We start from the raw sequence: 48,625 nt of genomic DNA, 5'->3' as shown, positions 1-48,625 counted from the left end.
GGGGTAAGGCTCCCAGTAGACGACTGGGTTGATAGGCCAGATGTGGAAGCCCGGTAACGGGTGGAGCTGACTGGTACTAATAGGCCGAGGGCTTGTCCTCAGTTGCTCGCGTCCACTGTGTTAGTTCTGAAGTAACGAACAGACCCATGCCCATGGCCGGCGGGTGTTCGATATCTTCATAGTGTTTCGGTGGTCATAGCGTTAGGGAAACGCCCGGTTACATTTCGAACCCGGAAGCTAAGCCTTTCAGCGCCGATGGTACTGCAGGGGGGACCCTGTGGGAGAGTAGGACGCCGCCGAACAATTATTGCGGGGAGCCCCGGACCTTTTGGTCCGGGGCTTTTCTGCGTTCAGCATCAAATGGCGTTGCCGATCACGGAGTGAGCGATCAGGCTGTGCGCATGGAGCACCTCATACGGCCGCTACGTGCCGACGAATGGGAGAAGGCGCGGGACCTCCGGCTCGCCGCACTTCAGGACCCCGCAGCGCCGGTCGCCTTCCTGGAGACGTACGAGCAGGGTCTCGAACGGACGCCTGACTTCTGGCGCGAACGTACGAGGGATGCCGCGGCCGGGGTGTTCGTCGGTCAGTTCATCGCCGAGGCGCCTGACGGACGGTGGGACGGCACGGTGACCGTGCTGGTCGAACGGACGCAGGACGAGCCGCGGTTCGGCGCCCCGGCAACGGTCGACCAGACGCATCTCGTCGGGGTGTTCGTACGGCCGGAGGTCCGTGGCATGGGCCTGGCCGACGAGTTGTTCCGGGCCGCGGTCGAGTGGTCCTGGTCGCTGGAGGAGCCGCGGGTCGAGCGGGTCCGGTTGTACGTGCACGAGGGCAACCCGCGGGCCCGGGCCTTCTATCGGCGCTTCGGGTTCGTTCCCGGTGGGGAGACGGTCCCGGTGCCCGGGGATCCGACGGCGCGGGAGCTGGAGCTGGAACTCCGGCGCCCCCGCGCTTCACACGACGGCCAGACGTCTCCCGGCTTTCCCGGCCTACTCGTCGATCGCCGCCCCGTACATGGCGTCGACCGACGGGGCGGCGAGTGAGCCGGCGCCGTACGTCCACGAGCCGGAGGCCGTGACCCCGCCCGAGCCGGCCGAGAGCACCCACACGACACCGTCGTTGGTGTTCTCGCCGGGGGCCGAGGCCAGCAGGCCGAAGCGGCCGTCCCGGTTCGGGTCCGTCAACCTGACCTGGCCGCCCCAGCGGTCGCCCCGCTCGGCTGTGCCTGGCACGTTGGCGGAGTTCTGGTCCCACGACTTGGCGCCGGTGGCGGTCAGGCCGCCGGCCGAGCCGCGAAGTATCCACACCGCCCCCGCGTCCGCGACCGTGCCGATGTCCTCGCCGGCCGCACCGATCGCCACGTCCGCGTACCCGTCGCCGTTGGTGTCGGCGACGGAGAGGTCCGTGCCCCAGCCGTCGGCGCGCTCGGCCGTGCCGGGAACTCCGGGCGAGTTCTGGGTCCACCACTGCGGCGGACTGCCCGCACCGTCGATGCCGAGCGGTCCGTCGGGGCTGCCGTAGTAGACGCCGACCTGGCCGCCGGTCAGCCAGTCGCCACCGTCGTTGGGGCTGTGCGGCTCACCGGTGACGAGGTCGTCGTAGCCGTCGTTGTTGATGTCGCCGGATGCCGTCACCGGACCGCCGCGCAGATCACGCTCGTACACCAGCCCCTGCACCTGACCGGAGAAGAAGGACGACCAGCCGTGCCCCGGCTCCTCAGGGCCCGCGGTGACTCCGGAGACGATGAGGTCGGCGAGACCGTTGTTGTCGTAGTCCCCGGTGGTCAGGGACTTGGGCAGGATGTCGCGCGCCTGGGCCCCGGCGGAGAGGCGGTTGTGAGCAGTGCGCCGCAGCGGCGCGGACTGCGGCTGCGGGACGGCCTCGTACGCGTACAGTTCGAGGTCGTCCCGCTGCAGAACCGCCAGTTGGTCCCCCGGGGTGTCAGGGCTGAAGCGGGCCGCGGCGAGCGCGCTGCCGAACCTCTCGCCGGCCGCAGGCTCCGCGGTCTCCAGCCAGTCGCTGTTCGCACCGGACAGCCCGCGTGACGACCCCCACAGAATGGTGATGCCGCCCGCGTCCTGCACCGTGCCGATGTCCTCGCCCGGGATGCCCACGATCGCGTCGTCGTAGCCGTCCGCGTCGAGGTCGCCCGTGGCCACTGCCCTCCCGAAGCCGTCGCCCGTCTCGGCGGCGCCAGGCACCCCGGACGTGGACTGGCTGACGACGGCGGCCCGGCGGGTGCCGATACCCGTGGACCCGCCGTACTGCACGGTCACGTACCCCGCGCCCTTCTTCCCGCTCACGGTTCCGCCCGGCGCGCCGACGAGCACGTCCTCGTAGCCGTCACCGTTGAAATCGCTGTTGCGGTCACTTGCGTGCGTCCCGCCGGGGACACCGGCGTAAGCCGAGGGAGCGGCGATGACCGCTCCCGCCATCAGGAGAAACGAGGCCGCGGCGACAGCGGCCGTACGGTACTTGCGCACGAGCGGCTCCTTGGTTCAAGGATGACCGGGCGGGTGCGGGGGTGTGCCGGAAAGGGCCCGTTCCTTTCCGGTGCCCCGTTTGACCACGCGTGAGGGAAAAGGGTTGTACGGCGCGATGCGGCGGGAACGGCGGCTATCGGCAACGGCGGCTGTCGGCAACGGAAACCGTGGGGGACGGCATCTGCGGGGCAGCTAGCGGGTGAGGGGCTCGCTCCAGCGGGCCCTGCCCTGTTCGCGGGAGCGGAGCAGCGCCAGGGTCGGCATGCCCTGGTCCGAGCCGGAGGCCAGCAGCCCGGGAAGCATGGGCAGCGGGGCCACGGCGGCCACGTCCTCGAGGACCAGCGTGAGTGGTGGGTCGAGCCGACCGTCGGATGACCGTGCGGCCATGCGGCGGCCGTGCTCGACCACGCTTGAGGTGAGGGCGGTCAGCAGGGGCATCGCGCCCGGGCGGGTGCGGGGATCCTCGATCGGTTCACCCACCACATAAAGCGTGCCCCCCTCGTCCACGAAAGATTCCAGGGCGAGCGAATCCGCTCGATTGGGTGTGCAGGCTTCGCGGATATGTACGGATGCCAGTGAAGCCAGCGTGCGGACCGTCAGTTCCTGGGCGATCTCACGGCGTTCGGGGTGTGCGGTGAGCGCCGACTCGAGGAGGCCGGCGAGGCCGGAGGCGGCCTTGGGGTGCGTACGGAGGACACGTACGGGTTCGGCGCTGTTGCCCTGCGCCCAGCGGTGGGCCTGCTTGAACGGGCGTCCGTCCACGGCGGCGGCGTGCAGCCAGCAGCGCAGGAGCGTTTCAGCAGTGTCGGCGACCGCGGCGTCGAGGCGGGCACGTGGACGGACGGGGGCGAGCAGTGCGGCTGCCCGGGCGGCGGCGGTGTCGGCGTTCTCGCAGCCGGAGACGGGCGACCAGTGGAGGCGTGCCGGGGTGTCGCACAGGTGGCCGGGGTCGTACACGAGGACGGGGCCGAGTTTGGCACGGGCGTCCTTGGTCTCCGCCCACACGGTGGGGTCGGAGGTGACGACGAGCGCGGGGCCGTCGGCGTCCCGGATGGCCTGGACGGTTGAGGACCGGCGGGTGGGCGGGTCACCGTAGACGACGAGGGGGCCGCGCGGGGCACGGGGGGCGGGCACGGTGGCCTCCGCGAGGGGGGCCGTCTGCGGTTCCGTCGCGACGTGGGAAGCGACCGTGGGGACGGTGGAGGCAACGGTGGCGACGGTGTGGGGGTGGCCGGGCTCGGGGGCCTGACCGATCGCTTCTGTGAGGTCGGCCGCGGCGGGTGGAGCCGCGCCGGAGCCGGCCGCGCCGCCCGACTCGGTCGCGAACGCCGTCGCCCCCGCCTCCGCGGACTTCTGCCCGCGGGTGGCCCGCACCACCCGCCACCGCGCCAGCGTGCCCAGGGCGAAGACCGCGAGCACGACCAGGACCATCAGCTCGCCGATGAGCAGGCCCCAGAACAGCCCGTACCCCGAGAGCTGCCCCTCAGGCGTCGTGGGCCATGCGGCCGGGAGGTCGTGCGGTCCCGAGGCCAGGCTGCGCATCGCGAGCGGGGTGTGCGTGAACGTCACCCCGTCCGGCCAGGCCCCGTGCGCGAACAGTCCCGCCAGGCCCGTCGCCGTCCACACCAGCAGCGTCAGCCCGAGGAGGAATCCCAGCAGGCCCACCAACAGGCCGTCCGGGATACCCCGTTCCTCGGGGACGCGGGACTCGCGCTCGCGCGGAGACGGTGACATGTCACGCCACCGTCGACTCGGAGGACTCGTTCAGATGCGCCTGCTGCTGCTCGATGAGGGCCGCCCGTTGCTCCGCCTCCCGGTCCGCGGCCCGTACGTCTTCGGGCACGTCGTCCCGTGCGGACGACTCCGTCATGGCCCGGTCCGTGTAGACCAGCGGGCGCTCCGCCTCCGTCACCAGGTGTTTCACCACCTGGACGTTGCCGTTGACGTCCCACACCGCGATACCGGGCGTCAGGGTCGGGATGATCTCGACGGCCCACCGTGGCAGGCCGAGGACCCGGCCGGTCGCCCGTGCCTCGTCCGCCTTCTGGGCGTAGATCGTCCGGGTGGAGGCCATCTTCAGGATCGCCGCCGCCTCCCGCGCCGCCGCGCCGTCGACCACATCGCTGAGGTGGTGGACGACCGCGACGAAGGAGAGCCCCAGCCGTCGGCCGAACTTGAGCAGCCGCTGGAAGAGCTGGGCCACGAACGGGCTGTTGATGATGTGCCAGGCCTCCTCGACGAGGAAGATGCGCTTCTTGCGGTCGGGGCGGATCCAGGTGTGCTCCAGCCACACGCCCACGATGGCCATCAGGATCGGCATCGCGATCGAGTTCCGGTCGATGTGCGACAGATCGAAGATGATCAGCGGCGCGTCGAGGTCGATCCCGACCGTCGTCGGACCGTCGAACATGCCTCGCAGGTCCCCGTCGACGAGCCGGTCCAGGACCAGCGCGACGTCCAGACCCCAGGCGCGCACGTCGTCTATGTCGACGTTCATCGCCTCGGCCGATTCGGGCTCCGGGTGGCGGAGTTGTTCGACGATGTCGGTCAGCACCGGCTGCCGGTCGGTGATCGCCTCGTTGACGTACGCGTGGGCGACCTTCAGCGCGAAGCCCGACCGCTCGTCGAGCCCGTGCCCCATCGCGACCTCGATGATGGTCCGCAGCAGCGCCAGCTGGCCCGTCGTCGTGATCGCCGGGTCGAGCGGGTTGAGGCGGATGCCGCCGTCGAGGGCGGCCATCGGGTCGAGGCGGATGGGCGTTATTCCCAGCTCCTGGGCGATGAGGTTCCACTCACCGACCCCGTCCTCGCCCTGGGCGTCCAGGACGACGACCTGCCGGTCGCGGAAGCGGAGCTGTCGGAGCACGTAGGTCTTCTCCAGAGCCGACTTGCCGTTGCCGGACTCGCCGAGGACCAGCCAGTGCGGGGCCGGCAGCTGCTGCCCGTACAGCCGGAAGGGGTCGTAGATGTAGCCCTTTCCGCTGTACACCTCGCGGCCGATGATCACGCCCGAGTCGCCGAGGCCGGGCGCGGCGGTCGGCAGATAGACGGCCTGCGCCTGGCCCGTCGACGTACGCACGGGCAGCCGCGTCGTCTCGACCTTCCCGAAGAGGAAGGAGGTGAAGGATTCGGTGAGGACGGACAGCGGATCTCGCATCAGGTCGGGGCCCCTATCGGCACGTATCGGCGCGTGTCGGCGTTCGGTGCGCTAGCGGCGGATGCCGGTCGCGAACGGCAGCGTGTTCACAAAGGCCCGGTGGTGCTCGCGGTCGCACCACTCCAGCTTCAGATACGACTTGCCCGCCGAGGCTCTGATCGTGCGCTTGTCCCTGGCCAGGGCTTCGGGCGTACGCGACGACACAGTGATGTACCCGACAAGATTGACGCCTGCCGCGCCACTGGCGAGATCTTCACCCCGCTGGTCGAGCCTGCCGTGCGCGGCGATGTCGCGCGGGTCGACCGTACGGTTCATCTTGGCGGCGCGGCTCGCCTCCGCCTCGTCGTTCGTCTTCTCGGTCAGCATCCGCTCGATGGCGACCTCGGTGGGTTCGAGGTCCATGCAGACGGCGACCGTACGGATCACGTCCGGGGTGTGGACGAGCAGCGGGGCGAGGAAGTTGACGCCGACGGGGGTCATCGGCCACTCCTTGACCCAGGCGGTGGCGTGGCACCAGGGGGCGCGCGTGGACGACTCGCGGGTCTTGGCCTGGAGGTACGTCGGCTCCATCGCGTCCAGTTCGGCGGGCCACGCGTTTCGTTTCGTCATCGCCTGGATGTGGTCGATGGGGTGGTCCGGGTCGTACATCGAGTGCACGAGAGAGGCGAGCCGGGCCTGGCCGAGGGGCTGGCGCACGCGGATGTCGGCCTCGGCGAGCCGGGCGCAGATGTCGGTGAGCTCGCGGGCCATGACGACGGCGAGGCCGGCGTCCTTGTCGAGCCTCTTGGCCCCACTCGCCTGGCGGGCGGCGCGGGCCATGGTGTGGGCCTCGGCGGCGAGTTCACGGGTGTAGTGCATGCACGCGACGAGGTAGGCGCGGTGCTGCTCGCTCGACGTCGAGACCATCGACTGCAGCTGCTCGTAGGACTCCCGGAGCCAGCCGGGCGAAGCCGGGTCGCCGCGCTGGGCGACGTCCTTGGCGTGCGCGTCGGGATCGGCGGGGAGGGTACGGGCCAGCATCTGAATGCGGGTCACAAAGCCGTCGCCGTTGGCGACATGCTTGAGGAGGGTGCCGAAACGGTCCACCAGAGCTTCCTGGTCCTCGCTGTCGCGCAGCCCGACGCCCGGACCTTCGATCTCGATCGCCGCGGTGACGGTACGGCGGTCGGCGTGGAGCAGTACGGCGATCTCGTCCGGGCCGAAGGGAGCGGCGAGCCAGCTGATCCTGCCGATGCCGGGCGGCGGCCCGACCTCGACCTCGCGGCCGTCGATGCGGGTGCCGGCCTCCATGGCGCCGGATCGGTAGACGGTGCCCTGGCGGAGGGTGCGCTTGTAGCTGCGGTTGATCTCGTACCAGCGGTAGAAGGTGCGCTGCTTGTACGGGACGTACACGGCGGCCAGCGCGAGCAGCGGGAAGCCCATCAGCAGCACGATCCGCAGGGACAGGACGGGGACCAGCAGGCCGCTCATCATGCCGAGGAACGCGCCGGCGATGATCAGGGCGATCTCGCCGGTCTCGCGGTTCTTGCCGATGATCGCGTTCGGCCTGGCCCGGCCGATGAGATATGTACGGCGGGGCGCGATGGGCTGGACTTGCGTCGTCAACGCCCTCCACCTCCTGTGCTTCCTGTGCCTGTGCCTGTGCCTGAGCTCTTGCGGTGGCTGTGGGGGGTGCTGGTGCTGGGGGCGCTGCCGCCGCTACGGGGCGGAGGTGCGGCGGAGGGGACAGTTCCGCCGCCGACCCCGCCCCCGGTTCCGCGTGAGCTGTGGGCAGCCACTCCGCCGGCGACGGGGCTCGCGGGCCGCGGCGTGCTCCCGGACGGGTCGCCCTGCTGGTGGCTGCGGCTGCTGTGGGTCTTGATGCCCTGCGAGACCAGGGCGGCCGGGGAGCTGATCACGGCGGCCGCCTTGTTCTCCGCGCTGTTCTGGATGCGGTTGTTGCGGGAGGTGGCGATCTCGTCGCCGAAGCCGGGCACGAAGCGATAGATCATCGCCGAGGCGAAGATCGCGAGCAGGATGATCGCGAGGCCGGTGACGACCGCGGAGAGCGAGTCCGGCCCGTCGTCGCCGGACAGGGCTCCGGCGAGACCGAGGACGATGATGATCACCGGCTTGACCAGGATCACCGCGATCATGATCCCCGCCCAGCGGCGCACATGCCCCCAGAGGTTCTTGTCCACGAGCCCCGCGTACACGACCACGCCGAGCAGCGCGCCGACGTAGAGCAGCACGGCCCGGATGAACAGCTCCAGATAGAGCACGCCTGCTGCGAGGACGGTGACGAGCGACACGATGATCAGCATGATCGGCCCGCCGCCGATGTCGTCGCCCTTCTGCAGGGCCTCCTTGAAGCTCCCGAAGAACACGTCTGTCTGGCCGCCGGTGCCGGCGGCGATGACGTCGGTGACGGCATCGGTCGCCGAGACCAGCGTGTAGAGGATCAGCGGCGTGAAGGCCGAGGCCAGGACGGTCAGCCAGAGGAACCCGACGGCCTCGGACATCGCGGTCATGAGCGGAACGCCACGGATGGCGCGCTTGGCGACCGCGAGGAGCCAGAGGACGAGGGTGAGGAAGGTGGAGGCGGCGAAGACGACGGCGTACTGGGCGAGGAAGGTGCTGTTCGTGAAGTCCACCTCGGCGGTGGACTTCACGGCCTTCGACAGCGCGTCGACGATCCACACGGCGGCGTCGGCGCAGCCCTTGGCGAGCGAGGCGAGGGGGTCGAGGGGGGTGGTGGGGTCGTCGAGGGAGGGGGAGCGGCGGGCGGTGCCCTCGCCGTTTTCGCAGTAGTCGCGGGCGGGGCCGACGATGAGGTCGCAGTTGTCCCTGTCGGACGGGGATGGCGTGGGCGAGGGTGCCGCGGAGGCCCGGGTGGCAAGCAGCACCGCCACTGCCTGGACCATTGCCACCACGCTGGTGGCGTGGAGTGCGCGGCGCGGGCTACCGGGCATACGTGAACCCTCCGAACTCTTCGACGGCCTTCGCGATCTCGTCGGCGTCGGAGGCCGTTCGGTCAGCGTTCACGGGAGCGGGACCCTCTTTCTGGGAGAAGCTCTCGACCTTCCAGTCCCCGTTCACCCACTGGAGCTTCAACGTCATGGTGAACCAGTCGTTGGTCACCGGGTTGGTGGAGCCCACCCCAGCCGTGCCGAAGACTCCGGTGCACCAGACCTCCACGGACGCGGAGCTACCTGCATACTGCGTGGCTTTGGTGCCGACGGGCGCTGTCCGCGAGACGTAGGTCAGACCCTCGGCGGCGTTCCCGCTGGCGTCGAGTCCGAGCTTGTCGAGGAACTCCTTGCTGTAGGCCTTGTTGAAGCTGGCTTCGAGCTCGTCGACCTTGGTCGCGACGAACAACTGGCGGACGATCTGGCTCCGGCGATCCGGCTTGAGGATCTCGGCGGAGACAAGGGCAACCGCATAATTCGCCGCCGCACTCTGCGCCCCCTGTTCGTCCCGCGCATACCCCGTCGGGATCTCCCCGTCCTTCCCGGTCACCGGCCGGACGCCCGTCGCCGCCGTCGGGGCCGCGCCCGGGGCCTTCTCGGTGGTCTTCGTGGTGTCCGTGCCGTCTCCGCGGTTCGCGAACGCGATCGCGGCGATCAGCAGCACGACCACGCCCACGGCCGTGATGAGGGAGCGCGAGTTGCGTACGGGCCGCCGCGCGCCGCCGTACACGTCGCCGCTCGTTCCGGTCTCCGGGAGGCGGGTGCGGGTCTGCCCCGCACCCCCGATGCTGTCGTGTTCGTCGCCGAAGCTCATGCCGCGTACGCCCCCTCAGCCGTGTGCGGTGCCGCGCCGTACCCGTACGTGTAGCCGTAGTACGACGGTAGCCGTGCTGGTGTCCGCGCGGGCGCGGTGTGGTGACTCGACATCAGGGAGACGCAACCTCTGCCGGTGGGCACGACGGGCGGATGGTGTCGGGGATGGTCGGAGTTGGCCGGAGCGAAGGCGGGGAGAGCCGAAGGGACGTCAGACGGCCATCCCGTACACGATGGTGAACAGTGTCCCCAGCGAACCGATGATGAAGACTCCGGTCAGTCCGGCCACGATCAGGCCCTTGCCCTGTTCCGCGCTGAAGGTGTCGCGCAGTGCCGTCGCGCCGATGCGCTGCTTCGCCGCGCCCCAGATCGCGATGCCCAGGCAGAGCAGGATGGCCACCGCCATCACGACCTCGATCATCACGCGAGCCTCGTTCCCAAGGCTTCCGAAGGGCCCCCAGTTCGGGGCGATTCCCCCGATGATGGTGGTGATGTCGCCTTTCTCGGCTGCCAGGATCATGTAACTCACCGCCCCTGTCGGGTAGTTCGACGCCCTTGCCACTCGGCACGGGTCTCGCTCTATCTTCGCTGATGAAACCGGTCTCGTGCGCCGACTTGGCTGGTCTCTTTACCCGATCCCCGCACGCATGACCGAACCGGCCACGCTGACCTGCGGTGGCAGCGGACAGGTTTCCTGCGAGTACCCGTATGGTAACTCTGTGTATCACGCACAGTGACTCCGGGCAATGACTGTCGTTGGGGCACTGAAGGCCGGAAATCACGAGGTCAGGGCGTGTTCCGCGAGCACGGGATTCACGCGTCACTCCAACACGGGGGGCGTGACGGCTGGTTGGGTCCCGCCGACGTTGACGACGGGGGGCGACGAGGGCGGGCTCGACCCGTCGGGCTTGTCGGCAGGGCGGCGGCCCCGGAGACCGGTGACCGAGCCGCCCTGCCGGACCGTCAGCTCATGCGCGGACGGTCATCAGCCCGAGCAGCGCCACGGCGATCGCGATGAGCGCGATGACGGCCACTGCGGCGATCGTCCCCCCGGAGTCGCCGGCTCGACGGACCTTGTTCCCCACGTTCTCCATTTGTTCTCCTGTGGTGCGTGTTGCGTATTGCTCACCCCGGCGTGGTCGTCGACGGGGTTGGTGCACAGCCTTCCTGGCTGCGTGACACAGCGTAGTAGTTGCTGGTCCAGGCCACGTGACCGGCCCATACCCGGCGGGGCTCCCACGGACAGAGAGGACCGATGACCGACCTGCACGGCATCCTCGAGGCGCATGTCATCAGCGGCTCGGTGCCAGGAGCGGTAGGGCCTGATGGCGCGCGGGGCGAGTTGTTCCTGGAGGGCCAGGGCCAGGGCCAGGGCCAGGGCCAGGGCCAGGGCTTGGGCTTCGGCGGCTCGGTCGACGTCGCGCCCGACGGCTCGTGGAATGTGCCGGGGCGCTACGGATGGGTGGGCGGCACCGGAACGGCGGCGCACATCGCCCCCTCCGCCGGGGCGGTCACCATCCTGTCTCAGCCAGGTGGGCGTGACCGGACCGACTTCGCGGGCGCTGATCAGGGACTGCTGGCGGTACGCGGGAGACGCGTGAAGCGGTGCGGCGCGATGCCGACTCCGGCCAGGGCGAACCGGGACTGCGGCGGTGCGGTCTCGGGCGGAACAGGCGTGACCTGGTGGTACTGCGGCTGCCGATCGTCCCGCCCTCGGCTGCGCGACGATCATTCTCGACCTGTGGACCTGTGTGGCCAAGCTCTGACGACCTACCGAGGCTCTAGGGGGTCGTGGCCTGCGCCGCGAGTCTCATCCGCTCGGCGATGCCCTTCTTGACCGCGTCGAGTTCTGTGCGGTGCTGCTCGATCATCTGGTTCTGATAGGCCACGTCGACCGCGTACCAGACTCCGGTGACATTCTTCTCCATCTTGCATTCCGCGTCCGCGGTGGCCGTGGCCTTCTCCTCGGCGGAGCCGCGCTTGGGGGACCAGCGCTTGTCGTTGCTCGCCTGGATGGGGGTCTCGTACTCGTATCCCTTCGCCTTCATGCACGCGGACCATTCGGTGAAGACCTGCCGAACACGCGTGTCCTCGAGGGACTTGGCGAAGCTGTTCAGATTGACGTCATTGGCGATCTGTGCGTCGCCGATGCCGGAGTCGGCCGTACCGCCGAGCTTCTCCTGGGACTCACCGACGCAACCGCCCTTCGGTACCGTCCGGCCCCTGACCTTCTGGCCGCCGGTGGCCTGGGCCTGGTCGGCGGCGCTGACTTTGGGGTCCGTGGTGCCGAGGAGGACCAGTTGCTCGTCCTTCGACATCCGGGCGAGCTGCTCCGCCCCTGCGGCCGGCTTGCCGCTCGTGGCCGACTGCGCCAGGGCGGACGGCGTGAGGTAGCCGTGCCTGGCGGTGTACTTCGGGTCAAGGATCCCATAGCGGTACTCGGAGATGGTCTGACCAGGGCCGTTATGTGCGGGCGCGACGATCTCGTACGTGAGGCCGAACCGCTGCATGCAGCGCTGACGCAGAACCTCACCGGCCTCGCCGAGCTGCCTCCACTGCGCGTCGGACAGCAGGTAGTCCTGGACCGGCACGGGCTTCTCCACGCGCGTGGAGATCTCGGGGACGGTGGTGACCCCCGGGGCACCCTTCGCGGGGACGTCACTGGCGTCCGGCGCGCCGGACCGGGTCCTGCCGTCCTTGTCCGCGGAGTCCGCGGAGCAGCCCGTGAGCGTGGTGAGTGCGGCGAGGGCGAGGACGGGCGGCAGCGCGGCCCGTTTCGAGGCATGGCGGCGGTGGGACACGAGGCCAACTTCCTTGGGGCGGCGGACGGCGGTGGGCCGACGGGGAATGCGCAGGGCAGGACGTGCCTGGAGGGAGCGGGCGCGGTGCGAGAGAGTAGGAGCGGGCGCTCCGCTCGATTCCGGCGAGCGGAGCGCCCGTGAGCCCCCACCTGGTGGGGCTGTCCGGTGCGATCTCTCAGACGAAGCGGCCCGAGGCGTTGTTGTTCTTCATCCTCGAGTTCAGATTGCTGGCAGTCCACGCGCCGATCGTCTGGTAGGCGTAGCTGCCGTCGTAGCCGGAGTTGTAATAGACGCGGAACGCGTTGTGCAGGTTGTTGTTGTTCACCGATGCGGCGTTGTTCTTCACGTACGCGCCCGCGCCGCTGGAGCCGTTGGGGTAGGTGGAAGCGGAGAACTTGAGTCCCGCGTAATTGGAGACGCCGTCGGCCTGCGCGAAGATTGCGCCTTCGAAATTCGAGTTGTAGTGCAGGCAGGCGTAACCGGACGGGCACGAGACCGCTGCATTGGCCGGAGCAGCGGTGGCGAGGCCGGCGCCCGTGAGCGCGAGGACCGTGACACCGGTGGCTGCGAAACGCTTCAGGTGCATGAACTTCCCTTTGATTGGTTGGTTCTTCGACACTGATCCGGGAAGCGCAACGCACGCGGAACCTACCCGCGCATCGCCCCCCGACGTCGAGGACCGTAGCACGCACATTCGATGCGACTGGAAGTCAATTTCCCTGTGCCCCGGAAATTTTGTGCCGAGGACGGGGAAGGTTAAATTCCGCTGGCGCGATCAGTGAATGTTGGCGCAAACGCATCTAGTGGAGGTGTCAGCGAGGCGCGATGAACAGGCTCTGCGCGCTACGGCCGATGGGGCCCTTTTCGTCGTGGAGCTGGGAGTCGGCGAGGCCGATGCCTGCGGGGTCCACGCTCGTGCGCGCCTCGACGCACACCCACTCGCCGACGGGGTGGCGGTGCAGATGGACCGTCAGGTCGGCGTTGACAAAGACGTGGCGGCTGAAGTCGAGGACGTTGCTGATGCCGTTGCCGGAGTCGGCGGCGACGAGGACGCGGTCCAGGGGGCGGATCTCCTCGCCCGCGACGAGCGGCATCCGCATGCGCATCCAGCAGGTGCCGGGGCCCTGTTCCCTGAAGGCGCCTTCGGTGAACCGGGTGTCCATGGACGTGTGGTAGCCGACGTCCCACGGCACGCCGAAGAAGGGCGTGTCGGCGGTCTCCCCGGGTGAGGGCGTCTGCGGCCCGTCGGCCACGGCGGGGCCGGGCTCCTCGAGCGTACGGATACGGAGTGCGCGGGCGAACATGACGGGCGCCGTCTCGCCTTCGGGCGCGAGGGTCGCCTCGACGAGCTCCACGCTCCGCCCCGACCGCAGCACGGTCGTGGTGATCTCGAGCGGCCGGATCGGCACCGGACGGACGATCTCGTACGTGACCCGCGCCAGCCGCATGTCCGTCCGCGCCCCCGGCCGCTCGTCCAGGGACCGGCCCAGCAGTGCGGCCGGAGGTCCGGCGTGCTGGGAGCCCGCGTCCCACGGGCCGCGGGTGTGCTCGGTCGACACGAAGCGGTTCTCGGAGATCCGCTCGTAGAACGCCTCGGGTTCCGCCATGACGGGCCGCCTCTCCCCTGCAGACAGGTGTAGAACACACGCTACCTGTGGGTAACAGCCTGGGCCAGGGGTGCCGTGAGGCCCTCCACGGGCCTGGGCGGCAGGTCCGGTCACCTCCTCGATCCGTGCCGACGCCCCTAGACTGGCTCAGCGTGAACAGCCGAGCGGTGGAGGGTGGTTGACGGTGCGTAAGGCGTGGCTGCTCGCCGGTGGGGCCGTCGGGCTGTGCCTGAGCTTCGTCGCGCTGCTCGTCGTCGGGACGTACACCGCCGCCGCCGGGATCGTCAGGAACGGAGGCGGAGGGGCGGTCGCGCTGGCCAAGGGGGCCGTGCCGGCGCTGTACCAGCCGCTGGTGCAGAAATGGGGCAATCTCTGCCCGGCCATCAATCCCGCGCTGCTCGCGGCGCAGCTGTACCAGGAGAGTGGCTGGAATCCGCGGGCGCAGAGTCCGGCGGCGGCGCAGGGGATCGCGCAGTTCATTCCGGGGACGTGGGCCGCGCACGGCGTGGACGGGGACGGTGACGGCGACCGCGACGTCTGGGACCCGGCGGACGCGATCCCGTCGGCGGCGTCGTACGACTGCAAGTTGGCCGGTTATGTGAAGAAGGCGCCCGGCGATCCGACGGACAACATGCTGGCCGCCTACAACGCGGGGGCGTACGCGGTCATCAAGTACGGCGGGGTGCCGCCCTACAAGGAGACGCAGAATTACGTCAAGGTGATCCGGTCGCTGGAGAAGAGCTTCGCCCGGCCGGTCGGGCGGGTCGAGCCGTCGCGGCAGGCGGCCGGGGCGATCTACTTCGCGCAGCAGAAACTCGGTACGAAGTATCTGTGGGGCGGGAACGGGACGCCGGAGCAGGGCGGGCGCTTCGACTGCTCGGGGCTGACGCAGGCCGCGTACCGGACCGTGGGGATCGAGCTGCCGCGGGTCGCGAACGACCAGTACAACGCCGGTCCGCATCCCTCGCGGGACGAGCTGCTCCCCGGGGACCTGGTGTTCTTCTCGGACGACCTGACCAACTCGCGGGCGATCCGGCACGTGGGACTGTACGTCGGCGGCGGGTACATGATCAACGCGCCGTACACAGGGGCCGTGATCCGCTTCGACAAGATCGACACGCCCGACTACTTCGGGGCGACCCGGGTCACGAAGGACGGCGCCGCGGCGCTGCCGACGAAGTGGCCGGCAGGTTGACGCCGGGCTGACGGGGCGTCGGCAATGGCCGGAACTCTCCGTTAAGCCAAGGCCCTGAGCTGCGGCGATGTATCACTCTTCGATAACGTCATCGTGATCGTTCCGTAGAGAGTGGAACGCGGCGGTAGGGCGAACCGTTCCCGGGGCGGAACATACGTAGGTACACACACCGCACCGAAGGACCGACCACGGGGGGTTGGCAGGAGCGGCGCACAGCGTGGTGCGCCGCCGCATGGGCACGACAGTCAGGCAAGGAGCCGCAGCACATGGCTGGACTCGCACTCGGCTCGGGGTCGAACCCCGATGTCAGCCTGCTCCACGACATCAACGGGCTGGCCCGGTCCGCGCCGGCGTGGTTCGACCGCGTCATGGAGTTCGTCGGTGAGTACGGGATCATGCTCGCGATGGTCCTCGTGGTGCTGTGGTGCTGGTGGAGCGTGCGGCGCCGGGGTACGGAGGAGGACTCGGTCTCGGCGTCCGCCGCGCTGGTCTGGGCACCGCTGGCGGCCGGTCTCGCGCTGCTCGTGAACATCCCGATCCGCGGGTTCGTGGAACGGCCACGGCCGTTCCTGGACCACCAGGGGATCGAGGTGCTGGTGGCCGGGAAGACCGACTTCTCGTTCGTCAGCGACCACGCGACGATGGCGATGGCCCTGGGCGTCGGCCTCTTCGTCGCACACCGCCGCTTCGGGCTCGTGGCGATCGGGCTCGCGCTGGCGGAAGGCTTCTGCCGGGTCTACGTGGGTGTGCACTACCCGACGGACGTGGTGGGCGGATTCGCGCTCGGCACGGCCGTCACGCTGCTGCTCGCGCCGTTGGCGCTGGGCCTGCTGACCCCGCTGCTGTCCATGGTCGCCCACTCCGGGCGCGCCGGCCGGCTCGTGCGGTCCCGTCGCGCACCGGGCGCCGCGGAGCGCGGACGCCGGCCCCACGGGCGGCTGGACTTCGCGGAGCCGCGGCAGGAGCAGGGTTCGCAGCCGGGCGAGAACGACCTGGCGGCGTAGCGCGGAGGCTTCACTCCGCGCGGGCTGTGCGCGGTGGTCCCGGACACGGCAACGCCGTGGTACTGCCGGAGGGTTCGCGTACGAGGGCTTGGTCCCGTCGGCCGGGCGGGCCGTCGGGGGCTGGGCGGTGAACGCGGCTCCCCTTCTACACAGAGAGGCAATCCCCCGCGGTTACGGGTCCCGTGGGGGGTTTGTCGCGTGGAGTTCGGCGTCGGCGCGGGCGCGGTCGCGCGAGCGGCGGGCGGGGCCGCGCCAGCCGCAGGCGCAGCCCGCGACGGCGAAAGCTCCGCGTTCGGACGTGTGCGTCTTGTGTTGCCTTTGCACGACACCACCGTACTTGGCGTGACGACGCGCCGGGGCCGTCGTTATCCGGGGCGGGTGGGTCCAGGAAGGGGATGCCGGCGATGGTGGTGCAACAGCACAGGCTCAGGGGCGGGGTATGTGCCGTCGCCGCCGTGGTGGGTGTGGGTATGGGTGTGGCCGGAACCACAGGGTGCTCCGCGGGCGGGAACGCCGTGGCCGACGCCCGGCCGCCGGGAGACCCCGTCGCCGTCGTACGGAACGCCGCGGACGTGCTCGCCGGTGCAGGGACCGCGAAGGCGCGTACGTCCATGGAGATGGCGGCCGGCGGAACGCGGGTCACCATCCGCGGCGAGGGCGGGTACGACTTCCGCCGCAGCATGGGCAGCCTCCGTATCGTCCTGCCCAAGGATCCCGCGGGCGCGGACGAGCACCGGCCGATCACCGAACTGCTCGCGCCCGGCGCCCTCTACATGAAGAACCGCGGTGCGGGTGTCCCCGCCGACAAATGGGTACGGGTCGACACGACCACTCTGCGGGACGGCAACCTGGTCACGGGCGGCGCGACCGACCCGGCCGCCGCCGCCGAACTGCTGCGCGGGGCTCGGACGGTGACGTACGTCGGACAGGAGGACCTCGCGGGCGTCAAGGTCACCCACTACCGCGGCACCACACACATCGCGCGCGCGGCGGAAGTCGCGTCCCCTCGTGCGAGGGGTGCGCTGGCCGCGGCGGCGAAAGGGTTTGCCGAGGACTCCGTGCCGTTCGACGCGTACCTCGACGACGCCGGACGGCTGCGCAAGGTGCGCCACCACTTCAGCTTCGTGAATCAGGGCCGTACCGTCGCCGTCGCCTCGACGACGCTGCTGTTCGAGTTCGGCGCGCCCGTCGTCGTACAGCTGCCGGCCGACCGGGACATCTTCGCCGGGAAGGTGCGCCTCTAGCACGGGGAAGGTGCGGCTCTGGGCAGACGGGCTGTCGGTAAATGGTCCGGACGTGCCATGCGTGGAGCGTGTTGCGCTCCCTACGCTAGGGAGTCGACACCGGCCGGAAGAGGTGAAAGCACGTGGCTCCGCCCAGTACGCCGACAGTCCAGGACCACGTCGCCCTCGCCGAGATCGAGCTGTGCGGTGAGTTGATGATCGCGGCGTCGGCCGCGGACGGGGAGCGGCTCAGCGCCGACCGTATCGACGAGGTGCTCAACGTGAGCAGCGTGGCCGACGTGAGCAGAGTGAGCGACCCCGGATGAGTCAGGGGTGCGGTGCCGCGCCCCTGGTCATGTCCGCATCATGCGGGCGATCGCCTTCGTCGCCTCCTCGACCTTCGCGTCGATCTCGTCACCCCCCTTGAGCGCCGCGTCCGCGACGCAGTGGCGCAGATGCTCCTCGAGCAGCTGCAGAGCGAAGGACTGCAGCGCCTTCGTGGACGCCGAGACCTGGGTGAGTATGTCGATGCAGTACGTGTCCTCGTCGACCATGCGCTGAAGGCCGCGGATCTGGCCCTCGATCCGGCGCAGCCGCTTGAGGTGCTCGTCCTTCTGCTTGTGGTAGCCGTGCACGCCGCGGTCGTGGTCCGTGACGGGAGGACCGCCGGCCGTCTCCGTGGCCGTGTCCGTGTCCATGTGCATGGTCGCGTTCGTGGCCGCATCCATGGTCGTCATCGCATCCTCCCGAAGTCCTGTCCGGCTCTGTCCGGTATACCCCTCGTGGGTATATGGTACCGATCCCTGGCGGTTGCGGCAGGGCCCCGTGCTGATCGGTGTCCTCGATGGGCGACACTGAGTGGGACGCCGGTTAGCCGCGGCCGGACGATGCGCCTAGCATCAGCCTGACCGAAACCCAGCACCCCGAGGACCCCACGTGCGATTTCGTCTGACCCCCAGGGAGACGAGCTTCTACGACATGTTTGCCGCGTCCGCGGACAACATCGTCACGGGCTCGAAACTCCTGATGGAATTGCTCGGGGCGGACGGTCCCGCCCGAGCCGAGATCGCGGAACGGATGCGGGCAGCGGAGCACGCCGGGGACGACGCCACCCACGCGATCTTCCATCAGCTGAACTCCTCGTTCATCACGCCCTTCGACCGCGAGGACATCTACTCCCTCGCCTCGTCCCTCGACGACATCATGGACTTCATGGAGGAGGCCGTCGACCTGGTCGTCCTCTACAACGTCGAGGAGCTGCCGAAGGGTGTCGAGCAGCAGATCGAGGTGCTGGCGCGGGCGGCGGAGCTGACGGCTGAGGCGATGCCGCATCTGCGGACGATGGACAACCTCACCGAGTACTGGATCGAGGTCAACCGGCTCGAGAACCAGGCGGACCAGATCCACCGCAAGCTCCTGGCGCACCTGTTCAACGGAAAGTACGACGCCATCGAGGTGCTCAAACTCAAGCAGATCGTGGACGTGCTGGAGGAAGCCGCAGACGCCTTCGAGCACGTGGCCAACACGGTGGAGACCATCGCGGTCAAGGAGTCCTGAGGCTCCGTGGACACGTTTGCACTGATCGTGACCGTCGGGGTCGCGCTCTTCTTCACGTACACGAACGGCTTCCACGACTCGGCCAACGCCATTGCGACGTCCGTGTCCACACGGGCCCTGACGCCGCGGGCCGCGTTGGTGATGGCCGCGGTGATGAACCTCGTCGGTGCGTTCCTCGGCAGCGGGGTCGCCAAGACCGTGAGCGAGGGACTGATCGCGACGCCCAAGGGCGACCGCGGGATGGCCATCCTCTTCGCGGCACTGGTCGGCGCCATCATCTGGAACCTGATCACCTGGTACTACGGCCTGCCGTCCTCGTCCTCGCACGCGCTCTTCGGCGGGATGGTCGGCGCGGCGCTGGCCGGCGGGACCGAGGTCATCTGGGGCGGCGTCGTCGACAAGGTCATCATCCCGATGTTCGTCTCGCCGCTGGTCGGGCTGGGCATCGGGTACCTGGTGATGACCGGGATCATGTGGATGTTCCGCAGGTCGAACCCGGCGAAGGCGAAGCGGGGCTTCCGTATCGCGCAGACGGTGTCGGCGGCGGGCATGGCCCTCGGCCACGGTCTGCAGGACGCGCAGAAGACCATGGGTGTCGTGGTGATGGCTCTGGTCATCGCGGACGTCGAGGACTTCGGGGACCCGATCCCGGTGTGGGTCAAGATCGTGTGCGCCGTGATGCTGTCCCTGGGCACGTACGCGGGCGGCTGGCGCATCATGCGGACGCTCGGGCGGAAGATCATCGAGCTGGACCCGCCGCAGGGCTTCGCGGCGGAGACGACGGGGGCCTCGATCATGTTCGGGTCGGCGTTCCTCTTCCAAGCGCCGATTTCGACGACGCATGTGATCACGTCGGCGATCATGGGCGTCGGGGCGACGAAGCGTGTGAACGCGGTGCGGTGGGGCGTCGCGAAGAACATCGTGATGGGGTGGTTCATCACGATGCCGGCGGCGGCGGTGGCGGCGGCGTTCAGCTTCTGGATCGTGAACCTGGCCTTCGGCTGACGCCGGTACCGGACACCGGGGCTCCGCCCCGGGCCCGGCAGGCATGGGCCTGTGCCGGACACCCTCTCCTTCCGCCTGCGCTCTCTTTCCGGCTGTGCCATATGTGCGGCTCCGTCGCGTGGGCGCGCGCCCCGCGGCACCGTGCGGTTGGCCGAGGTGTCCGTCCGCAATCGTCGGACGGACTCCCAGTCTCCCTGTATCAGCAGGCGGGCCGGGGTGTCGTGCTCAATCGCCGGACCGGCTCCGGGTGGCCCGTACCCACAGTGCGCCGGGGTGCAAGTCCTCAGTCGCCGGACGGGCTTGGAGTTGCCTGTACCCGCAGGCGGGCCGGGCGCCGGGCGGTCCCCAAGCGCCCGACGGGTCCGACGCTCCCCGTACCGGCAGGTGGGTCGGAGTGTTTGTCGTCCGCCGCCCGGCGGGCTTGCAGTACCCCGTACCGACAGTGAACCGGGGCAGAAGTGGGTCCGCCCCCGCTCCTTGTGGGAGCGGGGGCGGACCCTGTGCCTTGCGGTGGCACCGCCATGCAGCACCGCGAGGCAGTCCGGGAGGCCGGCGGTCGGCTCAGCCGAAGCGGCCCGAGATGTAGTCCTCGGTGGCCTGGACCGAGGGGTTGGAGAAGATGCGCTCGGTCTCGTCGATCTCGATCAGCCGGCCGGGCTGGCCGACGGCCGAGAGGTTGAAGAAGGCAGTGCGGTCCGAGACGCGCGCCGCCTGCTGCATGTTGTGCGTCACGATGACGATCGTGAAGCGCTCCTTCAGCTCACCGATGAGGTCCTCGATCGCGAGGGTCGAGATCGGGTCCAGCGCGGAGCAGGGCTCGTCCATCAGCAGGACGTCCGGCTCGACCGCGATCGCACGGGCGATGCACAGACGCTGCTGCTGACCGCCGGACAGGCCCGAACCGGGCTTGTTGAGACGGTCCTTGACCTCGTTCCAGAGGTTCGCGCCCTTGAGGGACTTCTCGACGATGTCCGCAAGCTGGCGCTTGTTGTACTTGCCGTTGAGCTTCAGGCCCGCCGCGACATTGTCGAAGATCGACATGGTCGGGAACGGGTTCGGGCGCTGGAACACCATGCCGACCGTACGCCGCACCGCGACCGGGTCGACGTGCGAGCCGTACAGGTTCTCGTCGTCCAGGAGCACCTTGCCCTCCACGCGGCCACCGGGGGTGACCTCGTGCATACGGTTCAGGGTGCGCAGGAACGTGGACTTGCCGCAGCCGGAGGGGCCGATGAAGGCCGTCACGGAGCGGGGCTCCACGGTCATCGAGATGTCCTCGATGGCCTTGTGGGAGCCGTAGTAGGCAGTCAGGCCGCTGACGTCGATTCGCTTGGCCATTTAAATCACTTCCAGGTTGACCCCGCCCGGCGGAGCCGAATGTCGAGGCCTCAGCGGCCGGTCTTCGGGGCCTTCCAGCGGGCGATGCCGCGGGCCACCAGGTTGAGGATCATGACGAAGGCGATCAGTACGAGGGCCGCTGCCCAGGCGCGGGCGACGGCGGCGTCGGTACCGACGGCGTACTGCTCGTAGACGTACAGAGGCAGCGAGGCCTGAGCGCCTTCGAACGGGTTCGGGTTGATCAGCTTCGTACCGAAGACGAGCAGCAGTACGGGAGCCGTCTCACCGGTGATACGGGCCACCGCGAGCATGACGCCCGTGGTGATGCCGCCGATCGCGGTCGGGAGGACCACCTTGAGGATCGTCCGCCACTTGGGGACACCCAGCGCGAGCGAGGCTTCGCGCAGCTCGTTGGGGACGAGCTTGAGCATCTCCTCGGTGGAGCGGACGACGACCGGCATCATCAGGATGGCGAGAGCCATCGCGCCGGCGAATCCGGAGGGCCCGAAGCCCAGCAGCAGATTCCAGGTGGCGAGGATGAACAGACCCGCGACGATCGACGGAATGCCCGTCATGACGTCAACGAAGAAGGTGACGGCCCGCGCCAGTTTCCCGCGGCCGTACTCGACCAGGTAGATCGCGGTCATCAGCCCGATGGGGGCGGCGATCACGGTGGCGATGAGGACCTGCTCGATGGTGCCCAGCAGCGCGTGGTAGATACCACCGCCGGTCTCGGCGTCGAGGACGCCGTTCATCGAGTGGCTCAGGAAGTACCCGTCGAGGACTTCCGCGCCCTTGCTGATCGTGACCCAGGAGAGGGAGAGCAGCGGGACGACGGCGAGGACGAAGGAGACCCAGATGACGCTGGTGGCCACCCGGTCCTTGGCCTGGCGGCTTCCCTCCACCCGGCTGGTGAGCAGATAGCTGGCGGTCACGAAGATCAGGGCGGCGATCAGGCCCCACTGCACCCTGGACTGCCATCCGGCGGCCAGACCGACGCCGATGCCCGCGGCCACGGAGCCGACGGCGATGGCCGACTGGGCCCATCGGGGGAGGCGCGCATGGGAGAGGTGGTCGACCCTGGTCGTCCGGACCGGACGCTGGTTCTGGACGGCGTGGCTCATGCGTTGGCCCCCGAGTACTCCTTGCGGCGGGCGATGATCCACCGGGCCGCACCGTTGACCAGCAGCGTGATGGCGAAGAGGACGAGGCCGGAGGCGATCAGGGCGTCCCGTCCGAACTCATCGGCCTCGTTGAACTTCGCGGCGATGTTCTGGGCGAACGTGCCACCGCCCGGGTCGAGCAGATGCCCGGAGATCAGGAAGCTCGGGGAGAGCACCACGGCGACGGCCATGGTCTCGCCGAGGGCGCGACCCAGGCCGAGCATCGAGGCGCTGATGATGCCGGAGCGGCCGAAGGGGATCACCGACATCCGGATGACCTCCCAGCGCGTCGCGCCGAGCGCGAGTGCGGCCTCCTCGTGCATCTTCGGAACCTGGAGGAAGACCTCACGGGTGACGTTGGTGATGATCGGAAGGATCATGATCGCCAGCAGGATGCCGACGGTGAAGAGGCTGCGCGCGGGGCCGTCGCTCGACTTGTCGAAGATGTACGTCCAGCCCATGTACTCGTCGAGCCACTTGTTGAGGCCGTCCAGATACGGGACGAGGAAGATCGCGCCCCAGAGGCCGTAGATGATGCTGGGCACGGCGGCGAGCAGGTCGACGACGTACGCGAGCGGGGCGGCGAGCCTGCGCGGCGCGTAGTGCGAGATGAAGAGAGCGATACCGACGGCGACCGGCACGGCGATGGCCATGGCGATGACCGACGAGACGATCGTGCCGAAGGCCAGGACCGCGATGCCGAAGACCGGCGGGTCGCCTGCCGGGTTCCATTCGAAGGCCGTGAGGAAGTTCCCCTCGTCCTTCGAGACCGCGAGGATCGTGCGGTAGGTGAGGAAGCCGGCGATCGCGGCCATGATCACCAGGAGGGTGATGCCGGATCCGCGCGACAGGCCCAGGAAGACACGGTCTCCTGGGCGGCTCTTGGACTTGGTGGTTTCTATGGGCGGCCCCGGTGGGGGCGGCGCTTCTGTGTGAGTGGTGGTTGCCATGAATCTCTCCGGTCTGCGGAGCCGTCGACGGCTCCCGGCGGCGGTGCACCGGATGCCGGGGCCGGTCCGGCCGTGGTGCGGTCGGACCGGCCCCGGTCGGGGTCAGGACAGGGTGGGGACGATCTCGCGGACCTTGGCCGCGATCTCGGCCGGCAGCGGGGCGTAACCGGCGTCGGTGAGGACCTTCTGGCCCTCCTCGCTGGCGGTGTAGTTGAGGAACGCCTTCAGGGTCGGCAGGGTCTCCGCCTTGTTGCCCTTGTCGAGGACGATCTCGTACGTCACCAGGATGATCGGGTAGGCACCCTCGGCCTTGGTCGTGTAGTCGAGACTCAGAGCGAGGTCCTTGCCGGTGCCCTTGATCTTGGCCGCGGCGATCGCCTTGGAGGCGTTCTCCGAAGTGGCCTCGACCGGGGCGCCGGCACCGGTGTCGATCTTGACGGTGTTGATCTTCTGGGCGGTCGCGTAGGACAGCTCGAAGTAGCCGATCGTGCCCTCGGCGCCCTTGACGCCCGTGGCCACACCGGAGGAGCCGTTGGCAGCCTGGCCGCCGGGGGCGAGCCACGACTTCGACTTCGGGTCGTGCTTCCACTCGGCCGGGGCGGCCTCGCTCAGGTACTTGCCCAGGTTCTGGGTGGTGCCGGACTCGTCCGAGCGGTGGTACGGCTGGATGGTGGAGCTGGGCAGCTTGACACCCGGGTTGAGCTTGGCGATCGCCGGGTCATTCCACTTGGTGATCTTCGAGTCGAAGATCTTGGCGACGGTCGGGGCGTCGAGGACGAGGTTGTCCACACCGCTCAGGTTGTAGCCGATCGCGATCGGGCCACCGAGCATCGGCAGGTTGATGCCCTGGCCGCCGTTGCTGAGCTTCTTGGACTCCTCGACCTCTTCGGGCTTCAGGGCGGAGTCCGAACCGGCGAAGGCGACCTGGCCCTGGTTGAACTTGGTGATGCCGCCGCCGGAGCCGATGGGCTGGTAGTTGATCTCGACGCCGGAGCAGGCCGCCTGGAATTCCTTCACCCAGAGGTCCATGGCGTTCTTCTGCGCGCTGGAGCCGGCAGCGAGGAGCTGGCCCTTGGCGCCGTCGCACTTGATGTCGGAGGCGGCGGCGGTCTTGTCACCGGTGCCGCCGGTGGTGTCGCCAGCGTTGTTGTCCGAGCCACACGCCGTGAGGACCAGGGCGCCGGAGACCGCCAGGGCAGCAAGCGCGGTGGCGCGAAGCCCGTTGTTGCGCTGAAGCTTCACTTTTCGGGTGTTCCTTCCAGGAGCGCCGGGCTGGGACGTCGGTTCGACGTTGTACGGCGGCGCGCGTCGGGGTGGTGGTGGCGGCACTGTGCCGTTCACCGTGTAAGCCCGAAATTAGGCAGATCAGGTGAAGCCGCCGACGGAGGAGAGTAAACGGAAGGTGAACCCTGTCGGTCGGGGAAGTTCCTCGGTGTGGTGTGCGTGACACGGTGCGGCGAGGGGTACTACGGGCGCCTGGGCCACCCGTGGGGCGCTCTTTCACTTGTTCATTGAAACGCCTGATTGGCGTCAATGTGTGCCTTGTGTACCAATAATCCCGAGTTCTGAGACAAGAACGTCCACCAGGTGGCGATCGCGGGGCTGGGTGAGCCGCTCCCTGGCTCCGGCCGGGGGCAGCCAGACGATCCGGTCGACCTCCCGGCTCGGGGTGAAGTCGCCGGGGGTCTCCGCCTCGGCGGCCCAGTAGCTGACCTCTTTGGGGCGGCCGTTCGCCATGTAGTGGACGGTGGGCAGGCGCGGGCCGGGGGTCGCGTGGTGGCCGGTCTCCTCCAGGACCTCGCGCAGGGCGCCGGCGAGATGGGCCTCGGAGCGCTTCAGCTTGCCCTTGGGGTGGGACCAGTCGTCGTAGCGGGGGCGGTGGACGAGGCAGATCTCTATGCCGTCGCCCTGGGGGGAACGGCGCCAGAGGACGCATCCGGCCGCGTGGACCGTGTCCGAGGTGTGCGGCGTGCTCACTGTGCGGTCACCGCCCGTCGCTGCCAGATCTGGTGGAACGCGAAGCGGGCGGCCTCGACCTCGTGGCGCTGGTCGGCGTGGAGGACACCCAGGGCATACGCCGTCGCGGGGGCGATGCGAGGGGTGCGGGCGGCGGCCGCGGCCGCCGCCGCGGCCTCGGCGGCGTCCCGGTGACGGTCGAGCGTGCGGCCCGCGACCGCCAGCAGCGGCGCGGAACCGGCGGCGGCGACCTCCTGCGCGTACCGGTGCAGCCGAAGCAGCAGCCGCACCTGGTGCCAGGGCGCGTCCTGCGCCTCGCCCGCGGCGGTCGCGGCCAGGCCGTGGACGAGCGCGTCGGCGTTGTACGGGTGCGCGGCGCGGGCCAGCGGAAGCGTGGCGACGGCGTCCAGCAGCCGGCGCTGGGCGGTCTCCGCGTGCGCGTCGAGCGCGTCCGAGGGTGCCGCGGCGGCCGCCGCGAGCGGCACTTCGGAGGCGAGCAGCGCGACGGCGTCGGCGACCGCGTGGAACCGCGACGACCCGAGCGCCTGAAGCGCCGCCGAATGCGCCCGCGTCCGCCCGAGGGTCAGCTGCCGCTCCAGCAGCGCCCCGGCCCGCGCGGCCCCGACGGTGAGCGCCCCCCGGGCGCCGCCCCCTGAGGCCGTGGCCGCACTGTTGCGCACGGCCGGCGCGGCGCCTCTGGCCGCCGGGCCCGTGGCTCCGGCTCCGACCGGAGCGCCGGTTGCGGCCGGCGCGGTCCGCTCGGCCTTGCTGCCCTCGCGGCCCGCCGCGTAGGCGGCGGCGCCATGACGCGGGGCGCCGCTCTCTCCCCGCGTGTCCGCGCCCGCCGCGGTCGGCACGGAGCCGGTCGGTACGGAGTCAGGGGACTCGGTCTGTGCCCCGAAGTCCGTGGGGCCGCCCGGAATCGTGCGCGCCGCGGGCACGTCCCCGAAGGTCAGGTCCGCCTCCGCGCGTGCCGAAGGGACCGGGCCCGTGCCCGACAGGCGGACCAGGGCGTCCAGGAGCCGGGAGAGGCGTGCCGTGCAGGAGTGCTCCTGGGCGAGGACGCCGGAGAGCCAGGCGAGCTCCGTGCGCAGGTGGTCCGCCCAGGCGGGGTCCAGCAGCGGGCGGTACGTGTGGAGGGTGCCGCCGATGCGGCGGGCGGTGCGGCGCAGCGCACGGGCCGCGTCCTCGGCGCCCCCGGAGTCCGCACCGCACTCGCCGTGCAGCCGCAGGCTGCGCAGGAAGTCCGCGGCCTGGGTGTGCAGATAACCGGCCAGGACCTGGTCGGCGCCGGCCCCCCGCGGCACCAGGGGAAGGTCAGGGCTGTGCACGCCGGCGCCTCCGCGCGTCAATGAGCATTTCCTGTACATGCCGCAGCGGCTGGCCGTCGGAGTCCGTCGCATGCCGGGTCCACTCCCCGTCCGGGCCGAGGTGCCAGGACGACGTGGAGTCGGACATGCCGGTTTCCAGCAGCCGGTTCAGGGCCGCCCGGTGGGCCGGGTCGGTGACCCGGACGAGGGCCTCGATACGGCGGTCGAGATTGCGGTGCATCATGTCGGCGCTGCCGAACCACACCTCGGGCTCGCCGCCGTTGCCGAAGGCGAAGACCCGGGAGTGCTCCAGGAAGCGGCCGAGGATCGAACGGACCCGGATGTTCTCCGAGAGTCCCGCGACGCCCGGGCGTATCGCGCAGATCCCGCGCACCCAGATGTCCACCGGCACACCCGCCTGGGAGGCCCGGTACACGGAGTCGATGATCGCTTCGTCGACCATGGAATTGACCTTGATACGGACATACGCGGGGCGGCCTGCCCGGTGGTGGGCGGCCTCCTTGTTGATCCGGGCGACGAGCCCGTCGCGCAGCGACTTGGGGGCGACCAGCAGCCGGCGGTACGTCTCGCGTCGCGAGTACCCGGACAGCCGGTTGAAGAGGTCCGAGAGGTCCGCGCCGACCTGCGGGTCCGCGGTGAGCAGGCCGAGGTCCTCGTACAGCCGGGCGGTCTTCGGGTGGTAGTTGCCGGTGCCGACGTGCGAGTAGCGGCGCAGGGTCTCGCCCTCCTGGCGGACCACCAGCGACAGCTTGCAGTGGGTCTTCAGGCCGACCAGTCCGTAGACGACATGGCAGCCGGCCTCCTCCAGCTTCCGCGCCCACTTGATGTTGGCCTGCTCGTCGAAGCGGGCCTTGATCTCGACGAGGACGAGGACCTGCTTGCCGGCCTCGGCCGCGTCTATCAGCGCGTCGACGATCGGGGACTTGCCGGAGGTCCGGTACAGCGTCTGCTTGATCGCGAGGACGTCCGGATCGCTCGCGGCCTGCTCCAGGAAGGCCTGGACGGACGTCGAGAACGAGTCGTACGGGTGGTGCAGCAGCACGTCCCGCTCGCGCAGCGCCGCGAAGATGTCGGGAGCGGACGCCGACTCGACCTCGGCGAGGTCGCGGTGGGTGCCGGCGATGAACTTCGGGTACTTCAGCTCCGGACGGTCCTGGGAGACGATCCCGAACAGACCGGTCAGGTCGAGCGGCCCGGGCAGCGGGTAGACCTCGGACTCGGAGATCTTCAGCTCGCGCACCAGCAGGTCCAGCACGTACGGGTCGATGGACTCCTCGACCTCGAGCCGGACCGGTGGGCCGAAGCGGCGGCGCAGCAGTTCCTTCTCCAGCGCCTGGAGCAGGTTCTCGGCGTCGTCCTCCTCGACCTCCAGGTCCTCGTTCCTGGTCACCCGGAACATGTGGTGGGCGAGCACCTCCATGCCGGGGAACAGTTCCTCCAGGTGCGCCGCGATGACGTCCTCCAGCGGCACGTACCGCTGCGGCGACGCCTCCAGGAAGCGGGACAGCAGCGGCGGCACCTTGACCCGGGCGAAGTGGCGGTGGCCGCTGACCGGGTTGCGCACGACGACGGCGAGGTTGAGCGAGAGCCCCGAGATGTACGGGAACGGGTGCGCCGGGTCCACGGCCAGCGGGGTGAGGACCGGGAAGATCTGCTGGCGGAACAGGGTGAAGAGACGCGCCTGCTCCTTCTCGGTGAGCTCGGGCCAGCGGATGAGGTGGATGCCCTCGTCGGCCAGGGCCGGGGCCACGTCCTGCTGGTAGCAGGCGGCGTGCCGGGCCATGAGTTCGCGCGAGCGGGTCCAGATGAGCTCCAGGACCTCGCGCGGCTGCAGGCCGGACGCCGAGCGGGTGGCGACACCGGTGGCGATACGGCGCTTCAGGCCCGCCACCCGGACCATGAAGAACTCGTCCAGGTTGGAGGCGAAGATCGCGAGGAAGTTGGCCCGCTCCAGGAGCGGAGTCATGGGATCCTCGGCGAGCTCCAGGACCCGCTCGTTGAACGCGAGCCAGCTGCGCTCGCGGTCCAGGAAGCGGCCCTGGGGCAGCTCGGCACCCTCGGTCTCGTCCTCGTACGTATCGAGGTCGGCGTCGATGTCGGGCTCAAGATCGGACACCGCGGCGGCGACCGTGTGGGGGCGGTGCGCGGCGATGGAGCCGACGGACGGCTGGACGTGCTGTACCGGGACCTCGGCGGGCTGCTGGCTCATAACCCCATTCTTCCGCGCGAAGGGGTTCCCGGGCGCGTCGGAGCGGGCCGTCGTCGGGGCTGGTCGCCCATTTTGGCGGGCTGGCACGGCGGGCGGCTGCATTCACCGAGGGTCGCAAGGGTCTTTGAATGGGCGGTAACGAGAACATGACGCCTGAGCAAGCAGGGCGCCGCGGCGTGGGGCGCGTGGGCTGCGCGGAGCGGCGCCTGCGACACTCGCGCGCGCACCGGCGCCCCCGCGTGCGCGACGCGAGGGCGCCCCGAAGGCTCACGCGTGACGCCGGCGCAGCACCCGGAAGGCCACGGCCGCGACGAGCACGGCCAGGGCGAGGACCATACCCGTCTCGACGAGCTGGATCGGCCAGAAGTGCGAGGCCGGGTGGTGGACCGCGAAGTCCGTGACCCCGCCCTTCTGGGTCAGGCACTGATCGGCGCTGCCCTGACCGGGCAGGAGGGGATAGCAGTCCTTCGCGTACAGCCGCTCGCCCGATGCGGTCAGCATGCCCGATTCCAGCGACCAGTCTGTGGCGCTCTCCGCCCGGTCGGGGCCGGTCGTCATGACCGTGGGCCACAGGTGCTCACGCAGCTGGGCGACGGTGAGCAGCAGCGAGCCGGTCGCGAGCCCGGCGATGCTCATGGCGACGACCGTGCGTCGCACCAGCAGCCCGGCGAGGGCCCCGACGGCGACGGCGAGCAGCGCGTACGCCACACCGGCGGGGCCGAGGGCGATGTACGTCGGGTGGTGCCAGAGCTCCAGGTACGCGCTCTCCCGCACGGATGCCAGGCCCCAGCGGTGTACGCCGACCAGCACGATCGCGCAGACCGTCGCGACGACCGCCGGGACCGCCAGCTTCGCGGCGAGCCACCGGGCGGGTGACACCGACTGGGTCCACAGCAGCCGGTAGGTGCCCGACTCCAGGTCGCGGGCGACGAGCGGCCCCGCCACGAAGGCCGCCACGAGCAGCGGCAGGAACATGATCGCCGTGGTGCTCTTGTCCAGGGCCCACAGCAGCCGGTCGTGCCACTCCGTCGGCCTGAGCACCGTCCCGTACTCGGTGACGTACCAGGTCCGCGTCACCGCGACGGCCAGCGCCAACGCGGCCGTCAACCCGGTCGTCGCCCACAGCACGTGCCGGTAGCGGCGTACGACGACCCAGGGCATCCCTCTCGGTGTCAGGGCGCTCATGCCACGACCTCCTCGGCGGGCGGGTTCAGCAGGGCGGGTGCGTCGGGGGAGCGCAGATGGGCCAGCACGACTTCCTCCAGGGAGGGTTCCATGGTCTGCCAGTCGGCGGGGAGCGGGCCTTCGGGGCGTACCAGTGCGGTGAGTTGGCGTCCCGTCGTGCGCGATTCGACGACGGTGTGCGGGTCGAGGCCGACGGTGGCCGGTCCGGTCACCAGGGTGTGCGCGGCGACGACCTCGTCGATGGCGCCGCCGAGGCGGACGCGCCCGCGGTCGACGAGCAGCAGATGGTCGCAGGTGCCCTCCAGTTCGGTGAGGATGTGCGAGGACATCACGACCGTCGTGCCGCGCTCGGCGGCGTCGGCGAGCAGGGTGCCCATGAGCCGGCGGCGGGCGAGCGGGTCGAGGTCGGCCATCGGCTCGTCGAGCAGCAGCAGTTCGGGCCGCTTGCCGAGGGCGAGTGCGAGGGCGACGCGGGTGCGCCGGCCGCCGGAGAGCGTGCGGACGAGGGCGGCCGGATCCAGCTCTCCGTCCCGTACGACCTGATCGGCGATGGTGTCGTCCCAGCGGCCCCGGTTGAGTTCGCGCCCCAGGCGCAGGGTCTCCGCGACCGTGAGCTGGGGGAGGAGCGGCTTGTCCTGGCCGACGTACGCCAGGTTTCCGCGCGCGGTCCCGGGCTGGGTGCCGAGGACGCGGAGGCCACCTTCGGTGGGGCGCAGCAGACCGGCGGCGAGCGCCAGCAGAGTGGATTTTCCTGCCCCGTTGGGGCCGACGAGGGCACAGATCCGGCCGGCGGGCAGCCGGAAGGAACAGTCCCGAAGAGCCCAGGTGTGGCGGAGTCGCCCGCCGAATTTCCTGCCGAGGCCGGTGGCCTCGAGAGCCGTGTCCGTCATGCGTCGTCCCCCTTGTGGTGTCGCTGCCGGTCTTCCGCGAAGTGTTCGTCGAGTACGGCGCCGAAGAGTGCGGCCACGTCGTCCCGCTCCAGGCCCGCCGCACGGGCCCGGCTCGCCCAGTCGGCGAGCTCGCCGCGCAGCGGGGAGTCGGAGGGGGCGGCCCCCAGGGACTTCCGTACGAACGTGCCGAGGCCGCGCCGGGCCTCGACGAGGCCCTCGCGCTCCAGCTCGCGGTAGGCCTTGAGCACGGTGTTCGGGTTGATGGCCGTGGCCTCGACCACCTCGCGTGCAGTGGGCAGCCGGTCGCCGGGCTCCAGCAGACCCAGCCGCAGGGCCTGTTTCGTCTGCTGCACGATCTGCACGTAGGTGGCGATGCCGCTGCGCCGGTCGATCCGGTATTCGATCACCACCATCACCCTTTCACTAATCAAGTAGTGAAAGGGTGATGCAAAGAAGGGGCGGTGTCAACCGCCCCTCTTCGTCCGGCTCAGGTCTCCGTGCGGTACATCAGGTCCACCTCATGGGTCAGGAAACCGAGCTGCTCGTACACCCGCAGGGCCGCCGGGTTGTCCGCGTCGACGTACAGCATCGCCGTCGGCACGCCCTCCGCGGCGAGATGGCGGAGGCCGACGGCGGTCAGGGCCTTGCCGAGGCCGGTGCCCTGGGCGTCGGGACGGATGCCGATCACGTAGACCTCGCCGAGCTGCTCCTCCGCGTGGACCTTCGTCCAGTGGAAGCCGACGATCTCGCCTGCGCGCTCGGCGAGGAAGAAGCCCTTGGGGTCGAACCAGGGCTCTTCCTTGCGGTCGTCGAGGTCGCGCTGGGTGATCGAGCCCTGCTCTGGGTGGTGGGCGAAGGCGGCCGCGTTGACCGCGAGCCAGGCCGCGTCGTCCTGGCCGGGGATGAACGTACGGATCGTGACGCCCTCGGGAAGGGCCGGCTCCGGGATGTCGAGAGGGCTCAACGAGCGCCGCAGCTGGCGCAGTTCGCGGAAGAGGGTGAGCCCGAGGACCTGGGAGAGATGGCGGGCCGCGGACTTGCCGCCGTGCGCCCAGACGCGAAGGCGCTTGCCGGACGCGGCCAGCAGGGCGTTGCCGAGGGCGCGGCCGTGGCCGCGGCCCCGGTGACCGGGGTGGACGACGAGCTCGGCCGCCGGGGCCTCCACCGGGTCGGTGTCCTCCAGTTGGGCGTAGCCGCGGAGCTCGCCGCCGACGGTGAGCAGGAAGTGCCGCACGCCCTCGCGCCGGCCGTGGCGCAGCTGGAGGCGCCCCTGCTCGGAGACGGCCTGCATTCCGTCGGCGCTGGCGGCGACGGAGAGCAGGCGGAGGACGTCCTCGGCCTGCTCGGGGAAGAGTTCGTCGAGTGTCTGGATCTGCCGGCCGGGCTCGAGGGCGGGGGCTGCGTCAGTCATACGTCGAGGGTACGGCGCCGCGCCGCACCCGATCGGAAACCAGGTCGTAACCCGTTACCCCCTGTCGCGCTACGCGCGTTGACTCTAGGCTGCCCGGCTGAGCACCAAAGAGTACGAACACCATCACGCTGAAACTGACAAGGGGACAGATGTCAGCGACACCGCACCAGAAGCGCCGCCGCATCCTCGCCGCCGTCGCCGGACTGACCACCGTCGGCGCGCTGGTCGCCGCGATGCCCGCCGGAGCCCACGACCGCGGCAACGGACCGGGGCACGGGCACGGACACGGCCGCACCGTGGACGTCCAGCTGCTGTCCTTCAACGACCTGCACGGCAACCTCCAGCCGCCCGCCGGCTCGGCCGGGCGCGTGACCCACACCAACGAGGACGGCACCACCAGGACCATCGACGCGGGTGGCGCCGAGTACCTCGCCACGCATCTGCGTCAGGCCCGCGAGGGCAACAAGTACTCGATCACCGCCGCGGCCGGCGACATGATCGGCGCCTCGCCGCTGCTGTCCGGGCTCTTCCACGACGAGCCGACGATCGAGGCGCTGAACAAGCTGAAGCTCGACGTCTCCTCCGTCGGCAACCACGAGTTCGACGAGGGTGCCAAGGAACTCGCCCGGATCCAGAACGGCGGCTGCCACGAGAAGGACGGCTGCTACGAGGAGGGCAAGAAGTTCAGGGGCGCGGACTTCCCGTTCCTCACCTCCAACGTGACGAACGAGAAGACCGGCAAGCCGCTGCTCGACCCGTACTTCATCTGGGAGAGGAACGGGGTGAGGATCGGCTTCATCGGCGTCACCCTGGAGGGCACGCCGAACATCGTCTCCGCCGAGGGCGTCAAGGGCCTGAAGTTCGGCGACGAGGTCGAGTCGATCAACAAGTACACCAAGATCCTTGAGCGCAAGGGCGTCAAGTCCATCGTCGCCCTGATCCACGAGGGCGGGGCCCCGGCCTCGGCCTCGTACAACTACAACTGCGACAGCCCCGGCCCCGGTGACGGCATCTCGGGGCCGATCGTCGACATCGCCAAGAACGTCAGCCCGCAGGTCGACGCCCTGGTCACCGGCCACACCCACCAGGCGTACGCGTGCACGGTCGCGGACCCGTCGGGCAAGCCGCGCACGGTCACGTCGGCGGCCTCCTTCGGCAAGCTGTACACGGACACCACGCTCACGTACGACCGCTGGACGCGCGACATCGTCCGGACGTCGGTGGCCTCCGCCAACCACGTCGTCACCCGTGACGTGCCGAAGGCCGAGGACATGACGCGCCTCATCGACCGCTGGAACGTGCTCGCCGCGCCCATCGCGAACCGGCCCGTCGGCTTCATCAGCGCCGACATCGACAACCCCTTCGACGCGCCAGAGAAGCCGCTCGGCAACCTGATCGCGGACGCGCAGCTCGAGGGCCTCGCCCCGGCCGACAAGGGCGGTGCGCAGATCGCCTTCATGAACCCGGGCGGCATCCGCGCGGGCCTCGTCCACAAGGCCACCGGCAGCGAGGGCGACGGCGTCGTGACGTACGGCGAGGCCTTCACCGTGCAGCCGTTCACCAACATGATGACGGCGGTCGACCTGACCGGTGCCCAGCTCGTCACCGCGCTGCAGCAGCAGGTCAGCGGCGCGAACCTGGCCGTTCCGAAGATCCTCCAGGTGTCGAAGGGCTTCACGTACACCCTGGATCTGACGAAGACCGGAGCCGACCGGATCGTCGTCGACTCGGTGAGGCTGAACGGTGAGGCGATCGACCCGGCGAAGACCTACCGGGTCGCGATGAACGAGTTCCTGGCGGGCGGCGGCGACGGCTTCGCGGTCCTGAAGGAGCACCAGAACAAGCTGGTGGGCGCGTCCGACCTGGACGTCCTCACCGCCTACTTCGCCGCCCACTCGAGCGCGGCCGCGCCGCTGGCGCCGCCGGCGACGGACCGGATCACGGTCGTCAAGTAAGGCGCAGTACGGATGAGGGGCGGCGGGCGGTCGGCCTGCCGCCCCTCATCCGTTTCCGCGGAACTCATTCTGTGTCATGGGCATGTCTGCCATCATCCGGGTGCCGACCGCGACCCCCCACATCGCGGAGGCCGACGAAGGAGACGGCACACATGTCCCTGACCAGACGTGGTTTCCTCACGGGCGCGGCTCTCGCGTCCGCCACCGCCCTCATCGGGGCAGCACCCGCCGGTGCTGCCCCGCAGCGCGTCCTGGGCACCCAGGACTGGATGAGCGGCATCGACGGCGGCAGAGCGCTGCGGACCCTCACCATCCCCGGCACCCATGACTCCGGCGCCCGCTTCGGCGGACTGTGGGCCGAGTGCCAGAACACCACCATCGCGCAGCAGCTCGACTCCGGAATCCGCTTCCTCGACATCCGCTGCCGGGTCACCGGCGGCTCGTTCGCCATCCACCACGGCGCCGCCTACCAGAACATGATGTTCGGCGACGTGCTGATCGCCTGCCGCGACTTCCTGAACGCCCACCCCTCCGAGACCGTCCTCATGCGGGTCAAGCAGGAGTACTCCTCGGACAGCGACGCCACCTTCCGCGCCGTCTTCGACGACTACCTCGGCAACCGCGGCTGGCGCCCGCTGTTCCTCATCGGCGACGCCCTCCCCTCCCTCGGCCAGGCCCGCGGCAAGGTCGTCCTCATCGCCGACAACGGCGGACTGCCCGGCGTCAAATGGTGGGACGGCGGCGTCTTCGACAACCAGGACGACTGGAACGCGGCGCCGAACGCCAAGTACCCCAAGATCGAGGCACACTTCCGCAAGGCCGTCGAGCAGCCGGGCAAGCTCTTCATCAACTTCGTCAGCACGTCCGCGTATCTGCCGCCGCGCTGGAACTCCGACAACCTCAACCCGCGCGTCCACGGCTTCCTGGACGGCACCGCGAGCGGCTGGAAGGGGCTCGGCATCGTGCCGATGGACTACCCCAACACCCGCTCAGGCCTGGTCGACTCGCTCATCCGCCACAACTGACGGCGGCGGAGGCGTCGGCGCCCCCGGCAGGCTGATCACCGCGACCGTGCCGCCGCCCTCCGCAGGCCGTAGCTCGACCCTGCCGCCCGCCTGCTGCACGGTCCTGGCCACGATCGACAGACCCAGGCCCGAGCCGGGCAGCGCGCGGGCGGACGGGGAGCGCCAGAAACGCTCGAAGACATACGGGAGTTCCTCGGGCGGCACGCCCGGGCCGTGATCGCGTACGGTCAGCACGCCCCGGTCCAGCGACACCTCGACCGTACCGCCCGGCGGCGAGAACTTGACCGCGTTGTCCAGCACATTGACCAGGGCGCGCTCGAGGTGCGTCGGCTCGGCCCGTACGTACCAGGGCCGCAGCTCGGCGGTGATCCTCAGCTCGGGACCGCGCAGCCTGGCCCGCTCCAGCGCCGTCCGCGCGATGTCGTGCAGCGCGACGACCTGGACGGGACCGGGTGTCGCGCTGTCCGACCGGGACAGCTCCTGCAGATCGCCGATGAGCGCGGCCAGCTCGGTCATCTGCGCCTTCACGGACGCCAGCAGCGCGGCCCGGTCGTCCGGCGGCAGCGCCCGGCCCGTCTGCTCGCTGCGGGCCAGCAGCTCGATGTTCGTCCGCAGCGACGTCAGCGGGGTCCGCAGCTCGTGACCGGCGTCGGCGATCAGCTGCGCCTGCCGGTCGCGGGAGGACGCGAGCGCCGCGGTCATCTGGTTGAAGGAGCGCGACAGCCGGGCGATCTCGTCGCCGCCCTCGACGGGGATGCGCACGGTCAGATCCTCGGTACGGGCCACGTGCTCGACCGCGTCCGTGAGGCGGTCGACGGGCTTCAGCCCGGTCCTTGCGACCCACAGGCCGGCAGCACCGGCTCCGACGGCACCGACGCCCGCGAGGGCGGTGAGCAGCAGGGCGAGACGGCCCAGTGCGGCGTTGATCTCCTGCAGGGGGCGGGCGACCGTGACGGCCACCTCGCCGACGCCCGGCACTGGCATCCGTTCGGTGTGCACCCGCACCTCGGCACCGGCGTCGGTGGTGCTGCTGTGCAGGGAGCCGCGAATGACACCCCGCGCGACCTGGATGTCCTCGGCCTTCACCCGCACCGGCTCGGAGCCCAGTGCCACACAGCGACCGCCGTTGGCGTCGACGATCTGAACAAAGGCGAAGCTGGGGCCCTGCGTGGTGTCCTCGCCCCCGGGTGAACCACACGCCCGCGCGGCGGCGACCGCCGTGCTCATGGGGGCACTGGTGTTGCGCAGCGAGGTGTCGAGCTCCTGGTGCAGCTGGGCGCGGGCCAGCAGCCAGCACGTCACGGCGACCGCCGCGACCGCCACGGCGACCGCGGTGGCGGTGAGGAGCGCGAGCCTGGAGCGCAGGGGGAGCCCCTGGAATCCGCGGATCACTCCGGCGACCCCTCCCGCAGCGCATAGCCGACCCCGCGCACCGTGTGGACCAGGCGCGGCTCGCCGCCGGCCTCCGTCTTGCGGCGCAGATACATGACGTACACGTCCAGCGAATTGGAGCTCGGCTCGAAGTCGAAGCCCCAGACGGACTTCAGGATCTGTTCCCGGGTCAGCACCTGCCGCGGATGCGCCAGGAACAGTTCGAGCAGGGTGTACTCGGTACGGGTCAGTTCCACGCGGCGCGTGCCCCGTGTGACGTCGCGCGTCGCCAGATCCATCCGCAGATCGGCGAACGAGAGCACGTCGCCGGGCCCCTCCCGGTCCGCGCCGCCTGCCGCCGCCGCGTACGAGCTGCGGCGCAGGAGCGCCCGGATCCTGGCGAGCAGTTCGTCCAGCTCGAACGGCTTCACCAGGTAGTCGTCGGCCCCGGCGTCGAGGCCGGTGACGCGGTCGCCGACGGTGTCGCGGGCGGTGAGCATCAGGATCGGCAGGGTCGATCCGGACGACCGGATGCGGCGGGCCGCGGTGAGCCCGTCCATGCGCGGCATCTGGACGTCGAGGACGACGAGGTCGGGGCCGTACGACTCCAGCTTGGTGAGGGCGTCCATGCCGTCGACGGCGACCTCGGTGGCGTACCCCTCGAACGCGAGGCTGCGCTGGAGCGCCTCGCGGACCGCGGGTTCGTCGTCGACGATGAGGATGCGCTCGCCGTCAGCAGGGGGTGTCGTCATGGGGCCAGCCTCGCACGCACTCAGTTGTCGCCGCCCGAGCGCAGGCTGTCCAGGTCCGCCTTGACGGTGTCGACCGGGATGGCGAAGCCGAGGCCGACGCTGCCGGCGGTGGAGCCGTTCGCGGAGCTCGGCGAGTACATGGCCGAGTTGATGCCGATGATCTCGCCGTTCATGTTGATCAGGGCGCCGCCGGAGTTGCCGGGGTTGAGCGATGCGTCGGTCTGGATGGCCTTGTACGTGGTCTTGGAGTCGCCGGTGTCCCCGTTGAACTGCTGCCCGCCGAACTCGAAGGGCCAGCCCTGACGGGGGTCCTGCTGCGACTGCCGGTCCTGGCCCTCTCCCTTGGCGACGGTCACGTCCCGGTCGAGCGCGGAGACGATACCGCTGGTCACGGTGCCGGTGAGGCCCTCGGGGGAGCCGATCGCGACGACCTCGTCGCCGACCTTGACGCTGTCGGAGTCGCCGAGGGGGGCGGCCTTCAGCCCATCGGCGCCCTGCAGCTCGATCAGGGCGAGGTCCTTGTCGGGGTCGGTGCCGACGACGTCCGCGGTGTATGTCTTTCCGTCGCTGAGCGTGACGCGGACCGTGTCGGCTCCGGAGATGACGTGGTTGTTGGTGACGACCTCGCCGTCCACGGTGATGATCACGCCGGAGCCGGTGGACTCACCGGCGCCGGTGGCCGCCTTGATCTCCACGATGCTCGGGGACACGGCCTGGGCGACACCGGCGACGGTGCCCTTGCTGCTCTGGGAGACCGTGGTCCCGTTCACGCCGGTGGCGGTGCTGCCGCCGCCCTCCCAGGCGAACCGCTCGACCAGCGTGGCCGCCCCGCCGCCGACGGCGGCGGCGACGATCGCGACGGCCGCGAGCAGTCCGACCGAGCGCTTGGCCCGGCGCCGGTCCGGCCGCGCGGCAGGAGCGTACGCGGGCGGCGGCGGGTAGCCGGGCCCGTCCGTGCCCCCGTTCCCCTCCCCGGACCCCAGGTACGGGTACGGGTACTGCTGCTGCGTGTGCGTGCTCTCGTCGCCGCTGCTGCGGTAGTGGTCCGTCATGGTCACGACTTTCGGGCGCGTTCATGAGAACGCCCTGAGGGCGGACTGAGAAGCCCGACAGAACCGCGTATGCCCGATATAAAGGCACTCGCAGGGCTTCCGGAGATCCGCCTGCGAACGGCACGAAGGGCCGCACCCCGATCCAGTGGCGTCCAACCCCCGGGGATGCGGCCCTTCGGCCGGTATTCAGTGCTGTACGTGCCGTGCTCCACATGCCGTGCAGTACGTGCCGCGCAGTACGTGCCGTCAGACGGCGATGGCCACCTCGGAGAGGCCACCGGTCTGGGCGACGACCGTGCGGTCCGCCGTGGCGCCCGGGACGAGGGCCCGAAGGGTCCAGGTGCCCTCGGCCGCGTAGAAGCGGAACTGTCCGGTCGCCGAGGTCGGGACCTCGGCGGTGAACTCGCCGGTCGAGTCCAGCAGACGCACGTAACCGGTGACGGGCTCGCCGTCGCGGGTCACCTGGCCCTGGATGGTGGTCTCACCGGGCTTGATCGTCGAGGCGTCGGGGCCGCCGGCCTTCGCTCCACACATGCTTTTCTGTCCTTACGGTCGGGGAGGCTGAATGCCTGGGGCTTACTTGTTCGCGCCGAGCTCGATCGGCACGCCGACGAGGGAGCCGTACTCGGTCCAGGAGCCGTCATAGTTCTTGACGTTCTCGATGCCGAGCAGCTCGTGCAGGACGAACCACGTCAGCGCGGAGCGCTCACCGATGCGGCAGTAGGCGATCGTGTCCTTCGCCAGGTCGACCTGCTCTTCGGCGTAGAGCGCCTTGAGCTCGTCGTCCGACTTGAAGGTGCCGTCGTCGTTGGCGTTCTTGGACCACGGGATGTTGCGCGCGGTCGGGATGTGGCCCGGGCGCTGCGACTGCTCCTGCGGCAGGTGGGCCGGGGCGAGCAGCTTGCCGCTGAACTCGTCGGGCGAGCGCACGTCGACCAGGTTCTGGTCGCCGATCGCGGCGACGGCGTCGTCGCGGAAGGCGCGGATCGAGGTGTCCTGGGCCTTGGCCTTGTACTCGGTGGCCGGGCGCTGCGGGACGTCGGCGCCGTCGACCAGGTCGCGGGAGTCGAGCTCCCACTTCTTGCGGCCGCCGTCGAGGAGCTTCACGTCCTGGTGGCCGTAGAGCTTGAAGTACCAGTAGGCGTAGGAAGCGAACCAGTTGTTGTTGCCGCCGTAGAGGACGACGGTGGCGTCGTTGGCGATGCCCTTCTCCGACAGCAGCTTCTCGAAGCCGGCCTGGTCGACGAAGTCACGGCGGACCGGGTCCTGGAGGTCCTTCTTCCAGTCGATCCGGACGGCATTCCTGATGTGGTTCTTGTCGTATGCCGAGGTGTCCTCGTCGACCTCGACGATGACGACCTTCGGGTCGTCCAGGTGGGCCTCGACCCAGTCGGCGTCGACCAGGACGTCGCTGCGGCTCATGCTGTTTCTCCTCCGGGGCAGTGTGCGGCGGGTGGTGCGCGGGCGATCATGCGCAAGGGTGGGTGCGGGTACGCCTCGACGGCGGACGGCACACGCGGGGACCCTGGCCGGGAGGCGGCGCGAAGGGCCCTGGGAAACGGAAGTCGAGCTCCCGCTCAGACGGGGCGACAGAGCATGGCGGCGACGCGGCACAGGTCTACTGCCCGCCGCTTCGTGAGATCCGCCTGTCGCTTCATGCGTCCGATCGTAGGGACGTGGCGGCGGCCATGTCACCGGCGTGTCGTATGGTGAGACACGATCGTCCGCATGGCGAGACGTCAAGTGGGTCGCGGCTCCCGGGCCCGCTACGGCGGGCCTGTGCGGCCGCCCTGCGTCTGCGGATCGGACGACCTCGTCTCACGATCCGATCGCCTGACCGCGGCGGCCGATATCCGGGCCGGACCAGGGCCGGACCCGGGCCGGAACCCGGGCCGACATCCGGACCGACACATCCAGGGTGACATCAGGCCCGTGTCGAGGCCGGGCACTCGGACGGGACGTTCGGACCGGTGCTCAGCCCGCCAGCGACACGTTCGTACCCACGCCCGAGAAGCGCAGCCCGCCCTCGTCCGCGGTGACCTTGTCGAGCTTGATCGTGCTCGGCAGCCCGTCGATCTTCAGGTCGTAGTCGACGGCGTCGCGCAGCGTCTTGTCCATGCCCGGGACCGGCAGCTTCGGCAGCTCCTCGGCGCGCAGCCTGACCGTGTCGCCGCCGGTCGTCGAGACCGTGCTGTACGTCGTGAGCGTCCGGCCCTCCAGCGCGGACTCGGCGAAGGCCGGAATGGTGAAGCCCGCGCCCTCCAGCAGCTCGACGGCCGGACCCGTGACCTTGACCTGGCCCTTGGCCGCCCGCTCCGCTCCCGCGTAGGAGACGCTCGCGCCCTCGGGCGCCGACTTGCCGAGATCCGCGTACGAGATGCGGGCGGAGCCCATGGCGCGGTCCGCGACGGCGGAGGAGAACCCGTCGAGGCGCACTCCGCTCAGCTCGGCCGCGACCTCGGTCACCTCGACCGAGTGGCCGCCCGCGCTGGCCTGCACACCGCCGAGGCGCACCTGGACGTCGTCCAGCTCGGAGCTCGCGATCTGGGTCAGGAACGGGAAGCCGTTGATCGACACCTCGGGCTCGGTGCTCAGGCCCTGGCTGCTCCGGACCTTGGCGGCGACCTCGCTCTCGGCGAAGTTGACCGCAAGCCGATCGGCGATGGCGAAGAGTCCGCCCAGGATCACGGCGGTGATCAGCAGTATTCGCAGTGCGCGCATGACTCGGTGTTTCCCCCACCCCTGTCCTGGCCGCCCGCGGTCGGACCGGCCCGAATGATCGACGTCCGGCGCCCGGCAATTGGTTCCCGGGAGGTTCAGACCAGGGCGCGGCCCAGCAGGTACACGATGGGTGCGGCGGCCGTGAGCGGCAGCGCGACGCCCGCGGTCATGTGGACGAAGCGGGACGGGTAGTCGTAGCTGGCCGCCCGCAGCCCGACGAGCGCGCCCACTCCGGCCCCGAGGCCGAGCAGCGCCCCGCCCGAGCCCGCTCCGACGGCTCCCCCGGCCGCGATACCGGCCCCCGTCGCGGCCAGCAGCGCCACGAAAACCGATGCGGCGCCCGGCAGAGGCAGCGCGCGGGCGACGGTGGCCGCGGCGACCGCGACCCCGCCGACGACCAGGGCGTCCGACTCGGGGGCGAGATAACCGGCCGCCACGATCGTCAGCGCGGCGGAGGCGACGGTGGCCATGAGGCCGTGCATCCGCTCGTCGGCGGTCGCGTGGCTCCGCAGCTGCAGCACCAGAATGAGCAGGACCCAGACGCCGAGGGTGCCGACGATCGCGGCCGGCGCGTGCTCCCGGCCCACGATGAGCAGGGCGGCATCCGCGGCGACGCCGCCGGCGAAGGCGAGCGCGATGCCCTGGCGGGCGGGCCACATGCCGTTCAGCCGGAACCAGCCGGCGGCGGTCACGGCCTGCAGCAGGACCAGCGGGAGGAGCAGCACGTACGGCGAACCGGTGGCACCGGCCGCCGCGAGCAGCAGTCCGAGCACGGCGGTCAGCCCTGCGGGCTGGATGCCGGGCGGGATGATCGGCGAGCGCCCTTCGGCGCGGGCGCGCTGGGCGTCGGTGATCCGGGTGTTGCCCCCGGTGGTGGGAGCGCCGTAGGCGGGCTCCCCGGCGACCGGGGCGACTGCCTCCGCGACAGCCGCCGTGGGCTCGTGCGCGAGGGGCGGCACCGGGGCCTCTGGAGGCAGCGGATGGGACCCCGGGCCGAGCGGCGCACCCTGCTGATGCCCGTACGGCGCGTGCTGCGCCGACGGGACGGGCTGCGAAGGCTGCGCATGCGGCGCCGAGTGGACCGTGGGCTGGTACTGGGTGTCCCAGGTCTGGCCCTCCCACGACTGGGTGACGTTGGGGTCCTGCTGGTAGCTCTGCCCGTACGGATCGTGGTGATCGTGGTCGTACGACCCTCCGTGCGAGCCGTGCGGGTCCTGCGAGCCCCGGGGGTCGTACGGATACTGCTGATCGTTGCTCATGCTGTGCGGTTCACCCTCCTGCGAACGGCGGGAGCACCTCGACCGTGCCGCCCTCGGCAAGCCGTACGGTCTCATGTCCACGCTTCCCGACGGGGTCACCGTCGACGAGGAACGAACACCGCCGGAGCACCCGGACGAGCTCGCCCGGGTGCCTCTCGCGGGCGGCGTCCAGCGCCTCGGCCAGGTTCTCCGCGGCGTACGGCTCCTCGGCCACCCCTGCGGCGGCCTTGGCCGCGGCCCAGTAGCGGATGGTCCCCGCTGCCATGGCGGCACTCCTCTCAGCGGCTCGTCTCTTCGGCTCGTCGACTGACCATGATGGGCTATGCGCGGACGAGCCAGTCCGCGAGGCGCCCCAGCAGTTCGTCGTCAGCAGCGTTCTCGGCGTGGCCCATGCCCGGCTCCAGCCAGAGCTCGCACGGCCCGGCGTCGGCCAGCATGCGCGGATGGTCCAGCGGAAAGTACGGATCGCGGTCGCCGTGGACGACCAGCAGCGGGGTCGGAGCGATCAGCGGGACCGCCTCGACCGGCGAGAGCGGGACCGGGTCCCAGTCCTCGTGGTGGATCCGGGTCCCGAAGCCGTACCGCCCGACGAGCCGGCCGAGGGGTCGGGTGACCACCCAGTGCAGCCGTCGCATCGGGGCCGTGCCGCGGTAGTACCAGCGGGCCGGAGCGCTCACCGCCGCCACCGCGTCCGCATGCGCGTCCCGCACCTTCCCCACGGCATGTGCGGCACATGCTCCCGTGAGCCCCTCGTGCGCCCCGGAAGCCGCCCCGTACAGCGCCGCATGCCGCAGGACCACCGATCCGCCCATCGAGAAGCCGACCGTCACCACCCGGCGATGGCCGAGCGACCGCGCCCAGGCGACCGCCGCGGCCAGATCCAGCACCTCACGGTCGCCGACCGTGGAGTGCCCACCCGAACGGCCGTGGCCTCGGAAGGAGAAGCTGACGACCGCGGCGCGCTTTGCGAAGACACCCGCGGCACGCCGCACCGCGGGCCGGTCCACCGACCCCGTGAACCCGTGCGCCACGACGATCGCCGTGTCGCAGGCCCCGGCCGTGCACGGCTCGTAGAGGGCCTCGATCCGGACCCCGTCCGATGTACTCAGGGTTGCCCGTCCCGGTCCGTCCGGGGCTCCCCCCACGCCCCCCGGGGCGTAGGGGGAGATCGACGAAACATCCACACTGTGAAACCGACCCTCCGCCACCGCACTCATGTGGGCTATTCTGCTGGGCAGAGGATCCGGGCGACGCAGCCCCCGGGTCCTTTTGCGTTTCCTGTCCGTTGTTACAGGCAAGTGAACGAAACGATCGCGGAACCCCGGGGCGCGGGGGCCGCGGCCGGAGCAAGAAGCAGTGCCGCAAACTCCCCCACAGCCTGCCGGCGTGGGAGGGGTCCCCTCTCGCAGGGACGAGGAGGAACCGACGTTATGGGCGAGCGAACCGTGCACGACCGAGAGACGACGACCCGCACAGAGACGGTGCACCGGGCAGGTGGGGCGCGATGAGCTCTCTGTTGCTCCTCACGAACGCCCTCCAGCCGTCGACGGAGGTGCTTCCCGCCCTCGGCCTGCTGCTCCACAACGTGCGGGTCGCACCCGCCGAGGGCCCGGCCCTCGTCGACACCCCTGGTGCCGATGTGATCCTGGTCGACGGCCGGCGCGACCTTCCACAGGTGCGCAGCCTCTGCCAGCTGCTCCGCTCCACCGGGCCCGGCTGTCCGCTGATCCTCGTCGTGACGGAGGGCGGCCTCGCGGCCGTCACCGCGGACTGGGGCATCGACGACGTGCTGCTGGACACCGCGGGCCCCGCGGAGGTGGAGGCCCGGCTCCGGCTGGCCATGGGCCGCCAGCAGATCACCGCCGACGACTCCCCGATGGAGATCCGCAACGGCGATCTGTCGGTCGACGAGGCGACGTACAGCGCGAAACTGAAGGGCCGGGTCCTGGACCTGACCTTCAAGGAGTTCGAGCTGCTCAAATACCTGGCGCAGCACCCCGGCCGGGTGTTCACCCGGGCGCAGCTCCTGCAGGAGGTCTGGGGCTACGACTACTTCGGGGGCACACGGACGGTCGACGTCCACGTACGGCGGTTGCGCGCCAAGCTCGGGCCCGAGCACGAGTCGCTGATCGGGACCGTGCGCAACGTGGGCTACCGCTTCGTCACCCCCGAAAAGGTCGAGCGCGCCGCCGAGGAGGCCAAGGCGAAGGCGCAGGCTGCGGTCGCCCGGCCGGAGGATGCGGCCGTCGCCCGCCCGGAGGGAACGGCCGAACAGCGCGAAGCAGCCGTACGCCCTGCCCAGAGGTAGGTCACCCCGCGTAGACTGCCGCGCGTGGCCAAGGTGACGCGGGACGATGTGGCGCGACTGGCGGGTACTTCCACCGCCGTCGTCAGTTACGTCATCAACAACGGACCCCGGCCGGTCGCCCCGGCCACGCGCGAGCGTGTCCTCGCTGCCATCAAGGAGCTCGGCTACCGGCCGGACCGGGTCGCGCAGGCGATGGCCTCGCGGCGCACGGACCTCATAGGCATGATCGTGCCGGACGCCCGGCAGCCGTTCTTCGCGGAGATGGCCCACGCGGTGGAACGGGCCGCGGCCGACCGCGGAAAGATGGTCCTCGTCGGCAACTCGGACTACCGGGACGAGCGCGAGGTCCATTATCTGCGGGCCTTCCTCGGCATGCGCGTCGCAGGGCTGATCCTGGTCAGCCAGGGCCCGAGCGAGCGTGCGGCGGCGGAGATCGAGGCGTGGGACGCGCGGGTCGTGCTGCTGCACGAGCGGCCCGAGGCCATAGACGACGTCGCGGTCGTCACCGACGACATCGGCGGCGCGCAGCTGGCGACGCGGCATCTGCTGGAGCACGGGCATCCGTACGTGGCCTGTCTCGGCGGCGTCGAGAACACGCCGGCCGTGGGCGACCCGGTGGCCGACCACGTCGAGGGCTGGCGCCGGGCGATGCTGGAGTCCGGGCGGTCGACGGAGGGCCGGCTCTTCCAGGCCCCCTACAACCGCTACGACGCGTATCTCGTCGCCCTGAAGATCCTCTCCGGCCCCGACCGGCCGCCGGCGATCTTCTGCGCGACGGACGACCAGGCGATCGGTGTACTGCGCGCGGCGCGCGAGCTGCGGATCGATGTGCCGGGCGAGCTGGCGGTGGCGGGCTTCGACGACGTCAAGGAGGCGGCGCTGACCGATCCTCCGCTGACGACGATCGCCTCCGACCGTCCGGCGATGGCGCGTGCGGCGGTGGATCTGGTGCTGGACGACGGGCTGCGGGTGGTCGGCTCCCGGCGGGAGCGCGTGAAGCAGTTCCCCTCGGCCCTGATCGTGCGCCGCTCCTGCGGCTGCGAGGCCTGACGTCGGAGGTACGGGGCACCCGCGAGGTCGGCGTGCCCCCGCGGGTGCTCGCCACCGTGGGCTCAACGGGAGAGAGTCGGCTCGGGGACCTACCCTTGAGGTGTGCTCGCCCGTAGGCGCAAGGTCTACTTCTGGATGATGGGCGGATGCCTCGTCCTCTTCGTGTCCGCTTGGGCTTTCGTGCGCCTCTGGTCGGTCCCGGCCGCCGTGGCGATGTGCGTCGTCGCCATGGTCATCCCGCCGGTCGCGGCGATGGTCGCCAACCGGCGCGGGCCCGAGGACCGGTGGTGGGACGACCCGTCCGGGGACCCGCAGTCCGACGAGTGGTGGGCCGAGCTGGACGGCAGGAAGCGGCGCCCCGACGAGCGCCGGGACGAGCACTGGGACTAGTTCGGCACCGGGAGCGGTGCGACCAGCACACGAACTAGTACACGAGCGCCTGGACGCCGTCCGCCGTCGCCTCGCTCACGAAGACCTGCGCGCCCGCGATCCGTACGCCCTCGATGACGTCCTTCTCCGTGATCTCGCGGCGCGCCGCGCACTGGGTGCAGAGCGTGATGCGGCCTGCCGCCTGGATCGACTCGATCAGCTCCGGCAGCGGTGCCGCGTGCGGCAGCTCGAACTCGGCGGCCCGGCCGGGGAGCGCGAACCACGAGGACTCGCCGGTCAGCCAGAGGGAGACCTCCAGTCCGCTGGCCACGGCGACGGCCGCGACCGTGAAGGCCTGCGAGCAGCGTTCGGGGGCGTCGGCCCCGGCGGTCACCTTGATCACGAGCTTCTTCGCCATATGCCGAACTGTAATGTGCCGCGCCACAACCCCACCCGCCCCCCGCGTGTCAGCTGTGTGCGCGGATACGGAATCCGTGCTTCAGGTCTCGTGGGGGGACCCTTTGGAAACGCAGGACACACAGGCGCAGGAGGCTGCGGGACAGCCCGCGCCGGACCTCGTGCCGCAGCCGGTTCCGGCGCCGACAGCGGCCCCGGACCCGGCGCCGACAGCGGCCCCGGACCCGGCGGCCCAGGATCAGGTCCCGGCGCCGACAGCGGTTCCGGACCCGGCGGCCCAGGATCAGGTCCCGGCGCCGACAGCGGTTCCGGCCCCGGCGCAGGAATCGGAGACCGTGAACCGGCCTGCCCGCCGTCTCGGGCGCACCGCCCTGGTCGTCGCGGCCGCCGCCGTCATCGGCCTTGTCGGGGGTACGGCCGTCGGCTACGGAGTGCAGGCCGACCGCGAGCCCACACCGCTGCCCGCGCTGAGCCAGGCCGGTCTGGCCTACCCGGCGAAGCCGCTGGCGGACGACAAGCGCCCGGCGCCGCTGCCGGCCGCCGAGGACCGTCAGGCCAAGACCGACGGGGATCTGCGCAAGCTGCTTCTGCCGAAGCCGGCCGGTGCCAAGGACTCGGGCTTCTCGTACGGCGACGGATGGGTCTCGCTGGCCAGGTACACCGACCTCTACGACAGCCCCATGTGGGCGCTGGAGGACCAGCTCGAGAACGGGATCCGGCGCGTCGCGTCCACGTCGTGGAAGTCGGGCGCGTACAGGACCACGGAGATCCGGCTGGTGCAGTTCCGCCCCAGTGACGTGCGCGGCGCCTACGAGCATGCGATCGGCCAGATGGATTACATGCCCGAGGACGAACACGCCGGCAACGAGGGCGACCCGATCAAGGGTTCCACCAACGGTCGCTACTACCTCTACCCGGTGGAGCGAGAGCCCGGCTACCTGGACCTCTATGAGGCCCGGGCGTACTTCCAGCGCGGCGACGTGATGGTCGAGATCTTCATGTACGACACCAAGAAGATCTCCAAGAAGGACATCAGTTCGGTGGCCGAGCAGCAGCTGGGGCGCCTGTGAGCGAGGACCGGAGCACCGTGACCGACGCGAATGACGTGTTCGCCGCCACCGTTCCCGTGGTGGTGGACGGGAACCTGCCGAAGAAGGTGGGGGCGAAGCGCAAGCTGCTCACCGTCGTACTGCCCGTCGTACTGGTCCTGGCCGTGATCGGCGGCGGCGGCACGTACACCTCCGTCACGGTCGCCGCCGCGGACCGCACCGCGCCGACGATCGTCTGGGAGAACCTGGACCCGAAGACGGAGGCCAAGGACCCGGCGGAGCTCTCCGCCACCCGGGGCAAGGCCTCGACACCGCTGAGCAAGTTGCTGTTGCCGGTTCCGTCCGGCTTCGAGCTCGGCCCCGACATCGAGGGGTACGGGAACGACGGGGAGCTCGCCGAGAAGGACGCCGTCGCCCTGCTGAAGAGCGAGGGCAAGGGTCTCGCCGGAAAGAAGCGCCGCGAATACGAGAAGCAGGTCGAGCGCCTCGGTGTGCAGGGAATCGCCGTGCGGTCCTTCGCCTCGCAGGACGCGGACCTCGTCGTGGACGTGCACATCACGCGGATGAAGAACAAGAGCCGGATCCGCGACATGTACAAGCTCCGGACCGGTCTCGCCGAACTTCTCGGGTTCCCCAAGGGACCGAAGATCAAGGACCACAAGAACTCCGCCTGCTACCTGATGCCGCAGGGCAAGGAGGGGAGCAAGAAGGAGAAGGCCGAGCAGCTGGACGGGATGATCTGCGTGGCGTACGACTCCGAGAACCTCGTCGCGGTCACTGCCGCGGGCGCCAAGCCGTTCGACAAGTCCGCCGTCGCCGCGCTGGTGAAGAAGCAGCTGGACCACATCAAGTCCCCGGGGGAGTACGTATGACGGAGCAGACCGAGTCGGCCGTGCAGACCGAGCCGGCCCCGCAGGCGGCACCGGACGTGCAGCCCGAGCCGACGGTTCCGAACCAGGCTTCCGCTCCGGTGGCCGAGGCAGTGTCGTCCGAGGCGGTTGCCGTCGCGGTGGCCGGGGGAGTGTCGTCCGAGGTGGTTCCCGCTCCGGTGGCCGGGGGAGTGTCGTC

At 70.3% G+C, this 48,625-nt stretch carries 48 protein-coding genes, 2 rRNA genes and 1 pseudogene; 17 read left to right on the top strand and 34 right to left on the bottom strand.

Features of this window, described 5'->3' with window-relative positions:
- From ABT078_RS21385 to ABT078_RS21375, 3 genes and pseudogenes are all read left to right on the top strand, one after another.
- A 23S ribosomal RNA gene (locus tag ABT078_RS21385) occupies window positions 1–100 on the top strand; the annotation flags it as partial.
- A gap of 85 nt (window positions 101–185) precedes the next feature.
- Window positions 186–302: ribosomal RNA gene (gene rrf, locus ABT078_RS21380) — 5S ribosomal RNA — on the top strand.
- A 99-nt stretch (window positions 303–401) separates the two neighbouring features.
- A pseudogene (locus ABT078_RS21375) lies at window positions 402–950 on the top strand (GNAT family N-acetyltransferase); the annotation flags it as partial.
- Window positions 951–992: 42 nt separating this feature from the next.
- Here the strand turns inward: ABT078_RS21375 and ABT078_RS21370 are convergent.
- The 11 genes from ABT078_RS21370 to ABT078_RS21315 form a co-directional block, all read right to left on the bottom strand.
- Entirely contained in the window at window positions 993–2,486 is a 1,494-nt protein-coding gene (locus tag ABT078_RS21370) for an FG-GAP and VCBS repeat-containing protein (RefSeq protein WP_351229965.1), read from the bottom strand.
- Between the two features lie 192 nt (window positions 2,487–2,678).
- The gene (locus ABT078_RS21365; protein ID WP_351229963.1) at window positions 2,679–4,220 is read right to left on the bottom strand and encodes a type VI secretion protein; all 1,542 of its coding nucleotides are present in this window, start codon (window positions 4,218–4,220) and stop codon (window positions 2,679–2,681) included.
- 1 nt (window position 4,221) lies between these two features.
- Window positions 4,222–5,643 carry an ATP-binding protein gene (locus ABT078_RS21360; protein WP_351229961.1) on the bottom strand — a complete coding sequence of 474 codons (1,422 nt, stop codon included), beginning with the start codon at window positions 5,641–5,643 and terminating at the stop codon, window positions 4,222–4,224.
- A gap of 51 nt (window positions 5,644–5,694) precedes the next feature.
- Window positions 5,695–7,248, bottom strand: a complete 1,554-nt coding sequence (locus ABT078_RS21355) for an SCO6880 family protein (protein WP_351229959.1) — start codon at window positions 7,246–7,248, stop codon at window positions 5,695–5,697.
- The gene (locus ABT078_RS21350; RefSeq protein ID WP_351229957.1) at window positions 7,245–8,594 is read right to left on the bottom strand and encodes a hypothetical protein; all 1,350 of its coding nucleotides are present in this window, start codon (window positions 8,592–8,594) and stop codon (window positions 7,245–7,247) included. The genes ABT078_RS21355 and ABT078_RS21350 overlap by 4 nt, the downstream gene beginning before the upstream one ends.
- Window positions 8,584–9,405 (bottom strand): DUF8175 domain-containg protein, encoded by an 822-nt coding sequence (locus ABT078_RS21345; RefSeq protein WP_351229955.1) that lies wholly within the window; start codon window positions 9,403–9,405, stop codon window positions 8,584–8,586. The genes ABT078_RS21350 and ABT078_RS21345 overlap by 11 nt, the downstream gene beginning before the upstream one ends.
- Window positions 9,406–9,615: 210 nt before the next feature.
- Entirely contained in the window at window positions 9,616–9,924 is a 309-nt protein-coding gene (locus ABT078_RS21340; RefSeq protein ID WP_142217964.1) for a DUF8827 family protein, read from the bottom strand.
- 448 nt (window positions 9,925–10,372) lie between these two features.
- Complete coding sequence (locus tag ABT078_RS21335) at window positions 10,373–10,498, bottom strand: hypothetical protein (protein ID WP_351229953.1); 126 nt, start codon at window positions 10,496–10,498, stop codon at window positions 10,373–10,375.
- Window positions 10,499–11,185: 687 nt separating this feature from the next.
- Window positions 11,186–12,205, bottom strand: coding sequence for a hypothetical protein (locus tag ABT078_RS21325; RefSeq protein WP_351229951.1), 1,020 nt, complete (start codon window positions 12,203–12,205; stop codon window positions 11,186–11,188).
- A 175-nt stretch (window positions 12,206–12,380) separates the two neighbouring features.
- Entirely contained in the window at window positions 12,381–12,791 is a 411-nt protein-coding gene (locus ABT078_RS21320) for a peptidase inhibitor family I36 protein (protein WP_351229949.1), read from the bottom strand.
- 226 nt (window positions 12,792–13,017) lie between these two features.
- Window positions 13,018–13,812, bottom strand: a complete 795-nt coding sequence (locus ABT078_RS21315; protein WP_351229947.1) for a thioesterase family protein — start codon at window positions 13,810–13,812, stop codon at window positions 13,018–13,020.
- A gap of 184 nt (window positions 13,813–13,996) precedes the next feature.
- Between ABT078_RS21315 and ABT078_RS21310 the strand changes: the two genes are divergently transcribed.
- The 4 genes from ABT078_RS21310 (at window position 13,997) to ABT078_RS21290 (ending at window position 17,560) form a co-directional block, all read left to right on the top strand.
- Window positions 13,997–15,007 (top strand): C40 family peptidase, encoded by a 1,011-nt coding sequence (locus ABT078_RS21310; RefSeq protein ID WP_351229985.1) that lies wholly within the window; start codon window positions 13,997–13,999, stop codon window positions 15,005–15,007.
- A 266-nt stretch (window positions 15,008–15,273) separates the two neighbouring features.
- Entirely contained in the window at window positions 15,274–16,011 is a 738-nt protein-coding gene (locus ABT078_RS21305) for a phosphatase PAP2 family protein (protein WP_351229945.1), read from the top strand.
- A gap of 404 nt (window positions 16,012–16,415) precedes the next feature.
- Window positions 16,416–17,255, top strand: coding sequence for an SCO4651 family lipoprotein (locus tag ABT078_RS21295; RefSeq protein WP_351229943.1), 840 nt, complete (start codon window positions 16,416–16,418; stop codon window positions 17,253–17,255).
- Between the two features lie 122 nt (window positions 17,256–17,377).
- Window positions 17,378–17,560: a hypothetical protein gene (locus tag ABT078_RS21290; RefSeq protein WP_351229941.1), complete on the top strand. Its 183-nt coding sequence runs from the start codon at window positions 17,378–17,380 to the stop codon at window positions 17,558–17,560.
- 27 nt (window positions 17,561–17,587) lie between these two features.
- On the opposite strand, the gene ABT078_RS21285 is transcribed toward ABT078_RS21290, so the two are convergent.
- On the bottom strand, window positions 17,588–17,971 hold the full coding sequence (locus ABT078_RS21285) for a metal-sensitive transcriptional regulator (RefSeq protein ID WP_502981269.1): 384 nt from the start codon (window positions 17,969–17,971) through the stop codon (window positions 17,588–17,590).
- A 199-nt stretch (window positions 17,972–18,170) separates the two neighbouring features.
- Here ABT078_RS21285 and ABT078_RS21280 point away from each other — a divergent pair, with 199 nt between their 5' ends.
- Window positions 18,171–18,791 (top strand): DUF47 domain-containing protein, encoded by a 621-nt coding sequence (locus tag ABT078_RS21280; protein ID WP_093661211.1) that lies wholly within the window; start codon window positions 18,171–18,173, stop codon window positions 18,789–18,791.
- Window positions 18,792–18,797: 6 nt separating this feature from the next.
- Window positions 18,798–19,796 carry an inorganic phosphate transporter gene (locus tag ABT078_RS21275; protein ID WP_351229938.1) on the top strand — a complete coding sequence of 333 codons (999 nt, stop codon included), beginning with the start codon at window positions 18,798–18,800 and terminating at the stop codon, window positions 19,794–19,796.
- Window positions 19,797–20,357: 561 nt separating this feature from the next.
- On the opposite strand, the gene pstB is transcribed toward ABT078_RS21275, so the two are convergent.
- The 11 genes from pstB to mshD all read right to left on the bottom strand — a co-directional run bounded on the left by pstB (window position 20,358) and on the right by mshD (window position 32,229).
- On the bottom strand, window positions 20,358–21,134 hold the full coding sequence (gene pstB, locus ABT078_RS21270; protein ID WP_351229936.1) for a phosphate ABC transporter ATP-binding protein PstB: 777 nt from the start codon (window positions 21,132–21,134) through the stop codon (window positions 20,358–20,360).
- 50 nt (window positions 21,135–21,184) lie between these two features.
- Entirely contained in the window at window positions 21,185–22,258 is a 1,074-nt protein-coding gene (gene pstA / locus ABT078_RS21265; protein ID WP_351229935.1) for a phosphate ABC transporter permease PstA, read from the bottom strand.
- The gene (gene pstC / locus ABT078_RS21260) at window positions 22,255–23,247 is read right to left on the bottom strand and encodes a phosphate ABC transporter permease subunit PstC (protein WP_351229933.1); all 993 of its coding nucleotides are present in this window, start codon (window positions 23,245–23,247) and stop codon (window positions 22,255–22,257) included. Before pstC ends, pstA begins: the two co-directional genes overlap by 4 nt.
- A gap of 102 nt (window positions 23,248–23,349) precedes the next feature.
- A complete protein-coding gene (gene pstS, locus ABT078_RS21255) occupies window positions 23,350–24,489 on the bottom strand; it encodes a phosphate ABC transporter substrate-binding protein PstS (protein WP_351229931.1) in 1,140 nt (379 codons plus the stop codon).
- A gap of 288 nt (window positions 24,490–24,777) precedes the next feature.
- Window positions 24,778–25,224: an NUDIX hydrolase gene (locus ABT078_RS21250; RefSeq protein WP_351229929.1), complete on the bottom strand. Its 447-nt coding sequence runs from the start codon at window positions 25,222–25,224 to the stop codon at window positions 24,778–24,780.
- The gene (locus ABT078_RS21245) at window positions 25,221–26,534 is read right to left on the bottom strand and encodes a CHAD domain-containing protein (protein WP_351229927.1); all 1,314 of its coding nucleotides are present in this window, start codon (window positions 26,532–26,534) and stop codon (window positions 25,221–25,223) included. The genes ABT078_RS21250 and ABT078_RS21245 overlap by 4 nt, the downstream gene beginning before the upstream one ends.
- Entirely contained in the window at window positions 26,521–28,743 is a 2,223-nt protein-coding gene (locus ABT078_RS21240) for an RNA degradosome polyphosphate kinase (protein WP_351229925.1), read from the bottom strand. The genes ABT078_RS21245 and ABT078_RS21240 overlap by 14 nt, the downstream gene beginning before the upstream one ends.
- A 267-nt stretch (window positions 28,744–29,010) precedes the next feature.
- A complete protein-coding gene (locus ABT078_RS21235; RefSeq protein WP_351229923.1) occupies window positions 29,011–29,928 on the bottom strand; it encodes an ABC-2 membrane transporter-related protein in 918 nt (305 codons plus the stop codon).
- Window positions 29,925–30,818, bottom strand: coding sequence for an ABC transporter ATP-binding protein (locus tag ABT078_RS21230; RefSeq protein ID WP_351229921.1), 894 nt, complete (start codon window positions 30,816–30,818; stop codon window positions 29,925–29,927). The genes ABT078_RS21235 and ABT078_RS21230 overlap by 4 nt, the downstream gene beginning before the upstream one ends.
- Window positions 30,815–31,225: a GntR family transcriptional regulator gene (locus tag ABT078_RS21225; protein WP_351229979.1), complete on the bottom strand. Its 411-nt coding sequence runs from the start codon at window positions 31,223–31,225 to the stop codon at window positions 30,815–30,817. The genes ABT078_RS21230 and ABT078_RS21225 overlap by 4 nt, the downstream gene beginning before the upstream one ends.
- 80 nt (window positions 31,226–31,305) lie before the next feature.
- Window positions 31,306–32,229 (bottom strand): mycothiol synthase, encoded by a 924-nt coding sequence (gene mshD, locus ABT078_RS21220; protein WP_351229919.1) that lies wholly within the window; start codon window positions 32,227–32,229, stop codon window positions 31,306–31,308.
- Window positions 32,230–32,378: 149 nt separating this feature from the next.
- Here mshD and ABT078_RS21215 point away from each other — a divergent pair, with 149 nt between their 5' ends.
- Window positions 32,379–34,184, top strand: a complete 1,806-nt coding sequence (locus tag ABT078_RS21215; RefSeq protein WP_351229917.1) for a bifunctional metallophosphatase/5'-nucleotidase — start codon at window positions 32,379–32,381, stop codon at window positions 34,182–34,184.
- 152 nt (window positions 34,185–34,336) lie between these two features.
- On the top strand, window positions 34,337–35,209 hold the full coding sequence (locus ABT078_RS21210; RefSeq protein WP_351229915.1) for a phosphatidylinositol-specific phospholipase C: 873 nt from the start codon (window positions 34,337–34,339) through the stop codon (window positions 35,207–35,209).
- On the opposite strand, the gene ABT078_RS21205 is transcribed toward ABT078_RS21210, so the two are convergent.
- The 10 genes from ABT078_RS21205 to ABT078_RS21160 all read right to left on the bottom strand — a co-directional run bounded on the left by ABT078_RS21205 (window position 35,174) and on the right by ABT078_RS21160 (window position 43,581).
- Window positions 35,174–36,601, bottom strand: a complete 1,428-nt coding sequence (locus ABT078_RS21205) for a HAMP domain-containing sensor histidine kinase (protein ID WP_351229913.1) — start codon at window positions 36,599–36,601, stop codon at window positions 35,174–35,176. The two genes, ABT078_RS21210 and ABT078_RS21205, sit on opposite strands and share 36 nt — an antisense overlap.
- The gene (locus tag ABT078_RS21200) at window positions 36,598–37,332 is read right to left on the bottom strand and encodes a response regulator transcription factor (RefSeq protein WP_351229911.1); all 735 of its coding nucleotides are present in this window, start codon (window positions 37,330–37,332) and stop codon (window positions 36,598–36,600) included. Before ABT078_RS21200 ends, ABT078_RS21205 begins: the two co-directional genes overlap by 4 nt.
- 20 nt (window positions 37,333–37,352) lie before the next feature.
- On the bottom strand, window positions 37,353–38,384 hold the full coding sequence (locus tag ABT078_RS21195) for a S1C family serine protease (protein WP_351229909.1): 1,032 nt from the start codon (window positions 38,382–38,384) through the stop codon (window positions 37,353–37,355).
- A 246-nt stretch (window positions 38,385–38,630) separates the two neighbouring features.
- Window positions 38,631–38,918, bottom strand: a complete 288-nt coding sequence (locus ABT078_RS21190) for a DUF1416 domain-containing protein (RefSeq protein WP_351229907.1) — start codon at window positions 38,916–38,918, stop codon at window positions 38,631–38,633.
- Between the two features lie 42 nt (window positions 38,919–38,960).
- Complete coding sequence (locus ABT078_RS21185; protein WP_351229905.1) at window positions 38,961–39,806, bottom strand: sulfurtransferase; 846 nt, start codon at window positions 39,804–39,806, stop codon at window positions 38,961–38,963.
- 155 nt (window positions 39,807–39,961) lie between these two features.
- Window positions 39,962–40,042, bottom strand: coding sequence for an Ms5788A family Cys-rich leader peptide (locus ABT078_RS21180; RefSeq protein ID WP_351229977.1), 81 nt, complete (start codon window positions 40,040–40,042; stop codon window positions 39,962–39,964).
- 316 nt (window positions 40,043–40,358) lie between these two features.
- Window positions 40,359–41,105 carry an LmeA family phospholipid-binding protein gene (locus tag ABT078_RS21175; protein WP_351229903.1) on the bottom strand — a complete coding sequence of 249 codons (747 nt, stop codon included), beginning with the start codon at window positions 41,103–41,105 and terminating at the stop codon, window positions 40,359–40,361.
- 95 nt (window positions 41,106–41,200) lie between these two features.
- The gene (locus ABT078_RS21170; protein WP_351229901.1) at window positions 41,201–42,364 is read right to left on the bottom strand and encodes a hypothetical protein; all 1,164 of its coding nucleotides are present in this window, start codon (window positions 42,362–42,364) and stop codon (window positions 41,201–41,203) included.
- A 10-nt stretch (window positions 42,365–42,374) separates the two neighbouring features.
- A complete protein-coding gene (locus ABT078_RS21165) occupies window positions 42,375–42,629 on the bottom strand; it encodes a MoaD/ThiS family protein (RefSeq protein ID WP_351229899.1) in 255 nt (84 codons plus the stop codon).
- A 55-nt stretch (window positions 42,630–42,684) separates the two neighbouring features.
- Window positions 42,685–43,581 carry an alpha/beta hydrolase gene (locus ABT078_RS21160; RefSeq protein ID WP_351229897.1) on the bottom strand — a complete coding sequence of 299 codons (897 nt, stop codon included), beginning with the start codon at window positions 43,579–43,581 and terminating at the stop codon, window positions 42,685–42,687.
- Window positions 43,582–43,868: 287 nt separating this feature from the next.
- Between ABT078_RS21160 and ABT078_RS21155 the strand changes: the two genes are divergently transcribed.
- The 3 genes from ABT078_RS21155 to ABT078_RS21145 all read left to right on the top strand — a co-directional run bounded on the left by ABT078_RS21155 (window position 43,869) and on the right by ABT078_RS21145 (window position 46,112).
- Window positions 43,869–44,672, top strand: a complete 804-nt coding sequence (locus tag ABT078_RS21155) for a response regulator transcription factor (protein WP_351229895.1) — start codon at window positions 43,869–43,871, stop codon at window positions 44,670–44,672.
- Between the two features lie 24 nt (window positions 44,673–44,696).
- Complete coding sequence (locus tag ABT078_RS21150) at window positions 44,697–45,722, top strand: LacI family DNA-binding transcriptional regulator (protein ID WP_351229893.1); 1,026 nt, start codon at window positions 44,697–44,699, stop codon at window positions 45,720–45,722.
- 102 nt (window positions 45,723–45,824) lie between these two features.
- The gene (locus tag ABT078_RS21145; protein ID WP_351229891.1) at window positions 45,825–46,112 is read left to right on the top strand and encodes a DUF3099 domain-containing protein; all 288 of its coding nucleotides are present in this window, start codon (window positions 45,825–45,827) and stop codon (window positions 46,110–46,112) included.
- Window positions 46,113–46,146: 34 nt separating this feature from the next.
- Here the strand turns inward: ABT078_RS21145 and ABT078_RS21140 are convergent, their stop codons facing one another.
- The gene (locus tag ABT078_RS21140; protein ID WP_351229889.1) at window positions 46,147–46,509 is read right to left on the bottom strand and encodes a DsrE family protein; all 363 of its coding nucleotides are present in this window, start codon (window positions 46,507–46,509) and stop codon (window positions 46,147–46,149) included.
- A gap of 334 nt (window positions 46,510–46,843) precedes the next feature.
- Between ABT078_RS21140 and ABT078_RS21135 the strand changes: the two genes are divergently transcribed.
- The 3 genes from ABT078_RS21135 to ABT078_RS21125 form a co-directional block, all read left to right on the top strand.
- A complete protein-coding gene (locus ABT078_RS21135; RefSeq protein WP_351229887.1) occupies window positions 46,844–47,578 on the top strand; it encodes a hypothetical protein in 735 nt (244 codons plus the stop codon).
- Window positions 47,579–47,595: 17 nt separating this feature from the next.
- Window positions 47,596–48,429 (top strand): hypothetical protein, encoded by an 834-nt coding sequence (locus tag ABT078_RS21130; protein ID WP_351229885.1) that lies wholly within the window; start codon window positions 47,596–47,598, stop codon window positions 48,427–48,429.
- Window positions 48,426–48,625: hypothetical protein (locus ABT078_RS21125; protein WP_351229883.1), on the top strand; the 200-nt coding region annotated here is incomplete at its 3' end. The genes ABT078_RS21130 and ABT078_RS21125, both read left to right, overlap by 4 nt.

This window comes from Streptomyces sp. NPDC002133 (assembly GCF_040296405.1).
Lineage (GTDB): Bacteria > Actinomycetota > Actinomycetes > Streptomycetales > Streptomycetaceae > Streptomyces.
The sequence above is the reverse complement of the archived record's forward strand: the minus strand, read 5'-3'. Positions and strand labels throughout refer to the sequence as shown.

Bases quoted from the DNA above. Each gene is read 5' to 3' on its own strand.
- ABT078_RS21365 (WP_351229963.1), bottom strand. From the start codon at position 4,220: ATGTCACCGTCTCCGCGCGAGCGCGAGTCCCGCGTCCCCGAGGAACGG.
- ABT078_RS21360 (WP_351229961.1), bottom strand. From the start codon at position 5,643: ATGCGAGATCCGCTGTCCGTCCTCACCGAATCCTTCACCTCCTTCCTC.
- ABT078_RS21350 (WP_351229957.1), bottom strand. From the start codon at position 8,594: ATGCCCGGTAGCCCGCGCCGCGCACTCCACGCCACCAGCGTGGTGGCA.
- ABT078_RS21345 (WP_351229955.1), bottom strand. From the start codon at position 9,405: ATGAGCTTCGGCGACGAACACGACAGCATCGGGGGTGCGGGGCAGACC.
- ABT078_RS21340 (WP_142217964.1), bottom strand. From the start codon at position 9,924: ATGATCCTGGCAGCCGAGAAAGGCGACATCACCACCATCATCGGGGGA.
- ABT078_RS21335 (WP_351229953.1), bottom strand. From the start codon at position 10,498: ATGGAGAACGTGGGGAACAAGGTCCGTCGAGCCGGCGACTCCGGGGGG.
- ABT078_RS21320 (WP_351229949.1), bottom strand. From the start codon at position 12,791: ATGCACCTGAAGCGTTTCGCAGCCACCGGTGTCACGGTCCTCGCGCTC.
- ABT078_RS21315 (WP_351229947.1), bottom strand. From the start codon at position 13,812: ATGGCGGAACCCGAGGCGTTCTACGAGCGGATCTCCGAGAACCGCTTC.
- ABT078_RS21305 (WP_351229945.1), top strand. From the start codon at position 15,274: ATGGCTGGACTCGCACTCGGCTCGGGGTCGAACCCCGATGTCAGCCTG.
- ABT078_RS21295 (WP_351229943.1), top strand. From the start codon at position 16,416: ATGGTGGTGCAACAGCACAGGCTCAGGGGCGGGGTATGTGCCGTCGCC.
- ABT078_RS21285 (WP_502981269.1), bottom strand. From the start codon at position 17,971: ATGACGACCATGGATGCGGCCACGAACGCGACCATGCACATGGACACG.
- pstB (WP_351229936.1), bottom strand. From the start codon at position 21,134: ATGGCCAAGCGAATCGACGTCAGCGGCCTGACTGCCTACTACGGCTCC.
- pstA (WP_351229935.1), bottom strand. From the start codon at position 22,258: ATGAGCCACGCCGTCCAGAACCAGCGTCCGGTCCGGACGACCAGGGTC.
- pstC (WP_351229933.1), bottom strand. From the start codon at position 23,247: ATGGCAACCACCACTCACACAGAAGCGCCGCCCCCACCGGGGCCGCCC.
- ABT078_RS21240 (WP_351229925.1), bottom strand. From the start codon at position 28,743: ATGAGCCAGCAGCCCGCCGAGGTCCCGGTACAGCACGTCCAGCCGTCC.
- ABT078_RS21235 (WP_351229923.1), bottom strand. From the start codon at position 29,928: ATGAGCGCCCTGACACCGAGAGGGATGCCCTGGGTCGTCGTACGCCGC.
- ABT078_RS21230 (WP_351229921.1), bottom strand. From the start codon at position 30,818: ATGACGGACACGGCTCTCGAGGCCACCGGCCTCGGCAGGAAATTCGGC.
- mshD (WP_351229919.1), bottom strand. From the start codon at position 32,229: ATGACTGACGCAGCCCCCGCCCTCGAGCCCGGCCGGCAGATCCAGACA.
- ABT078_RS21215 (WP_351229917.1), top strand. From the start codon at position 32,379: ATGTCAGCGACACCGCACCAGAAGCGCCGCCGCATCCTCGCCGCCGTC.
- ABT078_RS21210 (WP_351229915.1), top strand. From the start codon at position 34,337: ATGTCCCTGACCAGACGTGGTTTCCTCACGGGCGCGGCTCTCGCGTCC.
- ABT078_RS21200 (WP_351229911.1), bottom strand. From the start codon at position 37,332: ATGACGACACCCCCTGCTGACGGCGAGCGCATCCTCATCGTCGACGAC.
- ABT078_RS21195 (WP_351229909.1), bottom strand. From the start codon at position 38,384: ATGACGGACCACTACCGCAGCAGCGGCGACGAGAGCACGCACACGCAG.
- ABT078_RS21190 (WP_351229907.1), bottom strand. From the start codon at position 38,918: ATGTGTGGAGCGAAGGCCGGCGGCCCCGACGCCTCGACGATCAAGCCC.
- ABT078_RS21185 (WP_351229905.1), bottom strand. From the start codon at position 39,806: ATGAGCCGCAGCGACGTCCTGGTCGACGCCGACTGGGTCGAGGCCCAC.
- ABT078_RS21180 (WP_351229977.1), bottom strand. From the start codon at position 40,042: ATGAAGCGACAGGCGGATCTCACGAAGCGGCGGGCAGTAGACCTGTGC.
- ABT078_RS21175 (WP_351229903.1), bottom strand. From the start codon at position 41,105: ATGCGCGCACTGCGAATACTGCTGATCACCGCCGTGATCCTGGGCGGA.
- ABT078_RS21170 (WP_351229901.1), bottom strand. From the start codon at position 42,364: ATGAGCAACGATCAGCAGTATCCGTACGACCCCCGGGGCTCGCAGGAC.
- ABT078_RS21165 (WP_351229899.1), bottom strand. From the start codon at position 42,629: ATGGCAGCGGGGACCATCCGCTACTGGGCCGCGGCCAAGGCCGCCGCA.
- ABT078_RS21160 (WP_351229897.1), bottom strand. From the start codon at position 43,581: ATGAGTGCGGTGGCGGAGGGTCGGTTTCACAGTGTGGATGTTTCGTCG.
- ABT078_RS21155 (WP_351229895.1), top strand. From the start codon at position 43,869: ATGAGCTCTCTGTTGCTCCTCACGAACGCCCTCCAGCCGTCGACGGAG.
- ABT078_RS21140 (WP_351229889.1), bottom strand. From the start codon at position 46,509: ATGGCGAAGAAGCTCGTGATCAAGGTGACCGCCGGGGCCGACGCCCCC.